This window comes from Pseudomonas sp. NPDC089396, assembly GCF_044749545.1.
Classification (GTDB): Bacteria; Pseudomonadota; Gammaproteobacteria; order Pseudomonadales; family Pseudomonadaceae; genus Aquipseudomonas.
In genome coordinates, this window is record NZ_JBIVIC010000002.1 from 282507 (window position 1) to 337496 (window position 54990).

Here is a 54990-nt window from a genome sequence, read left to right on the forward strand (position 1 = left end):
CCCATGAGCTGGGGACGCCGCTGGCGACCATGAGCGTGCTGCTCAACGAAATGCGCCAGGACCATAAAGACCCGCTGTTGCAGGAAGACCTGCAGATCCTTCAGGACCAGGTCAAGCTGTGCAAGGAAACCCTGCAGCAGCTGGTGCGCGCCGCCGAGGCCAATCGCCGCCTGGCGGTGGTCGAGCAGGACGTCACCGCCTGGCTCGATGAGTCACTCGACCGCTGGCACCTGATGCGCCCGGAGGCCAGCTACCGCTTCCAGCGCCTGCGCGACGGCCAGGTGCCGCGCCTGACACCGCCGCCCGACCTGACCCAGGCGCTGCTCAACCTGCTGAACAATGCCGCCGATGCCTGCCCCGATGACCTGCAAGTGCAGCTGGACTGGGATGCCCACGACATCGTCATCAGCATCCGTGACCATGGCCCGGGCGTACCGCCGGCCATTGCCGAAGCGATCGGCAAACCCTTCATTACCACCAAGGGCAAAGGCTTCGGCCTGGGCCTGTTCTTGAGCAAGGCCAGCGTGACCCGTGCGGGCGGTTCGGTGAAACTCTATAGTCATGAACAGGGTGGCACCCTGACCGAATTGCGCCTGCCCCATGGCAAGCGAGGAGATGAATGATGAGCGAAGAAAACCAGGTCGAAAGCGAAGAGCTGCCGCACCTGCTGCTGGTGGATGACGATGCCACCTTCACCCGGGTCATGGCCCGGGCCATGAGCCGTCGCGGTTTCCGCGTGAGCACGGCGAGCTCCGCCGAGGAGGGGCTGATCCTGGCCCAGCAGGACCTGCCGGACTACGCCACGCTGGACCTGAAGATGGAAGGCGACTCGGGCCTTGTGCTGCTGCCCAAGCTGCTGGAGCTGGACCCGGAAATGCGCGTGGTGATCCTGACCGGTTATTCGAGCATTGCCACCGCGGTCGAAGCGGTCAAGCGCGGTGCGTGCAACTACCTGTGCAAGCCGGCGGACGCCGATGATGTACTGGCGGCGTTGCTGTCGGAGCACACTGATCTGGACTCTCTGGTGCCGGAAAACCCGATGTCGGTGGACCGCCTGCAGTGGGAGCACATTCAGCGGGTGCTGAACGAGCACGAGGGCAATATTTCCGCCACTGCACGGGCGTTGGGCATGCACCGACGGACCTTGCAGCGCAAGTTGCAGAAGCGCCCGGTCCGGCGCTGAATCGGCGTTGCCTTCATCGCCGGCAAGCCGGCTCCCACAGGTATCCCATGAGCCTCAAGGGCGGTGCAGAACCTGTGGGAGCCGGCTTGCCGGCGATAGGGCCGGTACAGACGGAAATTTCTTTAAATTGCAGACGATCCCGCAACGCCTGACGCGTTGACGTATCATTAGCCGCCTAATGGCAACCCTCCCAGGATCGCTTGCGCATGCTCGCCCTTCTCATCCAGACGCTGAACATCACGGCGCCCGTCTTCGCCATGCTGTTCATGGGCGTGCTGCTCAAACGCATCAACCTGATCGACGATAACTTCAACCGGGTGGCCTCGCAGCTGGTGTTCAACGTGTGCATGCCGGCACTGCTGTTCCTCGGCATCTACCACGCCGACCTGGCCACCGCCGTCAAACCTGGCGTCCTCCTCTATTTCGTCGTCGCCACCCTGGTCGGTTTCTCCGTGGCCTGGGGCATGGCGATCTGGCGCAGCCCGCTGGCCGACCGTGGCATCTACACCCAAGGGGCGTTTCGCGGTAACAACGGCGTGATCGGCCTGGCCCTGGCCGCCAGCCTGTATGGCGACTACGGCATCTCGCTGGGCGCGGTACTCGCCGGCCTGGTGATCCTCATGTACAACTCGCTGTCGGCGGTGGTGCTGGCGGTGTACAGCCCCGACCTCAAGTCCGACCCGTGGAGCATCTGCAAGAGCATCCTCAGCAACCCGCTGATCATCAGCGTGCTGGTGGCAACACCCATGGCCTACGGCCAGGTGCCGCTGCCCAACTGGCTGCTCACCTCGGGCGACTACCTGGCGCAGATGACCTTGCCCCTGGCGTTGATCTGCATTGGCGGCACCCTGTCGCTGGCGGCGCTGCGCGATTGCGGCAAGCTGGCCATCGATGCCAGCCTGGTGAAGATGGTCTGGCTGCCGCTGGTCGGTACCTTGGGTGCCTGGCTCTGCGGCTTTCGCGGGGCCGAGTTGGGTATCCTGTTCCTGTACATCGGCAGCCCGACGGCTGCGGCCAGCTATGTCATGGCGCGTGCCGCCAACGGCAACCACGAGCTGGCCGCTTCGATCATCGTGATTACTACGCTAATGGCGGCGATCACCACCAATATTGGGATTTTCATCTTGCAGTGGGGCGGATGGATCTAGATCCTTGACTGCAAACAACACAAAAACACTGCCTCACTGAGCTAAAGGACACTTCATGCAAGACCAGAGCACGCCCGAGCGCTTGCAGCGCGGGCTGAAGAACCGCCATATCCAGCTGATCGCGCTGGGTGGGGCCATTGGCACCGGGTTGTTCCTGGGCATCGCCCAGACCATCCAGCTGGCCGGCCCCTCCGTTTTGCTGGGCTACGCCATTGCCGGCCTGATGGCCTTCCTGATCATGCGCCAGCTTGGCGAAATGGTGGTCGAAGAGCCGGTGGCCGGCAGTTTCAGCCACTTCGCCCACCAGTACTGGAGCGAGTTCGCAGGCTTCGTTTCGGGCTGGAACTACTGGGTGGTGTACGTGCTGGTCGGCATGGCCGAACTCACCGCCGTGGGCATCTATGTGCAGTACTGGTGGCCGGAGTTCCCGACCTGGGCGACGGCGGCGATCTTCTTCGTGGTGATCAACCTCATCAACCTGACCCAGGTGAAGGTCTACGGCGAAATGGAATTCTGGTTCGCCCTGGTCAAGGTGGTGGCCATCGTCAGCATGATCGGCTTCGGTGCCTGGTTGCTGGGCAGTGGCCACGGTGGCCCGGATGCCAGTGTGGCCAACCTGTGGCAATACGGCGGGTTCTTCCCCAATGGCGTCACCGGACTGGTGATGGCCTTGGCGGTGATCATGTTCTCCTTTGGCGGCCTGGAGTTGGTGGGTATCACCGCGGCCGAGGCCGACAACCCACGCCACAGCATTCCCAAGGCCACCAATCAGGTGGTGTACCGCATCCTGATCTTCTACATCGGTGCCCTGGCGGTACTGCTGTCGTTGTACCCGTGGCAGAAAGTGGTGCAGGGCGGCAGCCCGTTCGTGATGATCTTCCACGAACTGGACAGCGACCTGGTGGCGACCATCCTCAATATCGTGGTGCTGACCGCTGCGCTGTCGGTCTACAACAGCTGCGTCTACGCCAACAGCCGCATGCTGTTCGGCCTGGCCAGCCAGGGCGATGCGCCGCGCCAGCTGCTCAAGGTCAGCCGCAGCGGTGTGCCGTTGACCGCGCTGGGGGTATCGGCGTTCGCCACGGGCATGTGTGTGCTGATCAACTACCTGATGCCGGGTGAGGCGTTCGGCCTGCTGATGGCGTTGGCGGTGTCGGCGCTGGTGATCAACTGGGCGAGCATCAGCATCACTCACCTGAAGTTCCGCACGGCCAAGCTGGCGGCAGGCATCACGCCGTTCTATCGCAGCTTGTGGCACCCATTCTCCAACTACCTGTGCCTGGCGTTCATCGTGCTGATTCTGGTGGTGATGTACCTGACCCCGCCGATTCGCATTTCGGTGATGCTGATTCCGGCTTGGATTGCCGTGCTTTACGTAGCGTTCCGCCTGAAGAAGGCTCGGCAGGCCAAGGGCTGAGTCTGCACTGGCCCCATCGCCGGCAAGCCGGCTCCCACAGAGATCAATGTGGGAGCCGGCTTGCCGGCGATGAGGCCAGTACTGACAACCAATCAATCAAGCCTGGTAACTGTCGATCACTTCCTGCGCCGCCCTGAACGCATCGATCGCCGCCGGCACCCCCGCATACACCGCGCAATGCAGCAGCGCCTCGCGAATCTCCTCCACCGTACAGCCATTGTTCAATGCCCCGCGCACATGCCCCTTGAGCTCCTGCGGGCACTTGAGCGCCGTCAGGGTAGCCAGGGTAATCAGGCTGCGGGTTTTCAGCGGCAGGCCGTCACGCGCCCAGACACTGCCCCAGGCGTGTTCGTTGACGAAGTCCTGCAGCGGTTGAGTGAAGTCGGTGGCGTTGCCCAGGGCGCGGTCGACGAACGCATCCCCCATTACCTGGCGGCGAATCTGTTCGCCGGTCTTGCTTTCAGCCATGTTGTTTTCCTTAGTGTTGGCGGCGCCAGGCGCGAACCGTGGTGAACAGCAGCACCACGCCGAGCACTGGCAGGACATAGAACAGCATCAACCGCTCCAGGCGGCCGGCCAGGGGCATGCCGGTGGTGAATGCCACCACGTGCAGGCCGTAGGCCAGGTAAAGGCACAGGAACACCAGCCCTTCGGCGCGGGTGATCCGGTAGCCGGAGTAGAACACCGGCAGGCTCAGGACGGCGACGCCCAGCATCACCGGCAGGTCGAAATCCAGCGCGTTGGGTGAGATGGTCAGCGGCTCGGGGGTGACCAGCGCGGTCATGCCCAATACCGCCAACAGGTTGAACAGGTTGCTGCCGATGACCGTGCCCACGGCAATTTCCCGCTCGCCCCGCAGCGCGGCGATCAGTGCTGCGGCGAGTTCGGGGAGGGAAGTGCACACCGCCACCACGGTCAGGCCGATGATGCGCTCGGACAGGCCCAGGTCGGTCGCCACCTCGACGGCGGCCTCCAGCAGCAAATGACCCGCCAGGCTCAACAGCGCGAGGCCGAACAGCACCTGCAGCAAGGTGCCTGACCAGAAGCGAGCGTTACTGCTGGCGAGCGGGCGCGGTGCGGGATAGGTGCGGGCATAGTGGCGCGACTGGTGCCAGAGCATGGCCAGGTAGCCCGCCAGGCCAAGCAGCATCAGCAAGCCTTCCAGCCGGCCCAGGTGGCCGTTGCTGGCCAGCGCGTACACCAGGCCGCTGGCGAGGATCATCAGCGGAATGTCCAGGCGCACCAGCTGGCGGGATACCCGCAGGGGAATGATCAGGGCCGCCAGGCCGAGGATCACCAGCACATTGAAGATATTGCTGCCTACCACGCTGCCCACGGCCACGTCGGGCGCGCCCTGGTAGGCGGCCTGCAGGCTCACGGTCAGCTGCGGTGCGGTGCTGCCGAACGCCACCAGGCTAAGGCCGATGATCAGTGGGCGCACATGCAGGCGCAAGGCCAGGCGCAGGGCCGCGCGCACCATCAGCTCGGCGCCGGCCACCAGCAACAGCAGGGCAGTGCCCAGTTGCAGGAGGCTGAAGGTGGGGAGGGTGGCCAGGTCGAAAATGGTCGGGGCTCCAGTGGCGTCAGTCGCTCAGACCTTGTACCCGGACGCGCGCCGTTCCGCTACGGACCATGCCGATTTTTTCTGCCGCAGCCCGTGACAGGTCAATCAATCGGCCACGAGTGTGCGGGCCGCGGTCGTTGATGCGGACCACTACGCTGCGTTTGTTGGCGAGGTTGGTGACCAGCACGCGGCTGCCGAAGGGCAGGGAGCGGTGGGCGGCGGTGAGGCCATTCTGGTTGAAGGCTTCGCCGCTGGCGGTGCGTTTGCCGTGGTGGCGAGAACCGTAATACGAGGCGGTGCCGGTCTTGTCGTAACCGCTGGGATCGACGTCATGGCTGGCGCAGCCGGTCAGGAGGGAGAAGAGGGCCAGGGTGGCGAGGGATCGTTTTAGCAAGTCGGATGCTCCGGTGCTGCCATTGGGCGCGCTTGGCGGCGCGGGGCTGTAGGAGCGGCCTTGTGTCGCGAAAGGGCCGCAGAGCGGCCCCATGGTCAGATTACTGCGTAAACCGCTGGGGCTGCTTCGCAGCCCTTTCGCGACACAAGGCCGCTCCTACAAAGCTCACCCTTCGAGCTTGGCCTTGAGCAATTGGTTCACTTGCCCCGGGTTGGCCTTGCCTTTGGAGGCCTTCATCGCCTGGCCGACGAAGAAGCCGAACATCTTGCCGCGCTTGGCCTCGTCGGCCGCACGGTACTGTTCGACCTGCTCGGCGTTGGCGGCGAGCATCTCGTCGAGCATCTTGTCGATCGCACCGGTATCGGTGACCTGCTTCAGGCCTTTGCTTTCGATGATGCTGTCGGCGTCGCCTTCACCGGCGGCCATGGCCTCGAACACGGTCTTGGCGATCTTGCCGCTGATGGTGTTGTCGCGAATGCGCAGCAACATGCCACCGAGCTGCTCGGCGCTGACCGGCGACTGGTCGATCTCGATGCCCAGCTTGTTCAGCAAGCTGCCCAGTTCGACCATGACCCAGTTGGCGGCCAGCTTGGCGTCGCCGCCAATCTTCACCACCTGCTCGAAGTAGTCCGCCTGTTCACGGCTGGAGGCCAGCACGTTGGCGTCGTAGGCCGACAGACCGTACTGGCTCTGGAAGCGCTCGACCTTCTGCGGCGGCAGCTCCGGCAAGCCGGCGCGGATGGTTTCCAGGAAGCTGTCCTCGATGACCACCGGCAGCAGGTCCGGGTCGGGGAAGTAACGGTAGTCGTTGGCTTCCTCCTTGCTGCGCATGGAGCGGGTCTCGTCCTTGTTCGGGTCGTACAGGCGGGTTTCCTGAATGACCTTGCCGCCGTCCTCGATCAGGTCGATCTGGCGCTGGATCTCGCTGTTGATGGCGCGCTCGATGAAGCGGAACGAGTTGACGTTCTTGATCTCGCAGCGGGTGCCGAACTCGGTCTGGCCTTTCGGTCGGATCGAGACGTTGCAGTCGCAACGCAGCGAGCCTTCGGCCATGTTGCCGTCACAGATGCCCAGGTAGCGCACCAGGGCATGGATCGCCTTGACGTAGGCCACGGCTTCCTTGGCGCTGCGCATGTCCGGTTCGGAGACGATTTCCAGCAGCGGCGTGCCGGCACGGTTCAGGTCGATACCGGTGGAACCGCTGAAGTCTTCGTGCAGGCTCTTGCCGGCGTCTTCTTCCAGGTGCGCACGGGTCACGCCGATGCGCTTGATGGTGCCGTCTTCCAGGGCGATGTCCAGGTGGCCCTTGCCGACGATCGGCAGGTCCATCTGGCTGATCTGGTAGCCCTTGGGCAGGTCCGGGTAGAAGTAGTTCTTGCGCGCGAACACGTTGCGCTTGCCGATTTCGGCGTCGATCGCCAGGCCGAACATGCAGGCCATGCGCACGGCTTCCTGGTTCAGCACCGGCAATACGCCGGGCATCCCCAGGTCAACCAGGCTGGCCTGGGTGTTCGGCTCGGAACCGAAGGTGGTGGCGCTGCCGGAGAAGATCTTCGACTGGGTGGCCAGCTGGGTATGAATCTCCAGCCCGATCACAACTTCCCATTGCATGTGTGAATTCCTCAGAAGCCGTTGGGGGCGCGGGTGTGCCAGTCGGTGACTTGCTGGTAACGGTGCGCGACGTTGAGCAGGCGGCCTTCCTGGAAGTACGGGGCCAGCAGTTGCACGCCGACCGGCAGGCCATCGACGAAGCCGGCTGGCATCGACAGGCCCGGCAGGCCCGCCAGGTTGGCGGTGATGGTGTAGACGTCTTCAAGGTAGGCGGCGACCGGGTCGCTGCTCTTGGCGCCGAGCTTCCAGGCCGGGTTCGGCGTGGTCGGGCCGAGGATCAGGTCGACGCCTTCGAAGGCGGCCATGAAGTCGTTCTTGATCAGGCGGCGAATCTGCTGAGCCTTGACGTAGTAGGCATCATAGTAGCCAGCCGACAGGGCGTAGGTGCCGACCATGATGCGTCGCTGCACTTCGGCGCCGAAGCCTTCGCCACGGGAGCGCTTGTACAGGTCGGTGAGGTCTTTCGGTTCTTCGCAGCGGTAGCCGAAGCGCACGCCGTCGAAACGCGACAGGTTGGACGAGGCTTCGGCGGGCGCGATCACGTAGTACGCCGGAATGGCGTGCTGCATGTTCGGCAGGCTGATTTCCTTGACCACCGCGCCGAGCTTTTCCAGCTCCTTGACGCTGGCCTGTACCAGTTCGGCAATGCGCGGGTCGAGGCCGGCACCGAAGTACTCCTTCGGCAGGCCGATGCGCAGGCCCTGCAGCGAGGCATTGAGGTTGGCGCTGTAGTCCGGCACCGGTTCGTCGATGCTGGTGGAGTCCTTGGCGTCGAAGCCGGCCATGCCTTGCAGCAGCAGGGCGCAGTCTTCGGCAGTGCGGGCCAGCGGGCCGCCCTGGTCGAGGCTGGAGGCGTAGGCGATCATGCCCCAGCGCGAAACACGACCGTACGTCGGTTTCAGGCCGGTGAGGTTGGTCAGGGCCGCCGGCTGGCGGATCGAGCCGCCGGTGTCGGTGCCGGTGGTGACTGGCAGCAGGCGCGCAGCCACGGCCGCGGCAGAACCGCCGGACGAGCCGCCGGGCACGTGCTCCAGGTTCCACGGGTTCTTCACCGCGCCGTAGTGGCTGGACTCGTTGGCCGAGCCCATGGCGAATTCGTCCATGTTGGTCTTGCCCAGGGTGACCATGCCGGCTTCGGCCAGCTTGGCGACCACGGTGGCGTCATACGGCGCCTTGAAGTTGTCGAGCATCTTCGAGCCGCAGCTGGTGCGAACGCCGTTGGTGCAGAACAGGTCCTTGTGGGCGATGGGGGCACCCAGCAGCGTGCCGGTCTCGCCAGCGGCGCGACGGGCGTCGGCGGCACGGGCCTGGCCCAGGGCCAGCTCCTCGGTGACGCTGATGAAGCTGTTGAGTTGCGGGTCGAGCTGCTTGATACGCGCCAGCAGGGCGCCGGTCAGCTCTTCGGAAGAAAACGACTTGTCGGCGAGTCCGCGGGCGATCTCGGCCAGGGTCAATTGATGCATGGCAGGCTCTATCCCTTACTCGATGACTTTGGGAACCAGGTACAGACCGCTTTCGGTCGAGGGTGCGATAGCCTGGTAGGCGTCGCGCTGGTTGCTTTCGGTGACCTGGTCCGGGCGCAGGCGCTGGCTGGCCTCCAGCGGGTGGGCCAGGGGCTCGATGCCGGTGGTGTCGACCGCTTGCATCTGGTCGACCAGGCCGAGAATGCTGTTCAGGGCGTCGGTAATGCGTGGCAGTTCGCCTTCATGCAGGCCCAGGCGGGCCAGATGGGCGATCTTTTCCACGTCGCAGCGTTCAAGCGCCATGGGAATCTCCAGGGGAAACAAAGAACGGAAAAGGGTCCGCGATGAGGAACATGTCAGCTTTCTGGCGGTCATACGGCCGCGATCATCGGCTGGCATGCTCGGAAAAACGACCAATTTAACATATTGGCTCCTTGCCCAAAATCCCCGCCATTGTTAGAGTTTGCCGCACTTTTTTACCCACGCTTTCCCCAGGGTCACTTTCCCATGTTCAAGAAACTGCGTGGCATGTTTTCCAGCGATCTGTCCATCGACCTGGGTACTGCCAACACCCTTATTTACGTGCGTGAGCGCGGTATCGTCCTGAATGAGCCCTCGGTTGTTGCCATCCGTACCCATGGCAATCAGAAAAGCGTCGTCGCTGTCGGTACCGAGGCCAAACGTATGCTGGGCCGTACGCCTGGCAACATTGCTGCCATTCGTCCGATGAAGGACGGCGTCATCGCCGACTTCAGCGTTTGTGAAAAAATGTTGCAGTACTTCATCAACAAGGTTCACGAGAACAGCTTCCTGCAGCCCAGCCCTCGCGTGCTGATCTGCGTGCCGTGCAAGTCGACCCAGGTAGAGCGCCGCGCGATTCGCGAGTCGGCCCTGGGTGCCGGTGCCCGTGAAGTGTTCCTGATCGAAGAACCGATGGCCGCAGCCATCGGTGCCGGCCTGCCGGTCGAAGAGGCACGTGGCTCGATGGTCGTCGATATCGGCGGGGGTACCACCGAAATCGCGCTGATCTCCCTGAACGGCGTGGTCTACGCCGAGTCCGTGCGTGTGGGCGGCGACCGCTTCGACGAAGCCATTGTCACCTACGTGCGCCGTAACTACGGCAGCCTGATCGGCGAATCCACCGCCGAGCGCATCAAGCAGGAAATCGGCACCGCCTACCCGGGCGGCGAAGTGCGCGAAGTCGACGTGCGTGGCCGTAACCTGGCCGAGGGCGTCCCACGCGCCTTTACCCTGAACTCCAACGAAGTACTGGAAGCCTTGCAGGAATCGCTGGCGACCATCGTTCAGGCGGTCAAGAGCGCCCTCGAGCAATCGCCGCCGGAGCTGGCCTCCGACATCGCCGAGCGCGGCCTGGTGCTGACCGGTGGTGGTGCGCTGCTGCGTGACCTGGACAAACTGCTGGCCCAGGAAACCGGCCTGCCGGTCATCGTCGCCGAAGACCCGCTGACCTGCGTCGCCCGTGGCGGCGGTCGCGCCCTGGAAATGATGGACAAGCACGCGATGGACCTGCTCTCGAGCGAGTGATATCCGCAGCTTTCCAGTGCCCGGTTTACAGGTAGCACGCGCAGTGCTACCTGTATGCGCTGGGCTGGCGTCCTTCCGGCGTCGTTTCCGTCAACCCGCAACCAGGCTGGTGCGTTTTTCCATGTCCAATGACCTCCTGAGTCGTCCACGAGGAACGGCCCATTAAACCGCTTTTCTCCAAGGGCCCTTCGCTGGGCGTTCGCCTGTTGGTACTGGTGGTGCTGTCGGTCGCACTGATGGTGGTCGATGCGCGTTTCGACGTGCTCAAACCGGTGCGCAGCCAGATGGGGCTGGTGCTGATGGAGTCGTACTGGATCACCGACCTGCCCCAGCGCATGTGGCAAGGTGTGGCCGGCCAGTTCGGCAGCCGTACCGAACTGATCGCGGAAAACGAAAAGCTCAAGACCGAGGCCCTGCTGCTGCAGGGGCGCCTGCAGAAGCTGGCGGCCCTGACCGAGCAGAACGTGCGCCTGCGCGAGCTGCTCAATTCCTCGGCGCTGGTCAATGAAAAGGTTGAAGTGGCCGAACTCATCGGGGTCGACCCCAACCCGTTCACCCACCGTATCCTGATCAACAAAGGCGAGCGCGATGGCGTATTCCTCGGCCAGCCGGTGCTCGATGCCCGCGGCCTGATGGGCCAGGTAGTCGAGCTGATGCCGTACACCTCGCGCGTGCTGCTGCTCACCGACACCACCCACAGCATTCCGGTGCAGGTCAACCGCAACGGCTTGCGCGCCATCGCCAGCGGCACCGGCAACCCGGAGCGCCTGGAGTTGCGTCACGTGGCCGACACTGCCGACATCAAGGAAGGCGACCTGCTGGTGAGTTCCGGCATGGGCCAGCGCTTCCCGGCCGGCTACCCGGTGGCCACGGTCAACGAAGTGATCCACGACTCCGGCCAGCCCTTCGCCATCGTTCGCGCCATCCCAACCGCCGCGCTCAACCGCAGCCGCTACATGCTGCTGGTGTTCAGCGACCGACGCACGCCGGAACAGCGCGCCACCGAGGCCGCGATTGCCCAGGAAGAAGCTGACCGCAAGGGCGCGACGAGCCTGACCCCGCCTGCTGCCAATGGCGAGCAGGCCGCGCCTGCCAGCGCTCCGGCCCCCGCCGCGGCGGCACCTGCTCCGGCAGCCGTCCCCGCCAGCCCAGCCCCGGCGCCCGCAGCGCCGGCTCATCCTCGGAGGCAATGATGGCCAAGTCGCGCCGTAATCACGGTTGGGTCATCTGGCTGACGTTCGCCATCGGCCTGCTGCTCAGCGTTTCGCCCATGCCCCAGTTCCTCGAAGTGTTCCGGCCCATGTGGCTGGCACTGCTGGTGTCGTTCTGGACGCTCATGGTGCCGAACAAGGTCGGCATGACCACCGCCTTCGTGCTGGGTCTGGCCGAGGATGTGCTGTACGGCACCCTGCTCGGGCAGAACGCGCTGATCCTCACCCTGATCACCTTCCTGGTGCTGTCCCTGCAGCAGCGCTTGCGCATGTTCCCGATGTGGCAGCAGTGCCTGGTGATCCTGGTGATCTTCGGTATCGCCCAGCTGATCCAGCTGTGGCTCAGCGCGCTCACCGGCAACCGCTTGCCGACCCTGGCACTGGTCTGGTCGGCGGTGATCAGCGCCTTGCTCTGGCCATGGATCAGTTTTGCCCTGCGCGACTTGCGCCGGCGCTTGCATATCAACTGACGGCGCTGCCGCGACTGACAGGGAGATGTCTGCATGAACCCACTTTACCTGGCCTCCGGCTCCCCCCGTCGGCGTGAATTGCTGACCCAGATTGGCGTGCCGTTCACGGTCACCACTGCCCCGATCGATGAAACCCCGCTGCCTGGTGAAAGCGCCGAGGCCTATGTCGAGCGCCTGGCCCTGGCCAAGGCCGAAGCCGGTCTCGCCAACCTGGCTGGCCCGGCCGTGGTGCTTGGGGCAGACACGGCGGTGGTGCTCGATGGTCGTATTCTCGGCAAACCGGAAAACCGCGAACATGCCTTGGCCATGCTGGCCGAGCTGGCGGGCCGTGAACATCAGGTACTGACCGCGGTAGCGCTGAGCGATGGCTCGCGCAGCCAGAGTCTGTGTGTCAGCAGCAACGTGCGTTTTCGCCCGATCAGCACAGCAGAAGCACAACGATACTGGGCCAGCGGCGAACCGGCGGACAAGGCCGGGGGCTATGCCATCCAGGGCCTGGGCGCAGTGTTCGTGACCGGGCTTCAGGGCAGCTACTCCGCAGTGGTCGGCCTGCCCTTGAGCGAAACGGCAGACTTGCTCGCCCAATTCGGTATCGCCTGCTGGCAGGTACCGGCGCTTTGCCAGAGGTAACAAACCAGCGGTAGCCAGCCTGGCACGCGCGATCCATCATTACCGAAGACCTTTGACGAGAGCCTGCCATGAGTGAAGAGATCCTGATCAACATCACCCCGATGGAGTCACGTGTGGCGGTGGTGGAAAACGGGGTGCTGCAGGAAGTGCATGTAGAGCGCACCCTGCGCCGCGGCATCGTCGGCAATATCTACAAAGGCAAGGTTGTACGCGTGTTGCCGGGGATGCAGGCGGCGTTCGTCGACATCGGCCTGGAACGCGCGGCGTTCATCCATGCCTCGGAAATTTCCCAGCGCGAAGGCTCGGCGGTGGAGACCATCACTGCCCTGGTACATGAAGGCCAGGCCCTGGTGGTTCAGGTGACCAAGGACCCGATCGGGACCAAGGGCGCGCGCCTGACCACCCAGCTGTCGATACCCTCACGCTACCTGGTGTACATGCCGCGCAGCAGCCATGTCGGCATTTCCCTGAAGATCGAAGACGAAGCCGAGCGTGATCGCCTCAAGCAGGTGGTCAGCGACTGCATGAACAACGAGAACATCAAGGATGCCGGCGGTTTCATCCTGCGTACCGCCGCCGAGGGTGCGCGCGCCGAAGAAATCCTGCAGGACATCCGCTACTTGCGCCGCCTGTGGGAGCAGATCGGCAGCCAGATCCAGACCTGCGGCGCGCCCACCGTCATCTACGAAGACCTTGGCCTTGCCTTGCGCACCCTGCGCGACCTGGTCAACCCGAAAATCGAGAAAATCCGCATCGATTCGCGGGAGACCTTCCAGAAAACCATGCAGTTCGTCGGCGAATTGATGCCGGAGATTGCCGATCGTCTGGAACATTACCCTGGCGAACGACCGATTTTTGACTTGTATGGGGTCGAGGACGAAATTCAGCGTGCACTGGAGCGCAAGGTGCCGCTCAAGTCAGGTGGCTATCTGGTGGTCGATCCGGCTGAGGCGATGACCACCATCGACGTCAACACCGGTGCCTTCGTCGGCCACCGCAACCTCGAAGAGACCATCTTCAAGACCAACCTCGAAGCGGCCACCGCCATTGCCCGGCAGCTGCGCCTGCGCAACATCGGCGGGATCATCATCATCGACTTCATCGACATGGAAGACGAAGAGCACCAGCGCCAGGTGCTACGTACCCTGGAGAAGCAGCTCGAGCGCGATCACGCCAAGACCAACATCATCGGCATCACTGAGCTGGGTTTGGTTCAGATGACCCGCAAGCGCACGCGTGAAAGCCTCGAACAGGTCCTGTGCGAGCCCTGCGTCGCCTGCCAGGGCCGTGGCAAGCTGAAGACGCCTGAAACCATCTGTTACGAAATCTTCCGCGAGATTCTCCGTGAAGCCCGCGCCTATCAGGCCGAAGGCTACCGGGTACTGGCCAACCAGAAGGTGGTCGACCGTCTGCTCGACGAAGAATCCGGTAATGTGGCAGAACTGGAAGCCTTCATCGGCCGGACCATCCGCTTCCAGGTCGAGTCGATGTACTCGCAGGAACAATACGATGTGGTGCTGCTCTGAGGCCTTCTGATGCACATCACGTGATGGCCGGGCTGGCAAAAGCGACGCCAGCGGCCATCATGGATAAATCAACCGGAGGGCCATGGCCATGGGACGTCTGACCCGCGTTCTTGTTGCCTTGACCCGCTGGGGCCTGGGCATCTGCGCCCTGTTGGCCGTGTTGGTGGCGTTGTATGTCAGCCTCGGCCGCGAGCTGGTGCCGCTGGTGGCGGAGTACCGTGCCGACGTTGAAAGCAAAGCCGAGCAGGCATTGGGCTTGCCGGTGCATGTGGGTGCCCTGGAAGGTCGCTGGAGTGGCCTGGCGCCGGTGCTGCGTGTGCGGGACCTGCAGGTGGGCGAGGGCGCCTCGGCCTTGCGCCTCGATGAGGTGAAGCTGGTGCCCGACATGTGGGCCAGCCTGACCTCGCGCGAGTTGCGCCTGGCGCATATCCAGCTCGGTGGCCTGCAATTGATCCTGCGCGAGAACGAGCAGGGCGCCTGGGCCCTCGAAGGTCTGCCGAAAAAAGACGACGCGCCTGTGGACCCGGCCGAGGTGCTGCAGCGCCTGCGCCAACTGGGGCGTATCGATGTGTTCGACAGCCAGGTCACCCTGCACCCCTGGCAACGTGACCCGCTGACCCTCACCTACGTGAGCCTCGGCCTGCAAGCCGGCGCCTCGCGCCAGGCCCTCGACCTGCGCGCGACCTTGCCCGATGGGCAGCCGCTGGCGGTCAACCTGCGCAGCCGAGCAACGGCCGAGGCCTGGCGCGATGGCCGGGTCGAGGCGTACCTGAGCCTGCCGCAAAGCGATTGGGCGAACTGGCTGCCACCTCGCCTGATGGGCCAGTGGCATGCAGAAGCCCTGCGTGCCGGTGGCGAATTCTGGGTCGACTGGAGCAAGGGGCAGCTGCAGCAGGCCGTGGTTCGCCTCAATGCCCCCCAGTTGCGCGGTGCCTACGCCGAGCGCAAGGCTGTCACCCTGGATAACCTGGCACTGTCGGCCTGGTTCCAGCGTCAGGATCAGGGTTTCGATGTGGTGGTCGATTCCCTGGCGGCCAACATCGGCAAAACCCGCTGGGAAACGCACCTGCAACTGCGTCAGCGGCCTGGCCAAGAGCCTGCGGGTGAAAGCTGGCAGCTGCAGGCTGACCGTCTGGACCTGACCCCGCTGACCCCGCTGATCGACGCACTGGCGCCGCTGCCGGACAAACTCAGGGCCGTGGTCGATGGGTTGAAGGTTACCGGCGCGGTGCGCAACGTGCGGCTGGAGGTGCGGCCCAAGGCTGAAGGCGACCAGCGGCTGCAATTCGCCGCCAACCTGGAGAAGGTCGGCTTCGATGCCTATCACGGCGCACCTGCCGCCGGCAATGTCAGCGGCAGTATCAGCGGCGACCTGGGGCACGGTGAACTGCGCTTGGATACCGACGCATTCATGCTGCATCTGTATCCGATCTTCGCCAAACCCTGGCATTACCAGAAAGCCAATGCCCGGTTGACCTACGCCCTCGACAAAGACGGCTTCACCCTGATCGCCCCGTACCTCAAGGTCCTGGGCGAAGAGGGCAGGATCGCCGGCGATTTCCTGATTCGCCTGCTGTTCACCGAAGGCGCCGAGAGCTACATGGACCTGCGCGTCGGCCTGACCGAAGGCGACGGTCGCTACACCGCCAAGTACCTGCCGGAGGTGCTCAGCCCGGCCCTCGACGACTGGCTGCGCAGCGCCATCGTCAAAGGCAATGTGGACCAGGGCTATTTCCAGTACCAGGGCTCGCTCAACCATGGTGCGACGCCGGAGGCACGCAGCATCAGCCTGTTCTTCAAAGTGCGTGACGCGGCGCTGGACTTCCAGCCTGGCTGGCCCCAGGTACAGCACGTCGATGGCGATGTGCTGATCGAAGACAGCGGCGTGCGGATCAAGGCCAGCAAGGGTCTGCTGCTGGACACCAAGGTCACGGATATCAGTGTCGATATTCCCCATGTCGACGGCAATCAGCACAGCCACCTGTTCCTGGACGGTGATTTCGATGGCCCGCTCGGCGATGGCTTGAAAATTCTCAAAGAGGCGCCGATCGGTACGGGGGAGATCTTCGCGGGTTGGGAGGGCGAAGGGCCGCTCAAGGGCAAGGTCAAGCTCGACATTCCCCTGGCTCATGGCGAGCGGCCGAAAGTGCAAGTCGACTTCGCCACTGCCAATGCCCGTCTCAAGGTAGCGCCACCGAGCTTGGACCTGAACCACCTGAAGGGTGATTTCAGCTTCGATTTCGACAAAGGGCTGAGCGGCAAGAACATCGCCCTGCAGGCGTTTGGCAAGCCGGTTACCGCGCAGATCACCGCCGAGGGGCAGGCCGGGCAGATGCAGACACGCATCAACGCCAAGGGCCAGGCATCGCTCAAGGCCCTGACCGATTGGTTGCAGTTCAAGCAGGCCTTGCCTGCCTCGGGCGACCTGCCGTACCAGTTGCAAGTCAACCTGGGCAGTCGTGACAACAGCTTGAGCGTGAACTCGTCACTCAAGGGCCTGGCCATCGACCTGCCGGCACCGTTCGGCAAGGCCGCGCAGGATACCCGCGACACCCGTTTCAGCATGAACCTGCAAGGGGCAGAGCGGCGCTTCGATGTTGCGTACACCGATGTGGCCCGTTTCACCTATGCCGCACCGGCCGACAAGCTGGGCCAAGGCCGTGGCGAGTTGCTGCTGGGTACCGGCGATGCGCAGCTGCCCGCTGGCGAGGGCCTGCGGGTGCGCGGGCGCCTGGAAAAGCTGGACCTGGCACCCTGGCAGGAGCAGATGTCGGGCCTGGCCGGTAATGACCCGGGTGGCAATGCCCGGCAGAACCTGCAGAGCGTCGACCTCAGCATCGGCCAGTTGAAAGCCTTCGGCATGGACCTGAACCAGGCGGTTGTGCGTCTGGCACGCAGTGGTCCGGCCTGGAACCTGCGCCTGGACAGCAAGGAAGTGATAGGGAACGCCCGTCTGCCGGATGCCAAGGCCGCAGCGATGAACGTACGGTTGCAGACCTTGCGCCTGCCTGCCGCCGAGGTGACCCCGGCCCAGCCCGAGGAAGGCCCTGATCCGCTGGCGAAGTTCGACCCCCGCAAAGTCCCGGCGCTGGACCTGACCATCGACAAGCTGTACCGCGGCGACGACCTCTATGGCAATGCGGCGCTGAAATTGCGGCCGACCGCGCGCGGCGTGGCTGCGCAGGATATCGAGCTGGACTTCAAAGGGCTGCACGTCGATGGCAGCGGCGGCTGGGAGGGCAACCCCGGCGCGACCAGCAGCTGGTACAAGGGCCGCCTGGATGGCAAGAACCTTGCCGACATACTCAAGGCCTGGGGTTTCGCCCCCACTGTGACCAGTCGCGATTTTCGCCTGGACGTGGATGGCCGCTGGCCGGGTTCACCGGCCTGGGTAGGCCTCAAGCGCTTCTCGGGCAGCATGGATGCGGCCTTGCGCAGCGGCCAGTTCGTCGAGGTGGAGGGCAGTGCCCAGGCCCTGCGCGTATTTGGCCTGCTCAACTTCAATTCGATCGGCCGGCGCCTGCGCCTGGACTTCTCCGACCTGTTCGAAAAGGGCCTGGCCTACGACCGGGTCAAGGGCCTGCTGGTGGCCAGCGACGGGGTCTATGTGACCCGCGAGCCGATCACGGTGACCGGTCCATCGAGCAACTTCGAGCTCGATGGCACCCTGGATATGGTCCGTGACCGGATCGACGCCAAGCTGCAAGTGACGCTGCCGGTGACCAACAACCTGCCATTGGCGGCGTTGATCGTTGGAGCGCCGGCGGTCGGCGGGGCACTGTTCCTCGTCGATCGCCTGATAGGTGACCGGGTATCGCGCTTTGCCAGTGTGCATTATCGCGTCGAGGGGCCGTGGAAAGAGCCTAGAATCACCTTTGTGAAACCCTTCAACAAGTAGTCTTGGGAGTGCCCATGAAGGCAGCGGTAATCCAGATGGTCAGCCAGGACGATGTGCTGGCCAACCTGCAGCGGGCGGGCGCTCTGCTTGAACAGGCTGCCTTCGGCGGCGCACGCCTGGCGGTGCTGCCTGAGAACTTTGCGGCCATGGGGCGCAAGGACGCCGCCGCCATCGGCCTGGCCGAGGCGCTGGGCGAGGGGCCGATCCTGCCCTGGTTGAAACGCACCGCCCGCGACCTCAGATTATGGATAGTTGCCGGCACTTTGCCGCTGCCGCCCGCAGATCGTCCCGCAGCGAAGGCCCACGCCTGCTCGTTGCTGATCGACGAACACGGGGAGGTGGTGGCGCGCTATGACAAGCTGCATTTGTTCGACGTCGACGTGGCCGATAACCGTGGCCGCTACCGCGAGTCCGACGACTATGCCCATGGCGCTCAGGTGGTGGTAGCCGATACACCGGTGGGGCGCGTGGGGCTCAGTGTCTGCTACGACTTGCGCTTCCCCGAGCTCTACAGCGCATTGCGCGACGCCGGTGCGGAACTGATTACGGCACCTGCCGCGTTCACCGCGGTCACAGGGGCAGCGCACTGGGAAGTGCTGATTCGCGCACGGGCCATCGAAACCCAGTGCTACCTGCTGGCAGCCGCCCAGGGCGGTACCCATCCAGGCCCGCGGGAAACCCACGGACATGCGGCGATCGTCGACCCATGGGGACGGATCGTCGCCGAACAGGCGCATGGCGAAGCGGTTCTGCTGGCCACGCGCGACACTGATGAACAAGCGTCCATACGGGCGCGCATGCCGGTGGTTTCGCACCGGCGCTTTTTCTCGCAGGGCGCCTTGCGGCCTGCGCACACCTCGGAGTGACTATGAGCCAGATGTTATCCACCGTCAGCGAGCAGCTCCTGGCCCCAGGCGGACTGACCCTGGACAGCCTGCAAGCTGTGCTGGGCGAGTTGGCCGGCCCGGGCATCGACGCCGCCGACCTGTACTTCCAGGGCCAGATCTCGGAAACCTGGGCGCTGGAAGACGGTATCGTCAAGGAAGGCAGCTTCAACCTCGACCAAGGCGTGGGCGTGCGCGCCCAGTCCGGCGAGAAGACCGGTTTTGCCTACAGCAACGCGATCAACCTCGAAGCGCTGACCTCGGCGGCGCGCGCCGCGCGTTCGATTTCCCGTGCCGGCCAGAATGGCACGGTGCAGGCCTTCCGCAGTCAGGACGTGGCGGCCTTGTATGCGCCCGATAACCCGCTGGATGTGCTCAGCCGTGCCGAGAAGGTCGAGCTGCTCAAGCGCGTCGATGCCGCCACCCGTGCGCTGGACCCGCGTATTCAGCAGGTCACCGTGAGCATGGCAGGGGTCTGGGAGCGCATTCTGGTGGCTGCCGCCGATGGTAGCCTGGCCGCCGATGTACGGCCGCTGGTGCGCTTTAACGTCAGCGTCATCGTCGAACAGAATGGCCGCCGCGAGCGTGGTGGGCAGGGCGGCGGCGGGCGTACCGACTACCGTTTCTTCACCGAAGAAAAGGTCATGGGCTATGCCCGCGAAGCGTTGCGCCAGGCGTTGGTGAACCTGGAGGCGATCCCGGCGCCGGCGGGCACCTTGCCGGTTGTGCTCGGTTCCGGCTGGTCCGGGGTGTTGCTGCACGAGGCGGTCGGCCATGGCCTGGAAGGCGATTTCAACCGCAAGGGCAGCTCGGCGTTCAGTGGCCGGCTGGGCGAGAAAGTGGCATCGAGCCTGTGCACCATCGTCGACGATGGCACCCTCGCAGGCCGCCGCGGCTCGCTCAGCGTGGACGATGAAGGCACCCCGACCGAATGCACCACGCTGATCGAGAACGGCATCCTCAAGGGCTATATGCAAGACAAGCTCAATGCCCGCCTGATGGGCATGGCCGTGACCGGCAACGGCCGCCGCGAATCCTACGCGCACCTGCCGATGCCGCGCATGACCAACACCTACATGCGCGCGGGTGAAAGCGATCCGCAGGAAATCATCGCTTCGGTGAAGAAAGGCATCTACTGCGCCAACCTCGGGGGTGGTCAGGTGGACATCACCAGCGGCAAGTTCGTGTTTTCCACCAGCGAGGCGTACTTGATCGAGGACGGCAAGATCACCGCGCCGGTCAAAGGCGCGACGTTGATCGGCAACGGCCCTGAAGCCATGAGTCGGGTATCGATGGTCGGCAACGACCTGGCCCTGGACAGTGGCGTGGGCACGTGTGGCAAGGATGGGCAGTCGGTACCGGTAGGGGTTGGACAGCCGACCTTGAAGTTGGATGCGATCACTGTCGGTGGTACCGGCGCTTGATGACACGGGCTGCCTGTAGGAGCGGCCTTGCGTCGCGAAAGGGCCGCAAAGCGGCCCCACGGTCTCAGCGACTCGGCAGAAATAGCCGGGGCTGCTGCGCAGCCCATTCGCGACGCAAGGCCGCTCCTACACGCCAGCCTTCAGCGCAGGCCGCGCTGAATTTCGTCGAGGTCGCGGATGTACTTGAACACCTTGCGGGCAGCAGCGGGCGGTTTGTTCCGCGCCTTTTCGTGCTGGGCATGGCGAATCAGCGAACGCAGTTGCTGGCGGTCGGTGTCGGGGTACTCGTTGACGAAGCGCTCAAGGTCTTCGTCGTTGCCGTCGATCAGGCGGTCGCGCCAGCGCTCCAGGCCGTGGAAGCGCTCGTTGTACTGGCGGCTGGAGCTGTCGATCTGGTCGAGCACCGCGTGGATGGCGTCCAGGTCCTGGTCGCGCATCAGCTTGCCGACGAACGACATGTGGCGTTTGCGCGCGCCATGGGCGGTGTGCTTGCAGGCTTCGGCCAAAGCCTTGCGCAACTCGTCGGTCAGCGGCAGGCGCGCCAGGGTATCGGCCTTGACCGTGGTCAGGCGTTCGCCGAGTTCGACCAGTGCATGCAGCTCGCGCTTGATCTGGGTTTTGCTTTTTTCGCCGTCGAAGGCGTCGTCGTATGAATCAACCATGGTGGCAGTCCGCTAGAAATCGCCGCCATGATAACCAGTCGGGGGCCGCTTGTCCGGCCCGGTCGTAGAATGACCCTCGCCGAACGCAGAATTTGAGTGGAGAAAACCATGAGTGCAGTCCAGAGCGTAGGCCCCAAGGACCTGCCAGCGTTGCAGGAGCAGGTCGAAGCGATCATCGCCGAGGCGCGCCGGCAAGGTGCCAGCGCCTGTGAGGTGGCGGTGTCGCTGGAGCAAGGCCTGTCCACCACGGTGCGCCAGCGTGAAGTCGAGACGGTCGAGTTCAATCGCGACCAGGGCTTTGGCATCACCCTCTATGTCGGCCAGCGCAAGGGCTCGGCCAGCACCTCGGCCAGTGGCCCGGATGCGATCCGCGAAACCGTTGCCGCCGCCCTCGCCATTGCCAAGCATACTTCCGAGGATGAATGCTCGGGCCTGGCCGATGCCGCGCTGATGGCCCGCGAGATTCCCGACCTCGACCTTTACCATGACTGGGATATCGAGCCGGAGCAGGCGATTGAAATGGCGTTGACCTGCGAGGCAGCGGCGTTCGACGCCGATCCGCGGATTCTCAATGCCGATGGCACTACCTTGAATACCCACCAAGGCTGCCGCGTATACGGCAACAGCCACGGTTTCATCGGCGGTTACGCCTCCACCCGGCACAGCTTGAGCTGCGTGATGATCGCCGAGGGCGATGGGCAGATGCAGCGGGACTACTGGTACGACGTGAATCGCCAGGGCAACCTGCTGGCCGACCCCCGCAGCATCGGCCTGCGCGCCGCGCAGCGTGCCGCCAGCCGCCTCGGTGCCCGCCCGGTACCGACCTGCGAGGTACCGGTGCTGTTTTCCGCCGAGCTGGCCGGCGGCCTGTTCGGCAGCTTCCTGTCGGCCATTTCCGGCGGCAACCTGTACCGCAAGTCGTCGTTCCTCGACGGCGCCATGGGGCAACGCCTGTTCCCCAGTTGGCTGACCCTCGATGAACGTCCGCATATTCCACGAGCGCTGGGCAGCGCTGCGTTCGATGGTGATGGCCTGGCCACCTATGCCAAGCCGTTCGTCGACAAAGGCGAGCTGGTGTCCTACCTGTTGGGCACCTATTCCGGGCGCAAGCTGGGGCTGCCGAGCACGGCGAATGCCGGCGGTGTGCACAACCTTTATGTCACCCATGGTGTGGAAGACCAGGCGGCGCTGATCCGCCGCATGGGCCGTGGTCTGCTGGTGACCGAGTTGATGGGCCATGGCCTGAACATGGTGACCGGGGACTACTCCCGTGGTGCGGCGGGCTTCTGGGTGGAGAATGGCGAGATCCAGCATGCCGTTCAGGAAGTGACCATTGCCGGCAACATGAAGGACATGTTCCAGCAAATCGTCGCCATTGGTAGTGATCTTGAGACCCGCAGCAATATTCACACAGGGTCGGTGCTGATCGAGCGGATGACGGTCGCCGGCAGCTGATTCTTCGCCTGTACCGGCCTCATCGCGGGCAAGCCCGCTCCTACAGATACTCCACCGTATCTGTAGGAGCGGGCTTGCCCGCGATGAGGCCGGTACATTCACTGCAAATTCGAGCCTGATTTACAGAACCCGGCCCCGCGCCGGGTTTTTTACTTTCGTCGCATTCACTTGAAGTGATTCTATTTATCACTTAATAATGAATATCATTATCCAGTAACCCTTGGCGATGATGTTCATGAAACCCGTCCTGCGCGAACTGCCCTACCTGGAAAACTGGCGCTGGCTCAGCCGGCGCATCCGCTGTGCGCTCGAACCCGACGAGCCACGCCTGATCGAGCACTACCTGGCCGAAGGCCGCTATCTGGTGTGCTGCACCGAAACCTCGCCATGGACGGTGGCGTTGACCTCATTGCGCCTGCTCCTGGATACCGCCAGCGACCGCATGCTGCCGTGGCATTGGCGCTGCTTGTGCCTCGACCAGGCCTGGCGTCCATTGCTCGACCTGCGCAATCTCGATCGCCGCGAACAGAACCAGCGCTGGCAGCCCTATGCACTGCAACTGGCCAATTGCCGGTTGCTGCCGTCGATTTCTCCCGATGAACTGATGCAAGGATTTGATGATGAGTGATACCCGTATCGAGCGTGACAGCATGGGCGAACTGCAGGTGCCGGCCCAGGCCCTGTACGGCGCCCAGACCCAACGCGCGGTGGACAACTTCCCGATCAGCGGGCAGCGCATGCCGGCCCAGTTCATTCGCGCCTTGCTGCTGGCCAAGTCTGCGGCAGCCAAGGCAAACATCGAACTGGAGCAGATCTCGGCAGGGCAGGGCCAGGCTATCGTCAAGGCAGTCGAGCAGCTGTTGGCGGAAGGCTTCATCCAGCACTTTCCGGTGGATGTGTTCCAGACCGGCTCCGGCACCAGCTCCAACATGAACGCCAACGAGGTGATTGCCACGCTGGCCAGTCGTGTACTGGGCGAGCCGGTAAACGCCAACGACCATGTCAACTGTGGCCAGAGCAGCAACGACATCATCCCCACGACCATTCACGTCAGTGCCGCGCTGGCCCTGCATGAGCAATTGCTGCCGGCGCTGCGCCACCTGGTGCAGGTGATTGAAAGCAAATCGGCGCAGGTGCATCAGTACGTGAAAACCGGCCGCACCCACCTGATGGATGCAATGCCGGTGCGCATGAGCCAGGTGCTCGATGGCTGGGCAGCACAGATCAACGGCGCCAAGGCGCACCTCGAAGCCACGCTGCCGAGCCTGCAGGCCCTGGCCCAGGGTGGCACCGCCGTAGGCACCGGTATCAACGCCCATCCGCAATTCGCTGCCGGCTTCGCGCGTCAGCTCAGCGCATTGACCCAGATCGAGTTCACCCCCGGCCAGAACCTGTTCGCACTCATCGGCTCCCAGGACACTGCCGTGGCATTGTCCGGCCAGCTCAAGACCACGGCCGTGGCACTGATGAAAATCGCCAACGACTTGCGCTGGATGAACTCTGGCCCGCTGGCCGGCCTGGGTGAAATCGAACTGCAAGGCCTGCAGCCGGGTTCTTCGATCATGCCGGGCAAGGTCAACCCGGTGATCCCGGAGGCCACTGCCATGGTTGCCGCTCAGGTGATCGGCAACGACGCGACCATCGCGATTGCCGGCCAGTCGGGCAACTTCGAGCTCAACGTGATGCTGCCGGTCATCGCCCGCAACCTGCTGGAGAGCATCGAGCTGATGGCCAATGCCAGCCGACTGCTGGCCGACAAGGCCATCGCCAGCTTCAAGGTCAACGAGGGCAAGCTCAAGGAAGCCCTGGCGCGCAACCCGATCCTGGTCACTGCGCTGAACCCGATCATTGGTTACCTCAAGGCCGCCGAGATCGCCAAGACCGCCTACCAGCAGGGCCGGCCGATCATCGACGTGGCGCTGGAGCACACCGATCTGTCGCGTGACCAGCTCGAAGCGCTGCTGAACCCGGAAAAACTCACCGCTGGCGGCATCTGACCCGCGTCAGCGCTCAGGAGATACGCCATGCAGCACTGGAAACGCACCACGCAAGCTGCCAACCGCCTGTTCGAACAGGGCGAGCTGGTGGACGCCCGGGAACATTACCTGCAAGCCCTGGCCCTGGCTCAGGTGTTGTTCGAGCGCTGGCATGACGTCGACGAAGCGGTGGCGGCCTTCGTCATCGCCCACCACAACCTGGCCGACCTGCACCTGCGCCTGAACCAGCCGCATGAAAGCGCCGACTACCTATGTGCTGCGCACCAGCGTTTGCTGCAGGCCAGCCAGGAGCCGCGTCTGTCGCAGGCACTGCGTGATGCAGCGCTGCGCCACAGCGGGCGCACCTACACCGAGTTGCTCAGTTTCATCGCCGAGTACGGCCAGTACCCGCGTACCGAGCGCTTGCTCAACCGCCAAACCCCGGGGGGCAGCGAACTGGCCACCCAGGGTGAAGCGGCACCCCGAACCCCCGTCTACGGAATCCATTGACATGCCCTATACCTTGCCTGCGTTGCCCTATGCCTACAACGCGCTGGAACCGCACATCGATACCCAGACCATGGAGATCCACCACACCAAGCATCACCAGACCTACGTCAATGGCCTGAACGCGGCCGTCGAGGGGACCGAATGGGCCGAGTGGCCGGTCGAGAAGCTGGTCGGTGCGGTCAAGCAATTGCCGGAAAAGCTGCAAGGCGCGGTGATCAATCATGGTGGCGGCCATGCCAACCATTCGCTGTTCTGGACCGTCATGTCAGCGCAGGGCGGCGGTCAGCCGCAGGGGCAGCTGGCCAAGGCCATCGAGGCCGAGCTGGGTGGTTTTGAAGCGTTCAAGGATGCCTTCACCAAGGCCGCCCTGACCCGGTTCGGCAGTGGTTGGACCTGGCTGAGCGTCACCCCGCAAAAGTCGCTGGTGGTGGAAAGCAGCGGCAACCAGGACAGCCCCTTGATGCACGGTAATACGCCGATTGTTGGCCTTGATGTCTGGGAGCATGCCTACTACCTGAAGTACCAGAACCGTCGCCCGGAATACATCGGCGCCTTCTACAACGTCATCGACTGGGCGCAAGTGGAACGTCGTTACCTCGAAGCCCTGAAGTGAGTCGATCCGGTATGCGCTCGGAGGTGATGTCTGTCAGTAGTGTGCGCCTGTTCCGGTTGGCAATAGGCACGCTGCTGCTATTGGTCGGCACGGCCCTGCTGGTGGCGCGAGGTATTGCCTGGCTGGACCTGGAGCCGCGCATGCTGCGCGCCCTCGAGGGTGGCGCACTGTGTGCGCTGGGTACGGCGCTGGGTGCGGTACCGGTGTTGGTGATTCGCAACATGCCGGTGGCCCTGGCCGATACCTTGTTGGGTTTCGGTGCCGGCGTGATGCTGGCGGCCACCGCGTTTTCCTTGATCATTCCGGGGCTCGACGCTGCGCGGTCAATCGGTTTCAGCCCGTGGGGCGCGGGTGGCTTGATCAGCTTCGGCTTGCTGTTCGGAGCGTTGTGCCTGTTCGCCGTTGATTTGAAGGTGTCGGGCGCATCGCCCGAGGCGCTGGTGGGTAACGATCGGCAACCCGTGATTGCAGCGCGGATCTGGCTGTTCGTGATCGCCATCATTGCCCACAACATTCCCGAAGGCATGGCCATCGGCGTATCGGCCGGTGGTGGCATGGCCGATGCCGACAGTCTGGCGATGGGCATTGCCTTGCAGGATGTACCCGAGGGACTGGTGATTGCGCTGGTGCTGGCGGGGGCGGGCATGCCGCGGTTCAAGGCGTTTCTGATCGGGGCCGCGTCTGGCCTGGTGGAGCCGTTGGCGGCGGTGCTGTGTGCCTGGCTGGTGAATTTTGCCGAGATGCTGCTGCCGTTGGGCCTGGCTTGTGCAGCGGGGGCGATGCTGTTGGTGGTGACACAGGAGATCATCCCCGAGTCACGTAGCAATGGGCATCACCGGTTGGCCAGCCTGGGGCTGTGCATCGGCTTTTGCCTGATGATGGTGATGGATACGGCGATGTCTTGAGTTGGCTTTACTGGCCTTATCGCCGGCAAGCCGGCTCCCACAGGGTCAGGCAGCGCCTGCGATTCCTGTGGGAGCCGGCTTGCCGGCGATAGAGCCAGTGCAGTCAGCCAGGATGCGAGCGAGTTACTCGCCTTCGTCGAAATAGTTGTTGATCAACGCCACCAGCGCTTCCAGCGCTTCGTTGTCCTGCTCCCCCTCGGTATGCAGGTGCACCTGGGTGCCTTTGCCCGCCGCCAGCATCATCACGGCCATGATGCTCTTGCCGTCCACCAGCTTGTCTGGCGCACGCCCCACCCGCACCTGGCAAGGGAAGCGCCCGGCCACGCCAACGAACTTGGCTGCCGCCCGGGCATGCAGCCCCAGCTTGTTGATGATGGTGATTTCGCGGGCGGGCATCGTGGGGCGGATCCTGTGGGCTAGAGGTCGCGGTGGCGGACCTGGACGTTTTTCAGAGACTGCTGCAGCAACTTCCCAAGGCGTTCGGTGATATAGACCGAACGGTGGTGACCGCCAGTGCAGCCAATGGCGATGGTGACATAAGCGCGGTTGCTGGCAGCGAAGCGTGGCAGCCATTTGAGCAGATAGCTGGAAATGTCGGTGAACATTTCCTCGACGTCCGGCTGAGCGGCGAGGTAGTCGATGACCGGCTGTTCGAGGCCGGAGTGCTCGCGTAGCTCGGGCTTCCAGTACGGGTTGGGCAGGCAGCGTACATCGAACACCAGGTCGGCATCGACCGGCATACCGCGCTTGAAACCGAACGACTCGACCAGGAAAGCGGTGCCTGGCTCGGGTTGATTGAGCAGGCGCAGCTTGATCGTGTCGCGCAGTTGATAGAGGTTGAGGCTGGTGGTATCGATTTTCAGGTCGGCGAGATCGGAGATCGGCCCCAGCAGCTCGCTTTCCACGCGGATCGCTTCGGCCAGCGAGCGGTCGGCGTTGGTCAGCGGATGGCGACGGCGGGTTTCGGAGAAGCGCTTGAGCAGCGTTTCTTCGTCGGCATCGAGAAACAGCACATCACACTGGATATGGCGGCCGCGGGCTTCGGAAAGCAGCTCGGGGAAGCGTGACAGATGGCTGGGCAGGTTGCGCGCATCGATCGAGACGGCCACTTTCGGTTGCAGCAGCTCGGTGTTGATCAACGCATTCTCCGCCAGTTGCGGCAGCAAGCCGGCCGGCAGGTTGTCGATGACGTAAAAGCCGTTGTCTTCCAGCACATCGAGGGCGGTACTCTTGCCGGAGCCGGACCGGCCGCTGACGATGATCAGGCGCATGTTCAGTGCTCGTTCTGTGCGTCCAGGACAACCTGGAACAGGGCCTCGCTGCTGTGGGCGGCACGCAGGCGCTCGCGAACTTCCTTGCGGTCGAGCATGCTGGCGATCTGGCGCAGCAGTTCCAGATGGGCATCAGTAGCAGCCTCCGGCACCAGCAGGACGAACAACAGATCGACCGGCGCGCCATCGATGGCGTCATAGTCGATCGGAGCATCCAGGTGCAGCAGGGCGCTGACGGGTGAAGAACACCCTTCAAGCCGGCAGTGGGGAATGGCGATGCCATTGCCGAAGCCAGTGGAGCCAAGCTTTTCCCGCGCGATCAGCTTTTCGAAGACGTCTTGCATCTCCAGCTCGGGTACTTGTTCGGCAATCAGGTTGGCGACCTTTTCAAGGGCGCGCTTCTTACTGCCGCCCGGCACGTTCACCAGGGAACGGCCGGGGGTCAGGATAGTTTCAAGTCGGATCATGGATGAGGGGGATCAGCGGGCGGCTGCACCTTGCAGCAAGCTTTGCTGTTTTTCCTTGTGTTTTTTCAGTTGGCGGTCGAGCTTGTCGGCCAAGGCGTCGATCGCTGCATACATGTCTTCGTGTTCTGCGTTGGCAACCACTTCGCCGCCGGGAATCTGCAGGGTCGCTTCGACCTTCTGCTGCAGCTTCTCGACTTTCATGATGACCTGCACGTTGGTGATCTTGTCGAAGTGACTCTCCACCCTGGCGAGCTTTTCCAGCACGTAATCGCGTAGCGGCTGGGTGACTTCTACATGCTGTCCACTGATATTGACTTGCATACAGCTTCTCCTTTGTTGCCCGTGCATAAAGAGGCAGGTATTGCACCTGCCCCACAAACGCTGTGGCACACCCAGGGGCTACATCAGTCGCTTGCGCTCGCTCGACGGTGCGATGCCGAGGGACTCGCGGTACTTGGCGACGGTGCGACGGGCTACCTGGATGCCTTGTGCCTCCAGTAAACCAGCGATCTTGCTGTCACTCAATGGCTTTTTCTGATTTTCCGCCGCAACCAGTTTCTTGATGATCGCGCGGATCGCCGTGGACGAGCATTCTCCGCCCTCGGCGGTGCTGACGTGGCTCGAGAAAAAGTATTTCAGCTCGTAGATGCCGCGAGGTGTGTGCATGTATTTCTGCGTGGTGACCCGCGAAATGGTCGACTCGTGCATGCCTACCGCTTCGGCGATATCGTGCAGTACCAGCGGCTTCATCGCTTCGTCACCGTGGTCGAGGAAACCACGCTGGTGCTCGACGATCTGGGTGGCCACCTTCATCAGGGTTTCATTGCGGCTCTGCAGGCTCTTGATGAACCAGCGTGCCTCCTGAAGCTGGTTGCGCATGAAGGTGTTGTCGGCGCTGGTGTCGGCGCGGCGGACGAAGCCGGCATACTGCGGGTTGACCCGCAGGCGCGGGATCGCTTCCTGGTTCAGTTCGACCAGCCAGCGCTCGCTGTCCTTGCGCACGATCACATCGGGCACCACGTATTCAGGTTCGCTGGACTCGATCTGCGAACCCGGGCGCGGGTTGAGGCTCTGCACCAGCTCGATCACCTGACGCAGCTCGTCTTCCTTGAGCTTCATGCGGCGCATCAGCTGGCTGTAGTCGCGGCTGCCGAGCAGGTCGATGAAATCGCTGACCAGGCGCTGGGCTTCGCTCATCCAGGGTGTGCTGGAGGGCAGTTGGCGCAGTTGCAGCAGCAGGCATTCGCCGAGGCAGCGGGCGCCGACGCCGGCAGGTTCGAACTGCTGGATGCGGTGCAGCACAGCTTCGATCTCGTCGAGTTCGATATCCAGTTCCGGGTCGAAGCCTGCGCAAATCTCTTCGAGCGTGTCTTCCAGGTAGCCCTGGCCGTTGATGCTGTCGATCAGGGTGACGGCGATCAGGCGATCGGTATCGGACATCGGTGCCAGGTTCAGTTGCCACAGCAGGTGGCTCTGCAGGCTCTCGCCGGCCGATGTGCGGGTGGTGAAGTCCCACTCGTCGTCATCGTTGCTCGGCAGGCTGCTGGCGCTGGTCTGGTAGATGTCTTCCCAGGCGGTATCGACCGGAAGCTCGTTGGGGATTCGCTCGTTCCACTCACCGTCCTCCAGGTTTTCGGCACTGCTGGAGCTTTCCTGGAAGCTGTTGTCCTGGACTTCGGTAACCGGCTTGTTTTCGGCGTTGTCCGCCATCGGGTCGCTGTTGTCGAAGTCTTCGCCGTCTTCCTGGCGTTCGAGCATCGGATTGGACTCCAGCGCTTCCTGGATTTCCTGCTGCAGGTCCAGGGTGGAAAGCTGGAGTAGGCGGATGGCCTGTTGCAACTGAGGAGTCATCGTCAGTTGCTGGCCCATTTTTAGGACGAGCGATGGTTTCATGGCTGGGGCTAAATACCTTGTTCGCCGGCGCGCATGCGCCATCCACTACATGAGGGCGCCGGAGCGCCTAATTCAAGCAAGTTTTATGCCTTAAATTGTAGCGTTTGCCTAGAGCACTGTAACAACTTAAGCCCCGTCAGGAGCGGTTTGCCAGTGCTCCAGGCACATCTGGGCTCAGAGTCGGAACTCGTGACCCAGGTAAACTTCCTTGACCAGGTCGTTGGCCAGGATGGTCTCGGCATCGCCCTCGGCGATCAGTTGGCCATCGTTGACGATGTAGGCGGTTTCACAGATGTCCAGGGTCTCGCGAACGTTGTGGTCGGTGATCAGCACACCGATGCCCTTGGCCTTGAGGTGGTAGATGATCTGCTTGATGTCGCCAACGGAAATCGGGTCGACGCCGGCAAAGGGTTCGTCCAGCAGGATGAACTTCGGTGCGGTCGCCAGTGCGCGGGCAATCTCGACGCGGCGGCGTTCGCCACCGGACAGGCTCATGCCGAGGTTGTCGCGGATATGGCTGATATGGAACTCCTGCAGCAAGCTTTCCAGCTCCTTGCGCCGGCCGTCACGGTCGATGTCCTTGCGCGTTTCGAGGATCGCCATGATGTTGTCGGCCACCGACAGTTTGCGGAAGATCGAAGCTTCCTGCGGCAGATAGCCGATACCGGCGCGGGCACGGCCGTGCATCGGCTGGTGGCTGACATCGAGGTTGTCGATCAGAACCCGGCCCTGATCGGCCTGGACCAGGCCGACGATCATGTAGAAGCAGGTGGTCTTGCCGGCGCCGTTGGGGCCGAGCAGGCCGACGATCTGGCCGCTGTCGATCGACAGGCTGACGTCGCGCACGACTTGCCGGCTTTTGTAGCTCTTGGCCAGGTGCTGGGCTTTGAGGGTTGCCATTTACTCGGCCTTCTTCTTCGGCTGGATCACCATGTCGATGCGCTGACGTGGTTGAGTCACGTTGCCACCGCGACCGGCGGTCGCAACCTGGGACTTGGTGTTGTAGACGATCTTCTCGCCTTCGGTGGTGTTGCCTTCGTTCTCGACCTTGGCACGGTCGGTGAGGATCACCGTGTCTTTCTGTGCCTGGTACTGGATGGTCACGGCCCAGCCCTTCATCTTGTCAGGCTTGGCGGCGCTCTGCTGTTGCTCGAAGTAGGCCAGGTTGCCCACCGAGGTCACCACGTCGATGTCGCCGTTGGCGGCGCGGGTCATGGTCACGGTGTTGCCTTTGATCATCATCGAGCCTTGGGTGATGATCACGTCACCGGTGTAGGTGGCCACGCCTTGCTTGTCGTCCAGGTGCGCGTTGTCGGCCTGGATGCGGATAGGCTGGTCACGGTCGGTCGGCAGGGCGAAGGCGCTCGCGCTTCCCAGTGCTGCGCTCAGGCTGAGCAAAAGGGGGAGGGTTTTAACGAGCCTCATACTGTCCTCTTACGTTAGAGAGCAGGTCCATCCTGCCTTCTTTCAAATACGCTTTCATACCCTTGCCCGTGGTCGTACCACCGGCGCCGTCGATTCTAACGGCTTGCTCGGTCTGCGCATATTGCTTCTGTGGGAATACGGTCATGCGCGAGCTGGTAATGATGGTTTCGCGCTGTTTTTCGTCAGTGCGTGCGACACGCACCTTGTCGATCAGTTCGACTTCGCTGCCGTCGGGGTTGACCTCGGCGCGTACGCTCTGCACATGCCACGGGTACTCGGTACCGCGGTACATGTGCAGGTCGGGCGTGGTCACCAGTGTGACTTCGCTGGCCTTGAGGTGTTCGACTTTGTCGGCGGTCATTTCGTACTGCAGCTTGCCATCGGGAAGAAACTGCAGGCTGTGGGCGTTGATCGCGTAATAGTCGATGGCGCTTTCATCAACTTGCGCCACGGGCTGGTCGAGGAAGCTTTCAGGGCTGACATTCCAGTACCCGATCGCCACCAGCAGGGCAGCGATCAGCGTGAGCAGCACAATATTGCGGGCTTTCTTGCTGAACATGTTCGGCCTTAAAGGTAATTGGCATTGGCAGCGTCCAGGGTGCCCTGGGCCTGCATGATCAGTTCGCAGAACTCGCGGGCGGCGCCTTCGCCGCCGCGCGCCTGGGTCACGCCGTGGGCGTGCTGGCGAACGAATGGCGCGGCATTGGCGACCGCCATGCCCAGGCCCACCCGGCGAATCACCGGCAGGTCCGGCAGGTCATCGCCCAGATAGGCAACCTGTTCATAGCTTAGGCCCAGTTCGGCGAGCAGGCCGTCGAGCACTACCAATTTGTCCTCGCGGCCCTGGAACAGGTGCGGGATGCCGAGGTTTTTCGCTCGACGCTCGACGACCGGGGTCTTGCGTCCGCTGATGATGGCCGTGGTTACGCCTGCGGCCATGAGCATCTTGATGCCGTGGCCATCGAGGGTATTGAAGGTCTTGAACTCGCTGCCGTCCTCGAGAAAGTACAGCCGTCCGTCGGTGAGCACGCCGTCGACATCGAATACGGCGAGCTTGATGGCTTTGCCGCGTTGCAGCAGATCTTGGGTCATTACGGGTTCTCCTTTACATCACGCCTGCGCGCAGCAGGTCGTGCATGTTCAGGGCGCCGGTAGGACGGTCGTCCTTGTCGACCACCACCAGGGCGTTGATCTTGTGGTCTTCCATGATCTTGAGCGCCTCGGCCGCGAGCATTTCGGCGCGTGCGGTCTTGCCGTGCACGGTCATCACCTGGTCGATCAAGGTGGTGTGAACGTCGATGCTGCGATCCAGGCTGCGGCGCAAGTCGCCGTCGGTGAAGATCCCCGCCAGCTTGCCATCCGGTTCCAGGACCACGGTCATGCCCAGGCCCTTGCGGGACATTTCCAGGAGCGCGTCCTTGAGCAGCGTGCCGCGTTGCACCTGTGGCAGCTCGTCGCCCGCGTGCATGACGTTCTCGACCTTGAGCAACAGGCGTCGGCCCAAGGCTCCGCCTGGGTGCGAGAAGGCGAAGTCCTCGGCGGTGAAGCCACGGGCTTCGAGCAGCGCGATGGCCAGGGCGTCGCCCAGCACCAGTGCTGCGGTGGTGGACGAGGTGGGCGCCAGGTTCAGCGGGCAGGCCTCCTGGGCGACACGGGCGTCGAGGTTGACCTCGGCGGCCTGGGCCAGAGGCGAATCCGGATTGCCGGTCAGGCTGATCAGCTGGATGCCCAGGCGCTTGATCAACGGCAACAGGGTGACGATCTCGGCAGTACTGCCCGAGTTGGAAAGGGCGAGAATGACATCGTCGCGAGTGATCATGCCCATGTCGCCATGGCTGGCTTCGGCCGGGTGCACGAAGAATGCCGGTGTGCCGGTGCTGGCCAAGGTCGCGGCGATCTTGTTGCCGATATGCCCAGACTTGCCCATGCCGACCACCACGACGCGGCCCTTGCTCGCCAGGATCAGTTCGCAAGCCTTGACGAAGTTGGCGTCGATACGGGCCATCAGGCCTTCTACGGCCTCGAGTTCAAGGCGCAGTGTTCGCTGTGCGGATTGGATCAACTCGCTGGATTGGCTCATGTTGAAAAACGATGCCTGATGAAAAGGCGGCGATTATAGCCGCAATGGAAGAAAGCCTCATCCTTTCGATTGCCATCGGAAATGTCGGCAAAGTCTGTCATTGGCCTGAACGACTCGTTCCATGGCCTTGGGGCCGCCCTGTTACCGGTGCTATAGTTCGCCGCTATTCGGCCTGCCAGGGGCGCGTGTGCCTTCCTGATGGGGGCCGGCGTCCATTAGGACGAGGCTGCACTAGCAAGGAGTCTAGATGAGTGTGGATAGCGCCTACGCGGTCGAGTTGAAGGGTGTCACCTTCAAGCGCGGTTCGCGCAGCATTTTCAGCAATGTCGACATACGCATCCCGCGTGGCAAGGTCACCGGCATCATGGGGCCGTCGGGTTGCGGCAAGACTACGCTGCTGCGCCTGATGGGCGCGCAACTGCGCCCGGCAAGCGGCGAAGTGTGGGTGGCTGGGCAGAACCTGCCGAGCCTGTCACGCAGCGACCTGTTCGACGCGCGCAAGCAGATGGGTGTGCTGTTCCAGAGCGGCGCGCTGTTCACTGACCTCGATGTGTTCGAGAACGTCGCCTTCCCGTTGCGTGTGCATACGCAGCTGTCGGACGAGATGATCCGTGACATCGTCCTGATGAAGCTGCAGGCCGTGGGCCTGCGCGGTGCCATCGACCTGATGCCCGACGAGTTGTCCGGTGGGATGAAGCGCCGGGTGGCACTGGCCAGGGCAATTGCGCTCGATCCACAGATCCTCATGTACGACGAACCGTTCGTCGGTCAGGATCCGATCGCGATGGGCGTGCTGGTGCGCCTGATCCGCCTGCTCAACGATGCGCTGGGCATCACCAGCATCGTGGTGTCCCATGACCTGGCCGAAACCGCCAGCATCGCCGACTACATCTACGTGGTCGGTGATGGGCAGGTGCTGGGCCAAGGTACCCCCGATGAGCTGATGGGCTCGGACAATCCGCGCATTCGCCAGTTCATGAAAGGCGACCCGGATGGCCCGGTGCCGTTCCATTTTCCTGCGCCTGACTACCGCGCCGATCTGCTGGGGGCGCGTTGATGCGTAGAAAATCCTTACTGGAACGAATTCGCCTGCTGGGCCGCTCGGCTATCGACGTGCTGGCGGTGCTCGGGCGCTCTTGCCTGTTCCTGTTCCATGCGCTGGTCGGCCGTGGCGGCATCGGCGGCGGTTTCCAGCTGCTGACCAAGCAGTTGTACTCGGTGGGCGTGCTGTCGCTGGCGATTGTGGTCGTGTCCGGTGTGTTCATTGGTATGGTGCTGGCCCTGCAGGGCTACAGTATCCTCACCAAGTACGGTTCCGAGCAGGCGGTCGGGCAGATGGTCGCCCTGACCCTGCTGCGCGAACTGGGGCCAGTGGTCACCGCGCTGCTGTTCGCCGGGCGGGCAGGTTCGGCACTGACGGCCGAGATCGGCAACATGAAGTCCACCGAGCAGCTGTCGAGCCTTGAGATGATCGGCGTCGACCCGCTCAAGTACATCGTCGCACCGCGCTTGTGGGCCGGCTTCATTTCCTTGCCGTTGCTGGCCCTGATCTTCAGCGTGGTTGGCATCTGGGGTGGTTCGTGGGTCGCGGTGGACTGGCTGGGCGTCTACGAAGGCTCGTTCTGGGCCAACATGCAGAACAGTGTTTCCTTTACCGACGACGTGCTCAACGGGCTGGCCAAGAGCCTGGTGTTCGCCTTCGTCACGACCTGGATCGCCGTATTCCAGGGGTACGATTGTGAGCCCACCTCAGAAGGGATCAGCCGTGCCACCACCAAGACCGTGGTCTATGCCTCATTGGCAGTACTGGGTCTGGACTTTATTCTGACCGCCTTGATGTTTGGAGATTTCTGATGCAAAACCGCACCCTGGAAATCGGTGTCGGCCTGTTCCTGCTGGCCGGGATCCTGGCGTTGCTGCTGCTGGCCCTGCGTGTCAGCGGGCTGTCGGCCAGCCCGAGCAGCGATACCTATAAAGTTTATGCGTACTTCGACAATATCGCCGGTTTGACGGTCAGAGCTAAAGTGACCATGGCCGGCGTGACAATCGGCAAGGTCACCGCCATCGATCTGGACCGTGATTCCTACACCGGTCGGGTGACGCTGCAGCTGGACAAAACGGTCGACAACCTGCCGACCGACTCCACTGCCTCGATCCTGACCGCCGGTTTGCTTGGCGAGAAATACATCGGCATCAGCGTCGGCGGCGAAGAAGAAGTGCTCAAGGAAGGTGCAACCATCCATGACACCCAGTCGGCCCTGGTGCTGGAAGATCTGATTGGCAAGTTCCTGCTCAACTCCGTTGGCAAGGAACCGAAAGAAGCGCAACCGGCTAATTAAGGAGTTTCCATGATTTCGATCTTGCGACGTGGCTTGCTGGTCCTGCTGGCAGCTTTCCCTCTGCTGACACTGGCAGCGCAAACGCCCCATGAGGTGGTGCAGAGCACCACCAATGAACTGCTGGGCGATCTCAAGGCCAACAAGGAGCAGTACAAGAGCAACCCGCAGGCGTTCTACGATGCGCTCAATCGCATCCTGGGCCCGGTGGTCGATGCCGATGGCATCTCCAAGAGCATCATGACCGTCAAGTATTCGCGCAACGCCACTCCCGCGCAGATGCAGCGCTTCCAGGAAAACTTCAAGCGCAGCCTGATGCAGTTCTATGGCAACGCCCTGCTCGAGTACAACAACCAGGGCATCGTCGTCGATCCGGCCAAGGCTGATGACGGCAAGCGTGCCAGCGTCGGCATGAAGGTCACCGGCAACAACGGTGCCGTGTACCCGGTGCAATACACGCTCGAGAACCTTGGCGGCGAGTGGAAGGTCCGTAACGTCATCGTCAACGGTATCAACGTCGGCAAGCTGTTCCGTGACCAATTCGCCGACGCCATGCAGCGCAACGGCAACAACCTGGACAAGACCATCGACGGCTGGGCCGGCGAAGTGGCCAAGGCTAAGCAAGCCGCCGAAACCTCTCCTGACAAGGAAGTGAAATGAGCGAGGCCGGCGTGAGCATGGTTGAGCCGGGCGTGCTGCGCCTGGCCGGCGTGCTGGACTACCGCAGCGGCCCGGCCTTGCGCAAGCAGGGCAAGGCGCTGATCGCCGCCGCCCGCGAGACGCAGCTGGTGCTTGACTGTTCGTCGGTCGAGAAGTCGTCCAGCGTCGGCCTGTCGTTGCTGCTGGCGTTCATGCGTGACGCCCAGGCCGCTGGCAAGACGTGCGAAGTACGCGGCATGCCGGAAGACATGCGGGAAATTGCCGAGGTCTATGACCTCGACGAAGTACTGGCGAGCTGATGGCTCGTCACTGATGGAGGGCCCCTCGGTCAGCGCGCTCACTCAGTGGGCTTCGCAGGCGAGGGGCTTTTTTGTATGATGGCCGACCCGTGCGCATCGGGCGCCGATTGAGGTTGAGCATGCAGGCCGTAGAAGTTAAGAGCTTCCTTGAAGAGAAATTGCCGGGATCCCGGGTCGAAGTTGAAGGCGAAGGCTGCAACTTCCAGTTGAACGTGATCAGCGACGAATTGGCTGGCCTGAGCCCGGTCAAGCGCCAGCAGGCAATCTATGCTCACCTGAATCCCTGGATCGCCAATGGCAGCATCCATGCGGTAACCATGAAATTTTTCAGCAGCGCAGCCTGGGCTGAGCGCACCTGAGCCAACTTGGCGGCGAGACTCCAATGGACAAACTGATTATTACTGGCGGTGCTCGCCTCGATGGCGAGATCCGCATTTCGGGCGCGAAGAACGCGGCCCTGCCGATTCTGGCGGCGACCCTGCTGGCCGATGGCCCGGTCACCGTGGGCAACCTGCCACACCTGCATGACATCACCACCATGATCGAGCTGTTCGGGCGCATGGGCATCGAGCCTGTGATCGACGAAAAGCTGGCAGTGGAGATCGATCCGCGCACCATCAAGACCCTGGTCGCGCCTTACGAGCTGGTCAAGACCATGCGCGCCTCGATCCTGGTGCTTGGCCCCATGGTCGCGCGCTTCGGCAAGGCCGAAGTTGCCCTGCCGGGTGGCTGCGCCATCGGTTCGCGTCCAGTCGACCTGCACATCCGAGGCCTTGAGGCCATGGGTGCGAAGATCGAAGTGGAAGGCGGCTATATCAAGGCCGAGGCGCCTGAAGGCGGCCTGCGTGGCGCGCACTTCTTCTTCGATACCGTCAGCGTGACCGGTACCGAGAACATCATGATGGCCGCTGCCCTGGCCAAGGGCCGCAGCGTCCTGCAAAACGCCGCGCGGGAGCCGGAAGTGGTCGACCTGGCCAACTTCATCAACGCCATGGGCGGCAAGGTTCAGGGCGCTGGCACCGACACCATCACCATCGATGGCGTCGAGCGCCTGGACTCGGCCAACTACCGCGTCATGCCTGACCGTATCGAGACCGGTACCTACCTGGTTGCCGCTGCCGTGACCGGTGGTCGCGTCAAGGTCAAGGATACTGATCCGACCATCCTCGAAGCGGTGCTGGAGAAGCTCAAGGAAGCGGGTGCCGACATCACCACCGGTGAAGACTGGATCGAGCTGGACATGCATGGCAAGCGGCCGAAAGCCGTCAACCTGCGTACCGCTCCGTATCCGGCGTTCCCGACCGACATGCAGGCGCAGTTCATCTCGCTCAACGCCATTGCCGAAGGCACCGGTGCGGTCATCGAGACGATCTTCGAGAACCGTTTCATGCACGTGTACGAAATGCACCGCATGGGCGCTCAGATCCAGGTCGAGGGCAACACCGCCATCGTTACTGGCGTACCGACGCTCAAGGGCGCTCCGGTGATGGCCACCGACCTGCGTGCTTCCGCCAGCCTGGTGCTGTCGGCGCTGGTCGCCGAAGGCGATACCCTCATCGATCGCATCTACCACATCGACCGTGGCTACGAGTGCATCGAAGAAAAACTGCAGATGCTGGGCGCGAAGATCCGTCGCGTACCGGGCTAGTCATCTGCCTGGGAGCAGGGTGTTCGGAGCGGGCTTGCCCCGCGAAGCATCCACCGCTGCGTATGGCACCGGTTTTGCCGGTGTTCGCGGGGCAAGCCCGCTCCCACACACGAATTGAATGCGGCCGGGCCCAGGCCCGGCTGGCAGTAGCCGCTTAAGGACCGACGTTCCAATGTTGACCATCGCGCTTTCCAAAGGCCGCATCCTCGACGATACCCTGCCGTTGCTGGCCGAGGCCGGTATCGTGCCGACCGAGAATCCGGACAAGAGCCGCAAGCTGATCATCCCCACCACGCAGGAAGACGTGCGCCTGCTGATCGTGCGCGCCACCGATGTGCCGACCTATGTCGAGCATGGCGCCGCCGACCTCGGCGTGGCGGGCAAGGACGTGCTGATGGAGTACGGCGGCCAGGGCTTGTACGAGCCGCTGGACCTGCAGATCGCCCGCTGCAAACTGATGACCGCTGGCGTGGTCGGTGCACCGGAGCCCAAGGGCCGCCTGCGCGTGGCCACCAAGTTCGTCAACGTAGCCAAGCGTTACTATGCCGAGCAGGGCCGCCAGGTCGACATCATCAAGCTCTACGGCTCGATGGAACTGGCACCGCTGATCAACCTCGCCGACAAGATCATCGACGTGGTCGACACCGGCAACACCCTGCGCGCCAACGGCCTGGAGCCCCAGGAGATGATCGCCACGATCAGTTCGCGCCTGGTGGTCAACAAGGCCTCCATGAAGATGCAGCACGCCCGCATCCAGAGCCTGATCGATACCCTGCGCAAAGCGGTCGAATCGCGACACCGCGGTTGACTTCTGTGCGCGACCTTCGCTGTCGCGCCCGTCTATCCGCGTCATAGCCATTTTTCTCGGGTGCCCGCGCGGATGGACTGGTAGCTTAGGGCGCCTGAGCATTCGCTAATAATCGAGGCCCTCGCCATGACCGTGTCCACTGCAATTGCCCGTCTCAACGCTGCTGATCCGGATTTCGCCCGACATCTGGATCATCTGCTGAGCTGGGAAAGTGTGTCCGATGACGCGGTCAACCAGCGCGTGCTCGACATCATCAAGGCCGTGCGCGAGCGTGGCGATGCGGCGCTGGTGGAGTTCACCCAGCGTTTCGATGGTGTCGATGCGAAATCCATCGACGACCTGATCCTGGGTCGCGAGCGCCTGGAACTGGCCCTGACTCGTATCACGCCAACCCAGCGTGAAGCGCTGGAGAAGGCTGCTGACCGTGTGCGTATGTACCACGAGCGGCAGAAGCAGGATTCCTGGCAGTACACCGAGGCCGACGGCACCGTGCTGGGCCAGAAAGTCACCCCGTTGGACCGTGCCGGCCTGTACGTGCCGGGCGGCAAGGCGTCGTACCCGTCTTCGGTGCTGATGAACGCCATTCCAGCCAAGGTCGCTGGCGTCACCGAAGTGGTGATGGTGGTGCCGACCCCGCGTGGCGAGATCAACGAGCTGGTGCTGGCCGCGGCCTGCATCGCCGGTGTCGACCGCGTGTTCACCGTCGGTGGTGCCCAGGCAGTGGCGGCGCTGGCCTACGGCACCGAAAGCGTACCGCAGGTGGACAAGATCGTCGGCCCGGGCAACATCTACGTGGCCACCGCCAAGCGCCATGTGTTCGGCCAGGTCGGTATCGACATGATCGCCGGCCCTTCGGAAATCCTCGTGGTGTGCGACGGCCAGACCGACCCGGACTGGATCGCCATGGACCTGTTCTCCCAGGCCGAGCACGATGAAGATGCCCAGGCCATTCTGGTCAGCCCTGATGCGGCATTCCTCGACCGCGTTGCCGCCAGCATCGACAAGTTGCTGCCGACCATGGAGCGCGCCGAGATCATCGAGAAATCCATCAACGGCCGGGGTGCGCTGATTCAGGTACGCGACATGCAGCAGGCCATCGAGGTGGCGAACCGTATCGCCCCCGAGCACCTGGAGCTTTCGGTTGCCGACCCGCAGGCCTGGCTGCCGCAGATCCGCCATGCCGGCGCGATCTTCATGGGCCGCCACACCAGCGAAGCGCTGGGCGACTACTGCGCCGGCCCCAACCACGTGCTGCCGACGTCCGGCACTGCGCGTTTCTCGTCGCCGCTGGGTGTTTACGACTTCCAGAAGCGTTCGTCGATCATCTTCTGCTCCGAGCAGGGCGCATCCGAGCTGGGTCACACCGCTTCGGTACTGGCCCGCGGCGAATCGCTGACCGCCCACGCCCGTAGCGCCGAATACCGTATCCTGACCCAAGACAAGGGGAACTGAGCATGAGTCGATTCTGGAGCCCCTTCGTCAAGGACCTGGTGCCTTACGTGCCGGGCGAGCAGCCCAAGCTGGCCCGGCTGGTCAAGCTGAACACCAACGAGAACCCCTATGGCCCGTCGCCCAAGGCGCTGGAAGCCATGCGTGCCGAACTCAACGACAACCTGCGCCTGTACCCGGACCCGAACAGCGACCGGCTCAAGCAGGCAGTGGCCGAGTATTACGATGTAACGCCCGCACAGGTTTTCGTCGGCAACGGTTCGGACGAGGTGCTGGCGCACATCTTCCACGGCCTGTTCCAGCACGGCGGGCCGCTGCTGTTCCCGGACGTCAGCTACAGCTTCTACCCGGTGTACTGCGGCCTGTACAGCATCCCGTTCGAACAGGTGCCGCTGGACGAGCAGTTCCAGATCCGTGTGCAGGACTACAGCAAGCCCAACGCCGGCATCATCTTCCCCAACCCCAACGCGCCGACCGGTTGCCTGTTGCCGCTGCAGGCGATCGAGCAGATGCTGCAGGCCAACCGTGACTCGGTGGTGGTGGTGGACGAAGCCTACATCGACTTTGGCGGCGAGACGGCCATCAGCCTGGTAGGGCGCTACGACAACCTGCTGGTTACCCAGACCCTGTCGAAATCGCGCTCGCTGGCCGGTTTGCGCGTTGGCCTGGCGGTCGGCCACCCAGACCTGATCGAGGCGCTGGAGCGGATCAAGAACAGCTTCAACTCCTACCCGCTGGACCGCATGGCGATCGTTGGCGCCGCTGCGGCCTTCGAAGACCAGGCCTATTTCGAATCGACTTGCCGCCAGGTGATCGAGAGTCGCGAGGTGCTCGTCGAGCAGCTGACCGCCAAGGGCTTCGAGGTGCTGCCGTCGGCTGCCAACTTCATCTTCGCCCGTCATCCGCAGCAGGATGCGGCGCAGTTGGCTGCGCGCCTGCGTGAACAGGGGGTGATCGTGCGCCACTTCAAACAGCAGCGCATTGCCCAGTTCCTGCGCATCACCATCGGAACACCGGAAATGAACCAGGCGTTGATCGACGCGTTGGCTTGATTGTCATCGGGGCCGCCCAGCGGCCCCGATGCTCAGTGGCTGTTTCCGGCGCTGCCGCTCACCTTCAAATCTGCTTTGTGTGCGTCCGTTTCATCCACGATCGTCGTGCCGTCGAGTTCCCATTCAGGCAGTAGCTCAATCCCCATATGTCGCAGCACGGTCGGTGCAACCGACGTTTGCGCGGCATGCCGGTACAGACCGTTGAAACCTGGGTTGTCTTCGCTGTTACCGGTAGCGCTCAACCCTGCGTTCAGCGCCTTGTTGCTGGCAATGAATACGGTCTTTTCCTGCTCCGTGGCGCCGCCATGGTCTTTGCCCCGGTAGTCGCGACCATGATCTGTGCTGACGATCACCAGCCAATCTTCCTGGGGCTGCTTGTTGGCACGTGCCTCGACCTTGTCCAGCAGTCGGCCAACCCGGTTGTCAGCCTCGCGCAGGGCCAATTGATAACCCGCGCCGAAGCCGGCGCTGTGGCCAACCTGATCGGGTTCATCGAGATGGATGAAGGTAAAGTCCGCCGCTTGGCTGTCGAGGATTTGCAGTGCCCGCACGGTCACCTGTTCATCGCTCAAGCCGCTTTCGCGCACATCGTTGTCCCGGGCATCCTCAAACAAGAATGCCGTATTGATGGGTGACCAGTTCACCACGCTGGCCAGATAGGCATTGGGCAGCGCCTGGCGCAGCCGTTTGAAAAGGCTGGGATATGCAGGGTTGAGTCGTTGTGACTCGATATTGGCGGTGACGCCATGCTTGTTCGCCCAAACGCCGGTGAGCAAGGTCATCCAGCCGGGGCCGCTGAGCGTCGCCTGCTCACTGGCTTGCCCCGTGATGCCGCCGGTATAGGCCAGGGTGTAATGCAGGCGCCGCTTGAGCTGAGTGTCGTCACCCAATGCCTCATATTGCTGAAGCTGAACGCCATCGATACCGATCAGCAGCGTCTTGGGGTGCTTGGCCGCAGGCTCTGCACCGCAAGCGGCGAGCAGTAGGCAAGCCACCAACAGCAAGCTGGTCATCTGCATGGCGATGTCTCCCTGAGTGTCTAGCCGCGAGGGTTACAACAAAACGTAGCAGCCGCAACTGATGGAAATGCCAGTTGCATTGAAGTCTGTGGAGTGTTTCAGTAAGCTTCGCAAATTCATCGGATGATTGGTTGAGTATCATGAGCAGCGAATTGCCTCGGCGTTCCTTGGTCGAGCTGGCCGTCGAACGCATGCGCGAACGCATCCTTCAGGGCGACTGGCAAGTGGGCGAGCGATTGCCGACCGAGCCTGTGCTGGCGGTTGAAATGGGCATCAGCCGCAATACCGTGCGCGAAGCCATGCGCGTGTTGGCATTCAGCGGCCTGGTGGAAATCCGTCAGGGTGACGGCAGTTACCTGCGTACCTGCCAAGACCCGTTGCAAGCCGTGCTGGCCATGTCTCGCTGTACGCCCGAGCAGGCTCGGGAAACCCGGCACATTCTGGAAAGCGAAGCCATTGGCCTGGCGGCGCTGCGACGCACCGACGAGGACTTGCGAGGCTTGCGTGAAGCCCTGCAGGCCAGCGCGGGGCACTTTCATGGCGACGTCAATGCTTATGTCAGCTGCGATCTGGTGTTTCACCAGCGCTTGATCGATGCCGCGCACAACCCGGCGCTGAGCGAGTTGTACCGTTATTTCTCGGGTGTCGTCAGCGCGGCGTTGCAGCGCAACATGGCCACCGTGCCACGCTGCCAGGCGACTTTCGACCTGCATGGGCAGATCCTCACCGCCATCGAACAACGCGATGCGGAGCAGGCCAAGCGCCTGAGCCGTACGCTCATAGAATCCTGACCACGAGAAGGCCATGGCTGAACCAATGACCCGCGAGCGAGAGCTCGATGAACTGCTGATCGATGCCGAAGCCGACGATGAGCAAGTGCAGCAACAGGCTGTTGTGCTGCGCCGGCCCTGGCTATTGCTGCTGGGGCTGGTGCTGGTGGCATTGAACCTGCGCCCAGCGCTGTCGAGCATGGCGCCTGTACTCGGCCAGGTGTCCGAGGGCTTGGGCTTGAGCGCCTCGCAAGCCGGCCTGCTGACAACCCTGCCGGTGCTCTGCCTGGGGCTGTTCGCACCGCTGGCGCCGGTCCTGGCGCGGCGCTTTGGCAGCGAGCGGGTAATCCTCGGCATCTTGTTGACCCTGGCCCTGGGCATCCTGGTGCGCAGTGCGCTGGGCGCGGTCGGGGTGTTCGTGGGTAGCCTGATGGCGGGTGCCAGCATCGGCATCATCGGCGTGTTGTTGCCGGGTATCGTCAAGCGCGATTTCCCGCAGCATGCCGGGACCTTGACCGGGGTCTATACCATGGCCCTGTGCCTGGGCGCGGCCATGGCCGCTGGCGCCACGGTGCCGCTGAGCACGCATTTCGACGACAGCTGGGCACTTGGCCTGGGTTTCTGGATGCTGCCGGCGCTACTGGCGATGCTGGTCTGGCTGCCCCAGGCGCGCCAGGGCCATGGCCTGCACAAGGTGGCCTATCGGGTGCGCGGGCTGTGGCGTGATCCGCTGGCCTGGCAAGTCACCCTGTACATGGGCTTGCAGTCATCCTTGGCCTATATCGTCTTTGGCTGGTTGCCGTCGATCCTCATCGGCCGCGGTCTGAGCCCGACCGAGGCCGGGCTGGTGCTGTCCGGCTCGGTGATCGTGCAACTGATCAGCTCGCTGAGTGCGCCGTGGCTGGCGACGCGGGGCAAGGACCAGCGTCTGGCTATCGTGCTCGTGATGCTGGTCACCCTGGCGGGCCTGTTCGGTTGCCTGTATGCGCCAATCGAAGGGCTGTGGGGCTGGGCGGTACTGCTGGGGTTGGGGCAGGGCGGTACCTTTGCCCTGGCATTGACGCTGATCGTGTTGCGCTCGAAGGATGCCCATGTGGCGGCGAACCTGTCGAGCATGGCTCAGGGGGTGGGTTATACGCTGGCGTCCATGGGGCCGTTCGCGGTAGGGCTGGTGCATGACTTGACCGGCGGCTGGGACGCGGTGGGGTGGATTTTCGCTGTGCTGGGGGTGGGGGCCATTGTGTTCGGGCTTGGGGCTGGGCGGGCGCTGCATGTGCAGGTGACTTGCGAAAAACTCTGAGGCCTATCAGGCCCTATCGCCGCGGTTCGTCGCCACGACAAGCCGGCTCCCACAGATACGGCAGAGGTTTCAAGGCCGGTGGTGTACCTGTGGGAGCCGGCTTGCCGGCGATAGGGCCCGTACTGGCATACACACGCGGGGCAGATTATCGTGCTGCTTTAAACCACCAGGAGGGCCTCGCCCATGAGCGACGCCAATCGTGACCTGATCACCCGCTTCTACCAGGCCTTCCAGCGTCTGGACGCCGAGGCGATGGTGGCCTGCTACAGCGACGACATCGTCTTCAGCGACCCCGTCTTCGGCACCTTGCGTGGGCGTGATGCCGGTGACATGTGGCGCATGCTCACCGCCCGTGCCAAGGAGTTTTCCCTGACCTTCGATCAGGTCCGTGCCGACGCGGGCAGCGGCTGCGCCCACTGGGTGGCGACCTACTTGTTCAGCCAGACGGGCCGCATTGTCATCAATGATATCCAGGCACGCTTCGTCATCCGAGACGGCCTTGTCTGTCAGCACGACGACAGCTTCGACCTGTGGCGCTGGTCGCGGCAGGCGCTGGGCATGCCTGGGGTATTGCTTGGCTGGTCGCCCATGCTGCAGACCAAGGTACGTCAGCAGGCGTTCAAAGGGCTGCGTGCCTTCCAGCAGGCGAGCTGAGCGTCAGGGCGATGGTGAGCGACGTATCCACATCCGTGATCAGCAAACCCTGGTATGTCTACCTGGTGCGGGCCGCCAATGGCTCGCTGTACTGCGGCATCAGCGATGACCCGCAGCGGCGCTTCGTGGCGCACCAGAAGGGGCAGGGGGCGCGCTATTTCAAGACCAGCCCGGCGCAGGCATTGGTCTATGTCGAGCAGTGGCCGGACAAGGGCGAGGCCCTGCGTCAGGAACGCCTGGTGAAGAAACTGCGCAAGTCGGCGAAGGAGGCGTTGGTCGCCTCCTATGCAGGCTGCTGATCAGTCCTTGCGGCGCTTGAGCTGATCTACCAGCTGCGTCGGCAGCCCCTTGATGATCAAGGTGCCGGCGGTCTCGTCGTACTCCACCTTGTCCCCCAGCAAGTGCGCCTCGAAGCTGATCGACAGGCCTTCGGCGCGGCCGGTGAAGCGGCGGAACTGGTTGAGGGTGCGTTTATCCGCGGGGATTTCCGGCGACAGGCCGTAGTCCTTGTTGCGGATGTGGTCGTAGAACGCCTTGGGGCGGTCCTCGTCGATCAGGCTGGACAGTTCTTCCAGGGTCACCGGTTCGCCCAGCTTGGTCTGGGTAGTGGCGTAGTCGACCAGGGTCTGGGTCTTTTCGCGGGCAGACGCTTCGGGCAGGTCCTCGCTTTCGACGAAATCGCTGAACGCCTTGAGCAGGGTTCGGGTTTCTCCTGGGCCATCGACACCTTCCTGGCAACCGATGAAGTCGCGGAAATAGTCGGAGACCTTCTTGCCGTTCTTGCCTTTGATGAACGAGATGTACTGCTTGGAGTTCTGGTTGTTCTTCCACTCCGACAAGTTGACGCGCGCCGCCAGGTGCAACTGGCCCAGGTCCAGATGGCGCGAGGGTGTCACATCCAGTTCGGCGTTTACCGCCACGCCTTCACTGTGGTGCAGCAGGGCGATCGCCAGGTAGTCGGTCATGCCTTGCTGGTAGTGGGCGAAGAGGATGTGGCCGCCCGTGGAGAGGTTGGATTCTTCCATCAGCTTCTGCAGGTGTTCGACGGCTACCCGGCTGAAGGCCGCAAAGTCCTTTTCGTCTTCCAGGTATTGCTTGAGCCAGCCGCTCAGCGGGTAGGCGCCCGATTCGCCGTGGAAGAATCCCCAGGCTTTGCCCTGTTTGGCGTTGTAGCTGTCGTTGAGGTCGGCCAGCAGGTTCTCGATGGCGTCCGATGCCGCAAGCTCCGTGTCCCGTGCGTGGAGCACGGCGGGGCTGCCATCGGGCTTCTTGTCGATCAGGTGAACGATGCAGTGACGGATTGGCATGGGGGTCTCGGCGAGTCTGGGGCGGTCAGGGGCCGCGCTGCAAAAGGGGTCAAGTTTACCCCAGGTCACAGGTGGCGCAGTGGCCGGATGTTGGCTGAAATACCTGTTGTTCGTTTTTTGTTCAATTTTGCGCGTTTTCGGCTGAAACCCCCGAAAAACCTGCATAAAAACGAAGCGGGCAGCGGATATTTATCCATTCCTGTGGTAGCTTTGCGCGGTCTTGCGCACCTCGGGTGGCGCATTGCTGGCAGCGTACTCACGCCGTGTCGAACCAAACGCCGATTTGCGTATCTACATGCGCGATTGGCGCGGCCCTCCACTTTTCAGGGGCTGGCCCGATAACGTCGTAGAACGCTGCATAACCACTGAATTGGATAGGGAAGGAACATCACCATGGCATTGACCAAAGACCAACTGATTGCCGACATCGCCGAAGCCATCGACGCGCCGAAAACCACCGCTCGCAACGCACTGGAGCAACTGGGCCAGATCGTTGCCGACCAACTGGAAAACGGCGCTGAAATCACCCTGCCAGGCATTGGCAAGCTGAAAGTCTCCGAGCGTCCTGCCCGTACCGGCCGCAACCCTTCGACTGGCGCCGCCATCGAAATCGCTGCCAAGAAAGTCGTCAAGTTCGTTCCGGCCAAAGCCCTGAGCGACTCCATCAACAAGTAATTGTTGAGGCGTTGACGAAACCGCGCCCGGCTTGCCCGGGCGCGGTTTTTTCATGCCTGCGATTTACGCCGGGCATGCCAGGCCTGGCGTGCCCCTTCGTCGTGGAAGCTCCAGGCGATCATACGGCTCTGCTTCTGCCCCTGGCCCATCTCGACGATGCGCCGGGCCTTGACGCCGGCCTTGCTCAGGGCCGCCTCGATGCCGGGCAGGTTGCTGACCTTGGACACCAGGCTGGTGAACCACAGCACCTGCTGCGCGTACTGCACGCTTTCACCGATCAGTTGCGTGACGAAACGAATCTCGCCGCCCTCGCACCACAGTTCGTTGTTCTGCCCGCCGAAGTTGAGCACAGGCAGTTTTCGCTTGGGGTCTTGCTTGCCGAGGTTCTTCCACTTGCGCTGGCTGCCACGGGTGGCTTCTTCGCGTGAGGCGTGGAAGGGTGGGTTGCACAGAGTCAGGTCGAAGCGTTCCTCTGCCTGCAGCAAACCACTGAGGATGTGCTTGCGGTCGCCTTGCTGGCGCAGGGCAATGCCCTTGGCCAGGCCGTTGGCCTGGACGATGGCCTTGGCCGAGGCCAGCGCCACCGGGTCGATGTCGCTGCCTACAAAGCGCCAGCGGTAGTCGCTGTGGCCGAGCAGTGGGTAGATGCAGTTGGCACCGACACCGATGTCCAGGGCGCTGATCTGAGCGCCCCTGGGCACTTCGCCGGCGTTGTCATCGGCCAGCAGGTCGGCGGCTACATGGATGTAGTCGGCGCGGCCAGGGATGGGCGGGCACAGGTAATCGGCGGGGATGTCCCAGTGCTGGATGCCGTACTGGGCCTTGAGCAAGGCGCGGTTGAACACCCGCACGGCTTCGGGGTTGGCGAAGTCGATGCTGGGCTTGCCGTGGGGGTTGGTGATGGTGAAGCGGGCCAGGTCAGGGTGGGCCTTGATCAGGCTGGGGAAGTCGTAGCGGCCCTGGTGGCGGTTACGCGGGTGCAGGGTGGGTTTCTGGGTCATGGTGAGGTCCTGAAAAAGCATCGCCGGCAAGCCGGCTCCCACAGGTACAGCACTGTACTGTACTTGTGGGAGCCGGCTTGCCGGCGATGGGCTGCAAAGCAGCCCGCTTATAGCTTCACTAAGTTACAGCGCCGCAATCCGCGCATGCTGCTCGGTGAAGTTGGCCAGCGCCTGCTCGGACTCAGCCAGCTTGGCGCGCTCCTTCTCGATCACCGCAGGCGGTGCCTTGTCGACGAAGGCGGCGTTGGACAGCTTGCCGCCCACGCGCTGCACTTCACCTTGCAGGCGCTGAATTTCCTTGTTCAGGCGCGCAAGCTCCGCATCCTTGTCGATCAGGCCGGCCATCGGCACCAGCACCTGCAGGTCACCGACCAGAGCGGTGGCCGACAGCGGGGCTTCGTCGGCATCGCCGAGCACGGTGAACGACTCGACCTTGGCCAGTTTCTTCAGCAGCGCCTCGTTCTCTTGCAGGCGGCGCTGGTCGTCGGCGTTGGCGTTCTTGAGGAACAGCGGCAGTGGCTTGCCTGGGCCGATGTTCATTTCGGCGCGGATGTTGCGCAGGCCGACCATCAGCTGTTGCAGCCATTCGATATCGCCTTCGGCCGCCACGTCGATGCGGGCTTCGTTAGCCACCGGCCACGGCTGCAGCATGATGGTCTTGCCGTCGATGCCGGCCAGCGGCGCGATGCGCTGCCAGATCTCTTCGGTGATGAACGGCATGAACGGATGCGCCAGGCGCAGCGCCACTTCCAGCACGCGAACCAGGGTACGACGGGTGCCACGGGCGCGTTCGACCGGAGCGTTCTCGTCCCACAGTACCGGCTTGGACAGCTCCAGGTACCAGTCGCAGTACTGGTTCCAGATGAACTCGTACAAGGCCTGGCTGGCCAGGTCGAAACGGAACTGCTCGAGCTGGCGGGTCACTTCGGCTTCGGTGCGCTGCAGCTGCGAGATGATCCAGCGGTCAGCCAGCGACAGCTCGTAGGCCTCGCCGTTCTGGCCGCAGTCCTCGCCCTTGTCCAGCACATAGCGGGCGGCGTTCCAGATCTTGTTGCAGAAGTTGCGATAGCCTTCGACGCGGCCCATGTCGAACTTGATGTCGCGGCCGGTGGAGGCCAGCGAACAGAACGTGAAGCGCAGGGCGTCGGTGCCGTAGCTGGCGATGCCTTCCGGGAACTCGGCCTTGGTCTGCTTGGCGATCTTCTCGGCAAGCTTGGGCTGCATCATGCCGCTGGTGCGTTTTTCCAGCAGGGCGTCGAGGGTGATGCCGTCGACGATGTCCAGCGGGTCGAGGACGTTGCCCTTGGACTTGGACATCTTCTGACCCTGGCCGTCGCGCACGAGGCCGTGCACGTACACGGTCTTGAACGGGACCTGCGGGGTGCCATCCTCGTTCTTGATCAGGTGCATGGTCAGCATGATCATGCGCGCAACCCAGAAGAAGATGATGTCGAAACCGGTGACCAACACGTCGGTGGAGTGGAAGGTCTTGAGGAATTCGGTCTGCTGTGGCCAGCCCAGGGTGGAGAAGGTCCACAGGCCGGAACTGAACCAGGTGTCGAGCACGTCGTCGTCCTGGCGCAGGACTACGTCGGCACCGAGCTTGTGCTTGGCGCGGACTTCGGCTTCGTCACGGCCGACATAGACCTGGCCGGCCTCGTCGTACCAGGCCGGGATACGGTGGCCCCACCACAGCTGACGGCTGATGCACCAGTCCTGGATGTCACGCATCCAGGAGAAGTACATGTTCTCGTACTGCTTGGGCACGAACTGGATGCGGCCGTCTTCCACGGCAGCGATCGCAGGCTCGGCCAGCGGCTTGGTGGAGACATACCACTGGTCGGTCAGCCACGGCTCGATGACGGTACCGGAGCGGTCGCCCTTCGGCACTTTCAGCGCGTGGTCGTCGATGCTGACCAGCAGGCCCTGGGCGTCCAGGTCGGCAACGATCTGCTTGCGCGCGACGAAGCGGTCGAGGCCGGCGTATTGGGCAGGCAGGCTGGTGTCGACCTGCTCGTTGACGCTGCCGTCGAGGTTGAAGGCCTGGGCGGCGGACAGCACCAGCGCGTTCTTGTCGAAGATGTTCAGCAGCGGCAGGTTGTGGCGCTTGCCGACTTCATAGTCGTTGAAGTCGTGGGCCGGGGTGATCTTCACGCAGCCGGTGCCGAATTCCGGGTCGCAGTAGTCGTCGGCGACGATCGGGATGCGACGGCCGACCAGTGGCAGTTCGACGAATTTGCCGATCAGTGCCTGGTAGCGCTCGTCGTTCGGGTTGACCGCGACCGCGGCATCACCCAGCAGGGTTTCCGGACGGGTGGTGGCGACCACCAGGTAGTCCTTGCCTTCGGCGGTCTTGGCGCCGTCGGCCAGCGGGTAGCGCAGGTTCCACAGGTGGCCCTTCTCGTCGTGGTTTTCCACTTCGAGGTCGGAGATCGCCGTGTGCAGCTTGGTGTCCCAGTTGACCAGGCGCTTGCCGCGGTAGATCAGGCCGTCCTCGTGCAGGCGCACGAAGGCTTCCTTGACCGCTTCGGACAGGCCGTCGTCCATGGTGAAGCGCTCACGGCTCCAGTCGACCGACGAGCCCAGGCGACGGATCTGGCGGCTGATGGTGCCACCGGACTGTTCTTTCCATTCCCAGATCTTGTCGAGGAAGGCTTCGCGGCCCAGGTCGTGGCGGTTCTGGCCCTTGGCTTCGAGCTGGCGCTCTACCAGCATCTGGGTGGCGATACCGGCGTGGTCGGTGCCTGGCTGCCACAGGGTATTGCGGCCCTGCATGCGGCGGAAACGGATCAGGGCGTCCATGATCGCGTTGTTGAAACCGTGGCCCATGTGCAGGCTGCCCGTCACGTTCGGTGGCGGGATCATGATGGTGTAGGACTCGCCTGCACCTTGCGGGGCGAAATAGTTTTCGGCCTCCCAGGTGTTGTACCAGGAAGTTTCGATAGCGTGCGGCTGGTAGGTCTTATCCATGCTCGGCGGGACCCTATGGCATATATTCGGGAAAGCCGGGCAGTATAACCAAGCTGGGGGCCGCAGGCGACAGGGCGGGGGCTGCTTTGCAGCCCTTTCGCGACACAAGGCCGCTCCTACAGAGCAACGCGGTTCTTGTAGGAGCGGCCTTGTGTCGCGAAAGGGGCGCAAAGCGCCCCCAGGTTTTTATTCCGAACGCTGGATCAACCGCTCGATACGCGCATCGAGCCGGCGTTTGATCTCGGTCTCGATATGCGGGGTGAAGTCGTTGATCACGTCCTGCATGATCAACTGCGCTGCGGCGCGCAGTTCCGCTTCCAGGTGCAGCAAGGTGTCCTGGCGACGGGTTTGCGGGTCTTCCTCAGGCTCGGGCTCAGGTTTGACCTGCTCGGGCGTGGGCGCTGGATTGCCGGTCGGTGTGTCCAGCAGCAGCGGAATCTGCTCGACCGTCTCGGTCAGCAACGGTGGCTGCAGGTCGGCATCGCCCAGCAGTTGGCGAATCGACTCCAGGTCGTCGAGCAGATGGGCGGAATCGGGTAGGGCGGAAGGCTTGTCCATCGTCGTCAAAGTCGCTGTAAGCGGTGGTCTTGCAGAGCATAGCCCTGTTCGCGGTAGAAACGGAAACGTTCACGGGCCGACAGGCGGATGCCGGGCTCCTCGACCACGATCTCGGCGACCCGCTCGAACTGGCCGACGAACCCGGGCACCTTGGCACCCAGGTTGATCAGCAGGTCGCGGTGGTCACCGGCATCGTCGGCCAGGCCCAGGGCCACCCTGGCATCGGCATGGGCCTCGGCCAGGTCGTGGGGAACGAATGCCTCGCCCTTGAAGCGCCACAAACGCTGGTCCAGCGCGTCGCGCTGTTCGGCGTCCTGGCAATGCAGGTAGACCCGGTGACCGAGGCGCCAGGCCTTCTCGCACAGCTTGCAGGCGAAATCCAGCCGCGCCGACAGCGAGTCGGTGGGCAGGATGTAGAAATCGACTTTGCTCATGGTTCTCTCTGCCGACCGGCGGCGCCCTCAGGCGCCACCGGTCTTGCGCCATCAGGCGCCGGCGCGATCCAGCAGGTACTGGGTCAGCAGCGGTACCGGACGGCCAGTGGCGCCCTTGTCCTTGCCGCCGCTGATCCAGGCGGTGCCGGCGATGTCCAGGTGCGCCCAGTCATAGGTCTTGGCGAAGCGCGAAAGGAAGCAACCGGCGGTGATGGTGCCGGCCTTCGGTCCACCGATGTTGCCCATGTCGGCGAACGGGCTGTCCAGCTGCTCCTGGTACTCGTCGAACAGCGGCAGCTGCCAGGCGCGGTCATCGGCACGCTTGCCGGCGTCCAGCAGTTGGCCGACCAGGTCGTCGTTGTTGCCCATCAGGCCCGAGGTATGGCTGCCCAGGGCAACGATGCAGGCACCGGTCAGGGTGGCGATGTCGATCACGGCCTGTGGCTTGAAGCGTTCGGCGTAGGTGAGGGTGTCGCACAGCACCAGACGGCCTTCGGCGTCGGTGTTGAGGATTTCCACGGTCTGGCCGCTCATGGTGGTGACGATGTCGCCCGGGCGGGTGGCGCCGCCGCTGGGCATGTTCTCGGCACAGGCCAGCAGGCACACCAGGTTGATCGGCAGCTGCAGTTCGAGCACCGCGCGCAGGGTGCCGAACACGCTGGCGGCACCGCACATGTCGTACTTCATCTCGTCCATGCCGGCGCCCGGCTTGAGGCTGATGCCGCCGGTGTCGAAGGTGATGCCCTTGCCGACCAGCACGAAGGGCTTGTCGGCCTTCTTGGCGCCCTGGTAGTTGAGCACGATCAGGCGTGGCGGCTGGTCGCTGCCCTGGCCCACGGCGTAGAACGCGCCCATGCCCAGGTCCTTGATCTTCTTGTCGTCCAGCACTTCGACCTTCAGGGCCTTGTGGGCCTTGCCCAGGTCCTTGGCTTGCTCGGCGAGGTAGCTGGGGTGGCACAGGTTGGGCGGCAGGTTGCCCAGGTCGCGGGTGAACGCCATGCCGGTGGCGATGGCACTGGCATGCTTGACGGCGCGCTCGACCTCGGCCTGGCCCGACTTGTCGGCCAGCAGGGTGATCTTTTTCAGCGCGCGTGGCTCGGCCTTCTGGCTCTTGAAACGGTCGAACACGTATTCGCCGTCGAGCAGGGTCTCGGCCAGCAGGCGGTACTTGCCGTAATGAGCATTGCGGTGGTTGACGGCAATGTCGTCCAGCGCCAGCACCGCATCGCTGCCGTTGAGGCCCTTGAGCACGCCGGCCACGCTGGCGACCAGCTTGCGGAAGGCGCGGTCGCCAAGGGCTTCGTCCTTGCCGCTGCCAACCAGCAGCACGCGCTCGGCCTTCAGGCCCGGCAGGCTTTGCAGCAGCAGGGTCTGGCCAGCCTTGCCGGCCAGGTCGCCGCGCTTGAGCACGGCACTGATGGCGCCTTCGGTGGCCTGGTCGACGGCCTTGGCAACGGCGCCGAGCTTGCGGCCTTCGCCCACCGGTACGACCAGTGTGGCGGTTTTTACGGATGCAGCAGCTACGCTTTTTACAACCAGTTCCATGTCAGGATCCCCGAATGATCTGTGCAGTTGGCGCTTGGAGGTCTCGCGCTCTGGACGGGACTGGCCGCGTGCTCGCGTACCAGTGGAAAAGCTGCCAGTTTGAGCCTCTGGCAAGCGTGCTGACAACCCCGTTGTCTGCCTTCATGCGCGGCCAAGTGACAGGCGCGGCCAATCACAGGATAATGCGCGCACTTTACATGGAGGTTCGCCCCCGGCGAACCGGCATTGGTCTTGGCTGTCGTAAGCCTTTGTTTGGCAATCCGCCCCTGACAACCCAGGAGTGTCTGGCTTGATCGTCTTTCGTTATCTGTCCCGCGAGGTCTTGCTGACCTTGAGCGCCGTCAGCGCCGTGCTGCTGGTGATCATCATGAGCGGACGTTTCATCAAGTACCTGGCCCAGGCGGCCCAGGGCGTGCTCGACCCGAGCGTGCTGTTTTTGATCATGGGTTTCCGTCTGCCAGGCTTCCTGCAACTGATCCTGCCATTGGGGCTGTTCCTCGGCATCCTGCTGGCCTACGGCCGGTTGTACCTTGAAAGCGAAATGACCGTACTGTCGGCCACCGGCATGAGCCAGCAACGCCTGCTCGGCATGACCATGGCTCCGGCCGCCCTGGTGGCGCTGCTGGTGGCCTGGCTGAGCCTGAGCCTGGCGCCCCAGGGCGTGGCCCAGGTGCAGCAGATCATTGGTCAGCAGGATGCCCTGACCGAGTTCGATACCCTGGTGCCCGGCCGCTTCCAGACCCTGCGCGACGGTTCGCGGGTGACCTACACCGAAGAGCTGTCGGATGACCGCAGCAACCTCGCCGGGGTGTTCATCTCCGAGAAACGCTTCAACCAGGACAAGACCAAGGACCGCGCACCTTCGGTGCTGGTCGCCGAG

General features: G+C 63.3%; 56 protein-coding genes and 2 pseudogenes (2 of these 58 running past the window's edge). 34 read left to right on the forward strand and 24 right to left on the reverse strand.

Annotation, left to right across the window (positions count from 1 at the left end):
- The 4 genes from ACIPZB_RS04290 to ACIPZB_RS04305 form a co-directional block, all read left to right on the forward strand.
- Nucleotides 1–623: the 3' portion of an ATP-binding protein gene (locus tag ACIPZB_RS04290; RefSeq protein ID WP_008092531.1), read on the forward strand. It extends 634 nt beyond the left edge of the window; the window shows 623 of its 1257 coding nt (coding positions 635–1257); its start codon lies beyond the left edge, outside the window; the stop codon is at nt 621–623.
- On the forward strand, nt 623–1183 hold the full coding sequence (locus ACIPZB_RS04295; protein ID WP_008092529.1) for a response regulator transcription factor: 561 nt from the start codon (nt 623–625) through the stop codon (nt 1181–1183). The genes ACIPZB_RS04290 and ACIPZB_RS04295 overlap by 1 nt, the downstream gene beginning before the upstream one ends.
- 206 nt (nt 1184–1389) lie before the next feature.
- Complete coding sequence (locus ACIPZB_RS04300) at nt 1390–2331, forward strand: AEC family transporter (protein WP_400639124.1); 942 nt, start codon at nt 1390–1392, stop codon at nt 2329–2331.
- A gap of 55 nt (nt 2332–2386) precedes the next feature.
- Entirely contained in the window at nt 2387–3748 is a 1362-nt protein-coding gene (locus ACIPZB_RS04305; RefSeq protein WP_008092525.1) for an amino acid permease, read from the forward strand.
- 96 nt (nt 3749–3844) lie between these two features.
- Here ACIPZB_RS04305 and ACIPZB_RS04310 read toward each other — a convergent pair whose 3' ends face one another.
- The 6 genes from ACIPZB_RS04310 to gatC all read right to left on the reverse strand — a co-directional run bounded on the left by ACIPZB_RS04310 (nt 3845) and on the right by gatC (nt 9083).
- On the reverse strand, nt 3845–4216 hold the full coding sequence (locus ACIPZB_RS04310; RefSeq protein WP_400639125.1) for a carboxymuconolactone decarboxylase family protein: 372 nt from the start codon (nt 4214–4216) through the stop codon (nt 3845–3847).
- A 10-nt stretch (nt 4217–4226) separates the two neighbouring features.
- Entirely contained in the window at nt 4227–5270 is a 1044-nt protein-coding gene (locus ACIPZB_RS04315; RefSeq protein WP_400639359.1) for a calcium/sodium antiporter, read from the reverse strand.
- Nucleotides 5271–5331: 61 nt separating this feature from the next.
- Entirely contained in the window at nt 5332–5706 is a 375-nt protein-coding gene (locus ACIPZB_RS04320) for a septal ring lytic transglycosylase RlpA family protein (RefSeq protein WP_400639126.1), read from the reverse strand.
- A gap of 165 nt (nt 5707–5871) precedes the next feature.
- Complete coding sequence (gene gatB / locus ACIPZB_RS04325) at nt 5872–7317, reverse strand: Asp-tRNA(Asn)/Glu-tRNA(Gln) amidotransferase subunit GatB (RefSeq protein ID WP_008092518.1); 1446 nt, start codon at nt 7315–7317, stop codon at nt 5872–5874.
- 11 nt (nt 7318–7328) lie between these two features.
- A complete protein-coding gene (gatA, locus tag ACIPZB_RS04330; RefSeq protein ID WP_008092517.1) occupies nt 7329–8780 on the reverse strand; it encodes an Asp-tRNA(Asn)/Glu-tRNA(Gln) amidotransferase subunit GatA in 1452 nt (483 codons plus the stop codon).
- A gap of 15 nt (nt 8781–8795) precedes the next feature.
- Nucleotides 8796–9083: an Asp-tRNA(Asn)/Glu-tRNA(Gln) amidotransferase subunit GatC gene (gatC, locus tag ACIPZB_RS04335; RefSeq protein WP_008092515.1), complete on the reverse strand. Its 288-nt coding sequence runs from the start codon at nt 9081–9083 to the stop codon at nt 8796–8798.
- Nucleotides 9084–9287: 204 nt separating this feature from the next.
- Between gatC and mreB the strand changes: the two genes are divergently transcribed.
- The 8 genes and pseudogenes from mreB (at nt 9288) to tldD (ending at nt 20368) form a co-directional block, all read left to right on the forward strand.
- Complete coding sequence (mreB, locus tag ACIPZB_RS04340) at nt 9288–10325, forward strand: rod shape-determining protein MreB (protein ID WP_003255163.1); 1038 nt, start codon at nt 9288–9290, stop codon at nt 10323–10325.
- Nucleotides 10326–10486: 161 nt separating this feature from the next.
- Nucleotides 10487–11518 (forward strand): rod shape-determining protein MreC, encoded by a 1032-nt coding sequence (gene mreC, locus ACIPZB_RS04345; protein ID WP_400639360.1) that lies wholly within the window; start codon nt 10487–10489, stop codon nt 11516–11518.
- Complete coding sequence (gene mreD, locus ACIPZB_RS04350; protein WP_008092508.1) at nt 11518–12006, forward strand: rod shape-determining protein MreD; 489 nt, start codon at nt 11518–11520, stop codon at nt 12004–12006. The genes mreC and mreD overlap by 1 nt, the downstream gene beginning before the upstream one ends.
- A gap of 33 nt (nt 12007–12039) precedes the next feature.
- Nucleotides 12040–12650: pseudogene (locus ACIPZB_RS04355) on the forward strand (Maf family protein).
- A 54-nt stretch (nt 12651–12704) separates the two neighbouring features.
- Nucleotides 12705–14162, forward strand: coding sequence for a ribonuclease G (gene rng, locus ACIPZB_RS04360; RefSeq protein ID WP_400639127.1), 1458 nt, complete (start codon nt 12705–12707; stop codon nt 14160–14162).
- 82 nt (nt 14163–14244) lie between these two features.
- Nucleotides 14245–18060 carry a YhdP family protein gene (locus tag ACIPZB_RS04365; RefSeq protein WP_400639128.1) on the forward strand — a complete coding sequence of 1272 codons (3816 nt, stop codon included), beginning with the start codon at nt 14245–14247 and terminating at the stop codon, nt 18058–18060.
- A gap of 14 nt (nt 18061–18074) precedes the next feature.
- Nucleotides 18075–18926, forward strand: a complete 852-nt coding sequence (locus ACIPZB_RS04370) for a carbon-nitrogen hydrolase family protein (protein ID WP_400639129.1) — start codon at nt 18075–18077, stop codon at nt 18924–18926.
- Between the two features lie 2 nt (nt 18927–18928).
- Entirely contained in the window at nt 18929–20368 is a 1440-nt protein-coding gene (tldD, locus tag ACIPZB_RS04375) for a metalloprotease TldD (protein ID WP_400639130.1), read from the forward strand.
- 140 nt (nt 20369–20508) lie between these two features.
- On the opposite strand, the gene yjgA is transcribed toward tldD, so the two are convergent.
- Nucleotides 20509–21030: a ribosome biogenesis factor YjgA gene (gene yjgA, locus ACIPZB_RS04380; RefSeq protein ID WP_008092499.1), complete on the reverse strand. Its 522-nt coding sequence runs from the start codon at nt 21028–21030 to the stop codon at nt 20509–20511.
- Nucleotides 21031–21138: 108 nt separating this feature from the next.
- On the opposite strand from yjgA, the gene pmbA reads away from it, so the two are divergent.
- From pmbA to ACIPZB_RS04410, 6 genes are all read left to right on the forward strand, one after another.
- Nucleotides 21139–22485 carry a metalloprotease PmbA gene (gene pmbA / locus ACIPZB_RS04385; protein ID WP_008092498.1) on the forward strand — a complete coding sequence of 449 codons (1347 nt, stop codon included), beginning with the start codon at nt 21139–21141 and terminating at the stop codon, nt 22483–22485.
- Nucleotides 22486–22711: 226 nt separating this feature from the next.
- Nucleotides 22712–23113, forward strand: a complete 402-nt coding sequence (locus tag ACIPZB_RS04390; RefSeq protein WP_008092496.1) for a hypothetical protein — start codon at nt 22712–22714, stop codon at nt 23111–23113.
- On the forward strand, nt 23106–24482 hold the full coding sequence (locus tag ACIPZB_RS04395) for a class II fumarate hydratase (protein WP_400639131.1): 1377 nt from the start codon (nt 23106–23108) through the stop codon (nt 24480–24482). Before ACIPZB_RS04390 ends, ACIPZB_RS04395 begins: the two co-directional genes overlap by 8 nt.
- A 27-nt stretch (nt 24483–24509) precedes the next feature.
- The gene (locus ACIPZB_RS04400; protein WP_400639132.1) at nt 24510–24971 is read left to right on the forward strand and encodes a hypothetical protein; all 462 of its coding nucleotides are present in this window, start codon (nt 24510–24512) and stop codon (nt 24969–24971) included.
- Between the two features lies 1 nt (nt 24972).
- Complete coding sequence (locus ACIPZB_RS04405) at nt 24973–25584, forward strand: superoxide dismutase (protein WP_400639133.1); 612 nt, start codon at nt 24973–24975, stop codon at nt 25582–25584.
- Between the two features lie 11 nt (nt 25585–25595).
- The gene (locus ACIPZB_RS04410; protein WP_400639361.1) at nt 25596–26489 is read left to right on the forward strand and encodes a ZIP family metal transporter; all 894 of its coding nucleotides are present in this window, start codon (nt 25596–25598) and stop codon (nt 26487–26489) included.
- Between the two features lie 123 nt (nt 26490–26612).
- Here ACIPZB_RS04410 and ACIPZB_RS04415 read toward each other — a convergent pair whose 3' ends face one another.
- The 10 genes from ACIPZB_RS04415 to ACIPZB_RS04460 form a co-directional block, all read right to left on the reverse strand.
- Nucleotides 26613–26885 (reverse strand): HPr family phosphocarrier protein, encoded by a 273-nt coding sequence (locus ACIPZB_RS04415; protein WP_008092485.1) that lies wholly within the window; start codon nt 26883–26885, stop codon nt 26613–26615.
- A 20-nt stretch (nt 26886–26905) separates the two neighbouring features.
- Nucleotides 26906–27760, reverse strand: a complete 855-nt coding sequence (rapZ, locus tag ACIPZB_RS04420; RefSeq protein WP_400639134.1) for an RNase adapter RapZ — start codon at nt 27758–27760, stop codon at nt 26906–26908.
- A 2-nt stretch (nt 27761–27762) separates the two neighbouring features.
- Nucleotides 27763–28227 (reverse strand): PTS IIA-like nitrogen regulatory protein PtsN, encoded by a 465-nt coding sequence (gene ptsN / locus ACIPZB_RS04425; protein ID WP_008092481.1) that lies wholly within the window; start codon nt 28225–28227, stop codon nt 27763–27765.
- A gap of 12 nt (nt 28228–28239) precedes the next feature.
- Complete coding sequence (hpf, locus tag ACIPZB_RS04430) at nt 28240–28548, reverse strand: ribosome hibernation-promoting factor, HPF/YfiA family (protein ID WP_003255135.1); 309 nt, start codon at nt 28546–28548, stop codon at nt 28240–28242.
- A 78-nt stretch (nt 28549–28626) separates the two neighbouring features.
- Complete coding sequence (locus ACIPZB_RS04435) at nt 28627–30120, reverse strand: RNA polymerase factor sigma-54 (protein ID WP_400639135.1); 1494 nt, start codon at nt 30118–30120, stop codon at nt 28627–28629.
- A 174-nt stretch (nt 30121–30294) separates the two neighbouring features.
- Nucleotides 30295–31020, reverse strand: coding sequence for an LPS export ABC transporter ATP-binding protein (gene lptB, locus ACIPZB_RS04440; protein ID WP_008092472.1), 726 nt, complete (start codon nt 31018–31020; stop codon nt 30295–30297).
- Nucleotides 31021–31545 carry a lipopolysaccharide transport periplasmic protein LptA gene (gene lptA / locus ACIPZB_RS04445; RefSeq protein ID WP_012316073.1) on the reverse strand — a complete coding sequence of 175 codons (525 nt, stop codon included), beginning with the start codon at nt 31543–31545 and terminating at the stop codon, nt 31021–31023.
- Nucleotides 31532–32104, reverse strand: a complete 573-nt coding sequence (lptC, locus tag ACIPZB_RS04450; protein ID WP_400639136.1) for an LPS export ABC transporter periplasmic protein LptC — start codon at nt 32102–32104, stop codon at nt 31532–31534. Before lptC ends, lptA begins: the two co-directional genes overlap by 14 nt.
- 8 nt (nt 32105–32112) lie before the next feature.
- Nucleotides 32113–32637 carry an HAD family hydrolase gene (locus ACIPZB_RS04455; protein ID WP_008092466.1) on the reverse strand — a complete coding sequence of 175 codons (525 nt, stop codon included), beginning with the start codon at nt 32635–32637 and terminating at the stop codon, nt 32113–32115.
- Between the two features lie 13 nt (nt 32638–32650).
- Nucleotides 32651–33625, reverse strand: a complete 975-nt coding sequence (locus ACIPZB_RS04460; protein WP_400639137.1) for a KpsF/GutQ family sugar-phosphate isomerase — start codon at nt 33623–33625, stop codon at nt 32651–32653.
- Between the two features lie 247 nt (nt 33626–33872).
- On the opposite strand from ACIPZB_RS04460, the gene ACIPZB_RS04465 reads away from it, so the two are divergent.
- The 10 genes from ACIPZB_RS04465 to hisC all read left to right on the forward strand — a co-directional run bounded on the left by ACIPZB_RS04465 (nt 33873) and on the right by hisC (nt 41877).
- Nucleotides 33873–34682, forward strand: a complete 810-nt coding sequence (locus ACIPZB_RS04465; RefSeq protein WP_008092462.1) for an ATP-binding cassette domain-containing protein — start codon at nt 33873–33875, stop codon at nt 34680–34682.
- Nucleotides 34682–35479, forward strand: a complete 798-nt coding sequence (mlaE, locus tag ACIPZB_RS04470) for a lipid asymmetry maintenance ABC transporter permease subunit MlaE (RefSeq protein WP_008092460.1) — start codon at nt 34682–34684, stop codon at nt 35477–35479. Before ACIPZB_RS04465 ends, mlaE begins: the two co-directional genes overlap by 1 nt.
- Complete coding sequence (gene mlaD, locus ACIPZB_RS04475) at nt 35479–35964, forward strand: outer membrane lipid asymmetry maintenance protein MlaD (RefSeq protein WP_008092458.1); 486 nt, start codon at nt 35479–35481, stop codon at nt 35962–35964. The genes mlaE and mlaD overlap by 1 nt, the downstream gene beginning before the upstream one ends.
- A 9-nt stretch (nt 35965–35973) precedes the next feature.
- A complete protein-coding gene (locus ACIPZB_RS04480; RefSeq protein ID WP_400639138.1) occupies nt 35974–36621 on the forward strand; it encodes a phospholipid-binding protein MlaC in 648 nt (215 codons plus the stop codon).
- A complete protein-coding gene (locus tag ACIPZB_RS04485) occupies nt 36618–36920 on the forward strand; it encodes a lipid asymmetry maintenance protein MlaB (protein ID WP_400639139.1) in 303 nt (100 codons plus the stop codon). The genes ACIPZB_RS04480 and ACIPZB_RS04485 overlap by 4 nt, the downstream gene beginning before the upstream one ends.
- Before the next feature lie 119 nt (nt 36921–37039).
- A complete protein-coding gene (locus ACIPZB_RS04490; protein ID WP_003255121.1) occupies nt 37040–37279 on the forward strand; it encodes a BolA family protein in 240 nt (79 codons plus the stop codon).
- 23 nt (nt 37280–37302) lie between these two features.
- Nucleotides 37303–38568 (forward strand): UDP-N-acetylglucosamine 1-carboxyvinyltransferase, encoded by a 1266-nt coding sequence (gene murA, locus ACIPZB_RS04495; protein ID WP_008092432.1) that lies wholly within the window; start codon nt 37303–37305, stop codon nt 38566–38568.
- 172 nt (nt 38569–38740) lie between these two features.
- Nucleotides 38741–39376: an ATP phosphoribosyltransferase gene (hisG, locus tag ACIPZB_RS04500; RefSeq protein WP_400639140.1), complete on the forward strand. Its 636-nt coding sequence runs from the start codon at nt 38741–38743 to the stop codon at nt 39374–39376.
- 126 nt (nt 39377–39502) lie between these two features.
- Complete coding sequence (hisD, locus tag ACIPZB_RS04505; protein WP_400639141.1) at nt 39503–40828, forward strand: histidinol dehydrogenase; 1326 nt, start codon at nt 39503–39505, stop codon at nt 40826–40828.
- A gap of 2 nt (nt 40829–40830) precedes the next feature.
- Nucleotides 40831–41877 carry a histidinol-phosphate transaminase gene (gene hisC, locus ACIPZB_RS04510; protein WP_400639142.1) on the forward strand — a complete coding sequence of 349 codons (1047 nt, stop codon included), beginning with the start codon at nt 40831–40833 and terminating at the stop codon, nt 41875–41877.
- Nucleotides 41878–41948: 71 nt separating this feature from the next.
- Here the strand turns inward: hisC and ACIPZB_RS04515 are convergent.
- Nucleotides 41949–42896 (reverse strand): annotated as a pseudogene (locus ACIPZB_RS04515) (alkaline phosphatase family protein); the annotation flags it as partial.
- A 140-nt stretch (nt 42897–43036) separates the two neighbouring features.
- Between ACIPZB_RS04515 and ACIPZB_RS04520 the strand changes: the two are divergent.
- From ACIPZB_RS04520 to ACIPZB_RS04535, 4 genes are all read left to right on the forward strand, one after another.
- Nucleotides 43037–43687 (forward strand): FadR/GntR family transcriptional regulator, encoded by a 651-nt coding sequence (locus ACIPZB_RS04520; protein ID WP_400639143.1) that lies wholly within the window; start codon nt 43037–43039, stop codon nt 43685–43687.
- A gap of 13 nt (nt 43688–43700) precedes the next feature.
- Nucleotides 43701–44966 carry a CynX/NimT family MFS transporter gene (locus ACIPZB_RS04525; RefSeq protein WP_400639144.1) on the forward strand — a complete coding sequence of 422 codons (1266 nt, stop codon included), beginning with the start codon at nt 43701–43703 and terminating at the stop codon, nt 44964–44966.
- Between the two features lie 183 nt (nt 44967–45149).
- Nucleotides 45150–45620 (forward strand): nuclear transport factor 2 family protein, encoded by a 471-nt coding sequence (locus ACIPZB_RS04530; protein WP_400639145.1) that lies wholly within the window; start codon nt 45150–45152, stop codon nt 45618–45620.
- A gap of 11 nt (nt 45621–45631) precedes the next feature.
- A complete protein-coding gene (locus ACIPZB_RS04535) occupies nt 45632–45919 on the forward strand; it encodes a GIY-YIG nuclease family protein (protein WP_400639146.1) in 288 nt (95 codons plus the stop codon).
- On the opposite strand, the gene yejK is transcribed toward ACIPZB_RS04535, so the two are convergent.
- Entirely contained in the window at nt 45920–46927 is a 1008-nt protein-coding gene (gene yejK / locus ACIPZB_RS04540) for a nucleoid-associated protein YejK (protein ID WP_008098053.1), read from the reverse strand. It abuts the gene before it with no gap.
- Nucleotides 46928–47320: 393 nt separating this feature from the next.
- Here yejK and ACIPZB_RS04545 point away from each other — a divergent pair, with 393 nt between their 5' ends.
- Nucleotides 47321–47602, forward strand: coding sequence for an HU family DNA-binding protein (locus ACIPZB_RS04545; protein WP_008098055.1), 282 nt, complete (start codon nt 47321–47323; stop codon nt 47600–47602).
- Nucleotides 47603–47652: 50 nt separating this feature from the next.
- On the opposite strand, the gene rlmF is transcribed toward ACIPZB_RS04545, so the two are convergent.
- From rlmF to ACIPZB_RS04570, 5 genes are all read right to left on the reverse strand, one after another.
- Nucleotides 47653–48603: a 23S rRNA (adenine(1618)-N(6))-methyltransferase RlmF gene (gene rlmF, locus ACIPZB_RS04550; RefSeq protein WP_400639147.1), complete on the reverse strand. Its 951-nt coding sequence runs from the start codon at nt 48601–48603 to the stop codon at nt 47653–47655.
- Nucleotides 48604–48726: 123 nt separating this feature from the next.
- Complete coding sequence (locus tag ACIPZB_RS04555; protein ID WP_400639148.1) at nt 48727–51573, reverse strand: valine--tRNA ligase; 2847 nt, start codon at nt 51571–51573, stop codon at nt 48727–48729.
- 186 nt (nt 51574–51759) lie between these two features.
- The gene (locus ACIPZB_RS04560) at nt 51760–52131 is read right to left on the reverse strand and encodes a DNA polymerase III subunit chi (RefSeq protein ID WP_400639149.1); all 372 of its coding nucleotides are present in this window, start codon (nt 52129–52131) and stop codon (nt 51760–51762) included.
- 5 nt (nt 52132–52136) lie between these two features.
- A complete protein-coding gene (locus ACIPZB_RS04565; RefSeq protein ID WP_400639150.1) occupies nt 52137–52565 on the reverse strand; it encodes a DNA polymerase III subunit chi in 429 nt (142 codons plus the stop codon).
- Between the two features lie 51 nt (nt 52566–52616).
- The gene (locus ACIPZB_RS04570; RefSeq protein ID WP_400639151.1) at nt 52617–54110 is read right to left on the reverse strand and encodes a leucyl aminopeptidase; all 1494 of its coding nucleotides are present in this window, start codon (nt 54108–54110) and stop codon (nt 52617–52619) included.
- A gap of 289 nt (nt 54111–54399) precedes the next feature.
- On the opposite strand from ACIPZB_RS04570, the gene lptF reads away from it, so the two are divergent.
- On the forward strand, nt 54400–54990 hold the 5' portion of the coding sequence (lptF, locus tag ACIPZB_RS04575) for an LPS export ABC transporter permease LptF (RefSeq protein ID WP_400639152.1). Its footprint extends 525 nt past the window's final position; only the first 591 of its 1116 coding nucleotides appear in the window; its start codon is at nt 54400–54402; its stop codon lies beyond the right edge, outside the window.

Coding starts and splice junctions, on each gene's coding strand:
- ACIPZB_RS04295 (WP_008092529.1), top strand. CDS start 623: ATGAGCGAAGAAAACCAGGTCGAAAGCGAAGAGCTGCCGCACCTGCTG.
- ACIPZB_RS04300 (WP_400639124.1), top strand. CDS start 1,390: ATGCTCGCCCTTCTCATCCAGACGCTGAACATCACGGCGCCCGTCTTC.
- ACIPZB_RS04305 (WP_008092525.1), top strand. CDS start 2,387: ATGCAAGACCAGAGCACGCCCGAGCGCTTGCAGCGCGGGCTGAAGAAC.
- ACIPZB_RS04310 (WP_400639125.1), bottom strand. CDS start 4,216: ATGGCTGAAAGCAAGACCGGCGAACAGATTCGCCGCCAGGTAATGGGG.
- gatB (WP_008092518.1), bottom strand. CDS start 7,317: ATGCAATGGGAAGTTGTGATCGGGCTGGAGATTCATACCCAGCTGGCC.
- gatA (WP_008092517.1), bottom strand. CDS start 8,780: ATGCATCAATTGACCCTGGCCGAGATCGCCCGCGGACTCGCCGACAAG.
- gatC (WP_008092515.1), bottom strand. CDS start 9,083: ATGGCGCTTGAACGCTGCGACGTGGAAAAGATCGCCCATCTGGCCCGC.
- mreB (WP_003255163.1), top strand. CDS start 9,288: ATGTTCAAGAAACTGCGTGGCATGTTTTCCAGCGATCTGTCCATCGAC.
- mreD (WP_008092508.1), top strand. CDS start 11,518: ATGGCCAAGTCGCGCCGTAATCACGGTTGGGTCATCTGGCTGACGTTC.
- rng (WP_400639127.1), top strand. CDS start 12,705: ATGAGTGAAGAGATCCTGATCAACATCACCCCGATGGAGTCACGTGTG.
- ACIPZB_RS04365 (WP_400639128.1), top strand. CDS start 14,245: ATGGCCATGGGACGTCTGACCCGCGTTCTTGTTGCCTTGACCCGCTGG.
- ACIPZB_RS04370 (WP_400639129.1), top strand. CDS start 18,075: ATGAAGGCAGCGGTAATCCAGATGGTCAGCCAGGACGATGTGCTGGCC.
- tldD (WP_400639130.1), top strand. CDS start 18,929: ATGAGCCAGATGTTATCCACCGTCAGCGAGCAGCTCCTGGCCCCAGGC.
- yjgA (WP_008092499.1), bottom strand. CDS start 21,030: ATGGTTGATTCATACGACGACGCCTTCGACGGCGAAAAAAGCAAAACC.
- pmbA (WP_008092498.1), top strand. CDS start 21,139: ATGAGTGCAGTCCAGAGCGTAGGCCCCAAGGACCTGCCAGCGTTGCAG.
- ACIPZB_RS04390 (WP_008092496.1), top strand. CDS start 22,712: ATGATGTTCATGAAACCCGTCCTGCGCGAACTGCCCTACCTGGAAAAC.
- ACIPZB_RS04395 (WP_400639131.1), top strand. CDS start 23,106: ATGAGTGATACCCGTATCGAGCGTGACAGCATGGGCGAACTGCAGGTG.
- ACIPZB_RS04400 (WP_400639132.1), top strand. CDS start 24,510: ATGCAGCACTGGAAACGCACCACGCAAGCTGCCAACCGCCTGTTCGAA.
- ACIPZB_RS04405 (WP_400639133.1), top strand. CDS start 24,973: ATGCCCTATACCTTGCCTGCGTTGCCCTATGCCTACAACGCGCTGGAA.
- ACIPZB_RS04410 (WP_400639361.1), top strand. CDS start 25,596: ATGCGCTCGGAGGTGATGTCTGTCAGTAGTGTGCGCCTGTTCCGGTTG.
- ACIPZB_RS04415 (WP_008092485.1), bottom strand. CDS start 26,885: ATGCCCGCCCGCGAAATCACCATCATCAACAAGCTGGGGCTGCATGCC.
- rapZ (WP_400639134.1), bottom strand. CDS start 27,760: ATGCGCCTGATCATCGTCAGCGGCCGGTCCGGCTCCGGCAAGAGTACC.
- ptsN (WP_008092481.1), bottom strand. CDS start 28,227: ATGATCCGACTTGAAACTATCCTGACCCCCGGCCGTTCCCTGGTGAAC.
- hpf (WP_003255135.1), bottom strand. CDS start 28,548: ATGCAAGTCAATATCAGTGGACAGCATGTAGAAGTCACCCAGCCGCTA.
- ACIPZB_RS04435 (WP_400639135.1), bottom strand. CDS start 30,120: ATGAAACCATCGCTCGTCCTAAAAATGGGCCAGCAACTGACGATGACT.
- lptB (WP_008092472.1), bottom strand. CDS start 31,020: ATGGCAACCCTCAAAGCCCAGCACCTGGCCAAGAGCTACAAAAGCCGG.
- lptA (WP_012316073.1), bottom strand. CDS start 31,545: ATGAGGCTCGTTAAAACCCTCCCCCTTTTGCTCAGCCTGAGCGCAGCA.
- lptC (WP_400639136.1), bottom strand. CDS start 32,104: ATGTTCAGCAAGAAAGCCCGCAATATTGTGCTGCTCACGCTGATCGCT.
- ACIPZB_RS04455 (WP_008092466.1), bottom strand. CDS start 32,637: ATGACCCAAGATCTGCTGCAACGCGGCAAAGCCATCAAGCTCGCCGTA.
- ACIPZB_RS04460 (WP_400639137.1), bottom strand. CDS start 33,625: ATGAGCCAATCCAGCGAGTTGATCCAATCCGCACAGCGAACACTGCGC.
- ACIPZB_RS04465 (WP_008092462.1), top strand. CDS start 33,873: ATGAGTGTGGATAGCGCCTACGCGGTCGAGTTGAAGGGTGTCACCTTC.
- mlaE (WP_008092460.1), top strand. CDS start 34,682: ATGCGTAGAAAATCCTTACTGGAACGAATTCGCCTGCTGGGCCGCTCG.
- mlaD (WP_008092458.1), top strand. CDS start 35,479: ATGCAAAACCGCACCCTGGAAATCGGTGTCGGCCTGTTCCTGCTGGCC.
- ACIPZB_RS04480 (WP_400639138.1), top strand. CDS start 35,974: ATGATTTCGATCTTGCGACGTGGCTTGCTGGTCCTGCTGGCAGCTTTC.
- ACIPZB_RS04485 (WP_400639139.1), top strand. CDS start 36,618: ATGAGCGAGGCCGGCGTGAGCATGGTTGAGCCGGGCGTGCTGCGCCTG.
- ACIPZB_RS04490 (WP_003255121.1), top strand. CDS start 37,040: ATGCAGGCCGTAGAAGTTAAGAGCTTCCTTGAAGAGAAATTGCCGGGA.
- murA (WP_008092432.1), top strand. CDS start 37,303: ATGGACAAACTGATTATTACTGGCGGTGCTCGCCTCGATGGCGAGATC.
- hisG (WP_400639140.1), top strand. CDS start 38,741: ATGTTGACCATCGCGCTTTCCAAAGGCCGCATCCTCGACGATACCCTG.
- hisD (WP_400639141.1), top strand. CDS start 39,503: ATGACCGTGTCCACTGCAATTGCCCGTCTCAACGCTGCTGATCCGGAT.
- hisC (WP_400639142.1), top strand. CDS start 40,831: ATGAGTCGATTCTGGAGCCCCTTCGTCAAGGACCTGGTGCCTTACGTG.
- ACIPZB_RS04520 (WP_400639143.1), top strand. CDS start 43,037: ATGAGCAGCGAATTGCCTCGGCGTTCCTTGGTCGAGCTGGCCGTCGAA.
- ACIPZB_RS04525 (WP_400639144.1), top strand. CDS start 43,701: ATGGCTGAACCAATGACCCGCGAGCGAGAGCTCGATGAACTGCTGATC.
- ACIPZB_RS04530 (WP_400639145.1), top strand. CDS start 45,150: ATGAGCGACGCCAATCGTGACCTGATCACCCGCTTCTACCAGGCCTTC.
- ACIPZB_RS04535 (WP_400639146.1), top strand. CDS start 45,632: ATGGTGAGCGACGTATCCACATCCGTGATCAGCAAACCCTGGTATGTC.
- yejK (WP_008098053.1), bottom strand. CDS start 46,927: ATGCCAATCCGTCACTGCATCGTTCACCTGATCGACAAGAAGCCCGAT.
- ACIPZB_RS04545 (WP_008098055.1), top strand. CDS start 47,321: ATGGCATTGACCAAAGACCAACTGATTGCCGACATCGCCGAAGCCATC.
- rlmF (WP_400639147.1), bottom strand. CDS start 48,603: ATGACCCAGAAACCCACCCTGCACCCGCGTAACCGCCACCAGGGCCGC.
- ACIPZB_RS04555 (WP_400639148.1), bottom strand. CDS start 51,573: ATGGATAAGACCTACCAGCCGCACGCTATCGAAACTTCCTGGTACAAC.
- ACIPZB_RS04560 (WP_400639149.1), bottom strand. CDS start 52,131: ATGGACAAGCCTTCCGCCCTACCCGATTCCGCCCATCTGCTCGACGAC.
- ACIPZB_RS04565 (WP_400639150.1), bottom strand. CDS start 52,565: ATGAGCAAAGTCGATTTCTACATCCTGCCCACCGACTCGCTGTCGGCG.
- ACIPZB_RS04570 (WP_400639151.1), bottom strand. CDS start 54,110: ATGGAACTGGTTGTAAAAAGCGTAGCTGCTGCATCCGTAAAAACCGCC.